This is a genomic window from Morganella psychrotolerans (assembly GCF_001676055.1).
GTDB lineage: Bacteria > Pseudomonadota > Gammaproteobacteria > Enterobacterales > Enterobacteriaceae > Morganella > Morganella psychrotolerans_B.
The window spans coordinates 1-56,828 of record NZ_LZEX01000003.1 but is presented as its reverse complement, the minus strand read 5'-3'; the positions used below and the strand labels follow the sequence as shown (position 1 = coordinate 56,828).

Sequence of the window (56,828 nt, the reverse complement as noted above, 5' to 3'; positions counted from 1 at the left end):
TTTGTTCAATACCAACACTATTCCGGTTCATTGCGAGCAATGTCCGAACCTCGCCTTCAAGATCAGCAAAACGATGGTTGATGTCGATATAGGTTTCTTCATTAATGACTACACCATGACCATCACGCAAATCGGAACCGCGTGAATAATCCTCCTCATCAACGGGTACAATTTCCATTAGGACATTGCGGACAGCGATAGGGAAGGTAGTCGTGTAGCTATTGTCAGAGGTAACGTAACGCATGAGAAATACTCCTGTAGATAAAAGTGATGGGGTAAGGATTACCAAACACGTTGTTCTTTCATGAACTCGGGCTCATGTGCCACGAAACGAATAGCCTCAGCCATCGTTGAGTCGAAAAACTTGGAACACAATTTCCGGCCAATCTTAACTATCTCATCTTTGAGATGGTCAAGGCTCGGTTCGGAAAAACGGCCACATGCACAACAATACGCAAAACGCGTCGCAAGCTTTAGCACCTGGGATTCGTTTTGATTAACACCAAACGCAGTATTGGCAATGCCAAGTCCACGATCATTAAGCAAGCTTACTGTCACCATGTCTGCATGAATTAATGCCAAATCAGCGCGCTCCTGAATTTCAGAAACGGGCCAAAGGGACATTTTTTCAGACACAAAACCGTAATTGCTCAGTTCGATAGAATGAGACATACGTACCTCGTTAATAGATTTATAAATTTAGGAAGTTAAAAAATACCGGGCTTGCAACGAGCCAAAGCGGACAGGATGCGATCGCGAGAAGGTGAAGGGTTAACAGTTGCCTGAATGCCTTCAATCCAATCTTCAACCGGTATGCGGGTGAATTTGTCGTCTGTATTGCGGATACGAAATGCAATCACTGCCCAGCGGGATAAAGCGTATTTGACACAAACCTCATCACCAGGAACGACAACGCCACGCAGTTTTGCGGAGGCATTATTGTATTCAATCAATGCACAAGCACTCATACAGTTCACCAAAACGAAAGGCCCACTAAGGGGCCCTTGCTTTTCAGAAGTTAATATTATCGTTTACTGCAACAGGAATAGGTTCCTGATGTGCAGCGATATCAATGAAGTTAAAACGTTTAATGTCGGTGGCGCGAAGCACTTTGCCGGTAGAGAGCACAAAGGTTTCAACATCAGCGTGGCGACTATCCGGCCAGGACTGAGCTATTGATGTTTCACGGATGAGAAAAGCACGCTTGTTTGACGTGAAAGACACATAAGGTATCAGCATAGCTTAACCCTCAGAGTCCATCAGGCCATAACCATAAGCCGTTAACTTGTTCACTAAACACAGCGCGTCAACGGTCATGTACGGCCACCAATTACCTGCATCATCACGGAAAAAGTGTATTTCCAGTGAATCCGGAGCCATCGGGTGATACGTATTGATCACGAAAGTCTCTTCAAATACAGGCAGCGTATCAAACAAGCTAATACTGCGACCAGAAGGTGAATTGTCTTGCACATACCCAACAAGATCATCAATCATTTCAACAGTAAAACTGCTTTGTGGTTCAACGACAGAAGTATCAAAATTAATATATTTAGCCATGATGAATATCTCCAAGAGAAAATAGAACGCTGGCGGTTGCCAGCGTTATGTTTAAAGCACTTATGCACACTTCCGAGCCGCTTCATTCGGGTAGTAGTGATAGAACGCTTTCTTGTATTTTTGGAAACCGCGACGCTGTGATTCAACGAAGTCCATATTGGATGGTGCATCGTAGTGCTTGGACTGAATCAAACGGTCTTGTTCAGCCAGGTCATGCTTCCAGCGGTGCAGTACACTCATACGAGTCTCTTCGGGATCTAGTTTGGCGAAGAAGCAGCAGCTGGTGAAAGAACAAAGGTCTGACTGATTTTTATCAGAGAAGAACCAGAGAATTTCATCAACACGCTGTTCAACATTACTTCTAGGAGCCGTCATGATGTACAGAGAGTCACGGATAATTTCGTAGGCCATCTGTTGCGAATAACGCAGTTCATAGCGGTCATCTTTGGCAACGCAAATTGCTTCATAAGTACGGTCATCAGCTTCAAACAGTTCGTTGAAGGACAGTTGGTTCTCATGAGCAACAGCTTTTTTGGACATAGTCATTTTGAACACCTTTAATAGATTTAAAATAAATTTAGGATTTAAAAACCCGACCTCATGCAAGGCAGGAGGCGAAGGGTTGGTTTAGGAAAGTTTTAAAATTAACGAGTTAAAGCTTTGCGGGTGACTTCGAGAAGTTTTCCACGGAGGGCAGTGACAGAACCTACAGCAACACCAGTATCATCGAATAAAGAAGTCATGAGGCTTGCTTTAGCACAGCCAAAGCCAATGCCAATAACAATCACACCTTCTTTTTTCGCGTCCTTGACCATCTGAATGACCGGCTCCGAGTTATCGGGCTTGCCGTCAGTGACCACGACCATGACATGGCGATCAGCACGAGCGTTTAACAAATCACTGAATGCAGGCCATAAAGCTTGTTCCAGTGGAGTGCAACCATTTGAGCTAATACCAAATTGCTTTGCGTTAACCGCAGCCCTGAAGCTTTGTTCACGCGCTTTTAGCAAGCCAACATTATTCGTGGTGGCATGTGGGAAATGATAAGCAGAAGTTGTAACGCCTTTGATGCCGTCCAGTGCAAAGAGCAAGGAGACAACAGCCGCTTCAGCTTCAACCATGTCAGAACCCAGAGAACTGCTTGAATCAAGCAGAACTGTAAAGGCAGAATTGAACTCAACCGCTTTGGATTTGTGACGAAATAACTTAGTTTCTCCTAAGAGAGCCGAAGTCAGACGACGCGTATCCATTACGCGACCTGTTTCTTTGTGTGTACGACGAGTTTGTTGCATTCCCTGAAGAAGCCCATGCATTGACTGACGAAGGCCAGAAGCAGCCTGAACACCTCGGAGAACCGAAACCTCAGTGGTTGCGTGACGCTTAGCCGGTGCAATTCCGAATGGGGTAGCAGCAGGAGTACGTTCACTTGGAGAAACGTTGTCTTTAATGCAGTCATTCAAACGTTCACCTGCACCTTTAATTACCTCGTTGAGATCATCATCAGTGATATTGGCAAAAGGGTCCGAATGGCCGGATTTAGAAGACGTTGGGCTGGAAGAAGCGCTGGTGGAAGCATCACTGCCAGAAGCAGTGTTGTTACCGTTTTCAGGCTTATTACCAGGCTGAGAGGAGGAGTCTTGAGACGGTTGGCCGTCAGAAGAATCACCGTCAGCATCTGCACTGGAGTTGGAGCTATCGCTATCATCGCCAGGCTGTGAGTTATCACTGTTTGGTTCAGATTGAGAGTCGCCACCGGCCTCTGGAGGCAGATCTTGTTGGTCTTGTTGATTATCGTTAAAAGCATCTACTGCAAGGTCGTAAAGACGACAGGAAATATCCAGACAGTCGGCAATGGAAGGCGCGTTAATCGCCAAACCGAGAATGTCCATCGCTGTATCAAACATGTTTTGGCCGAACAAGCGAATGAAGTCTGCTTGGGCTTGCTCAACAGGTATGTTCAGCGCGTGATAACGTTTGAAACCACACAAGAGCAAACCGTTGATAAACGCTACAGCAGGATCATCAGTTGGTTGCGTATCCTCATTAAAGACAAAGTGATTTAACGCTTTGAGAAATGAAGGCACACCAGGGAAACGACGGCCAATCGCACGTTCAATACGAAGGTCTTCGGTTATGTTGACCAATTGATGAAGCACACTTGGGTTGTAGCCTTGTTTGGCGCGAGCAGGAATGCCATCTACCAGAATCGGAAACTCTGTGTATTTGACATGCGCCGCTTCGTGAACCAAATAACCCAGAAGGACGTCAGACAACTTTTCAGCATCCTGGTAGAACGGGATGTTGATAGTGAATGAATTACCTTGCTGAGAAGCATAAGCCGTAGAACCACCAACCGTTACGTTCACACCGAACTGATCACTCAGGGCACACGCAACGACAGGCAGAGAGTTATAAATACCCATACATACCTCACAATAGATTTAATAGATTTAAAGGGACGAGAAAGGTCCAGGATTTAGGAATTAAAAAAGGCCCGCGAAAGGGCCTTAGAATTTAGAACAACATAATACCGTCATCATCTGAATCGATATCCGCAAACACCAGAGTGTCAGGTGTAGCAGAAGCTGGTGCATTCAGATTAACAGTCTCAGTAGTTGGGTCGATGAACGAACCAATCATTGCACTGTCATCAACAACTTCGATGGAACCGGAGGACTGGATAACTTCAACAGAGGCAGATGTATCAGTCGCTGGTATAACAGGGTCTGCAACAGGACCAGCCGGAGGCAGGTCAGTTGGCAGATCGGCCAGGAAGTTATCATCAATCGTTTCAGCAACCGCAAATGCGTTAGTGTGTGGAACCACGTCAACAGGAGCAGCAGGTGTTGATTCCAAAGCCGGTTGCGTAGGTGAATAAACCAAATCGGTAGACTGCAACTCAAAAGAGTCGGCGATAACCAAAGAGGAATCTAAACCAGAAGCAGTTTGCGGATTTGAAAGCAACTCAACGAAGGACTTAGCAGACTTAGGGTTGCGAAGGTTATTGAGTAATGACAAAACGTCGTTGTAGTGTTTATCACGAATTTTACCGGTCGTTGGAACACCATTAAGCACATCGGAAATGTATTTGTGGAGACCTTCGACTGTGGAGTCTATGAAAGCCAGTGTTTGAAGTTTGTTGGCAATGGATCGGATCGGATTCAGCGTATGCTGAGTAATAGCGTCAGACTTAACGTTCTTCAGATATTTTTCCGCAGTACTTGCAACTTCTTCAAAAATTTCATCAGACATGCTTTTAACTTGTCCGATAAGGTTTTCATTAACAATGGAGTTACCGAAGGGAGTGATGTGAAGCACTGAAAAGCCAAATTGAATTTGTTTATCCAAGTACTCCAAGTCAATCGCAGCTTCACGAAGAAGGATAGCGCGATACTTCTCTTCGAAAGAGTTAATCCAGCCGTTGAAATCAGCCTTCAAAAACTCTTGTTTGTAACCGTAAAATCCTTGCTTAATGATGTTCAGTTCGCTAACTAACTCGTTAACTTTGTCGGTCGGGATAGCGTAGCCACCCATGAAACGAATACCAACCTTCAAACAAGCTGTAATAGCCTGGTTCTTAAAGCGATCGAATGGATTGATCAGCTGAGGGTCAATAATCTTTTTCGAGCCGAGAGACACCATAACATCAGGTGGCAAATCAGCACCAACACCGAGATCTTCTTTTTTCAGTTTACGACGGCCCGTTGTAATCGACGTTCCATCAAGCGAAACCAAAATCAGTTGGTCTAGGATTTGAACATTAGCATTGGATTGATTGTTAATAGACATAGTAGTTACCTTATTTAATAAATTTAGGAAATTAAAAAGGCCCGGAATTGGGCCAATATTTAGAGAGTTGTATTCAGAGAGACTTTTGTGAGGCTTAACCGAAAACTGCTTTGAGGATGGCATGCAGCGCACGCTTATCGTCAGCACCAGCACGGTTACCGATTTGCAGGTCGAATGAGAGTTGCAGAGCTTCAGGCATTTGGGCCTGTTTCATCAGCAAGAAACGTTCAACCCAGGCAATCAATGAGCGTGTAGAACAGGTAACAGACAAGCGAGTATCAGGCGATACAGTGGGTACGTTGATGGTAGAGCCACCAGCGGGCTGATTAAAATCACCAGCGATATCACTGCCGACAAACAACTTGCGGATCATATTAGCGAGTTCAACAAACTTACCTGCGAGAGTTTCATCAGAAACAAACTTCTGGATTAACGAGGTTTCAACGTCTTTCGGCATGTAGTTAGCGTTGATGAACATGTAGCGATCGAGGTTCGCAACGTTCAACACCTTGACACCACCGTAGACACCCGTTAAATCACCCTGACCAATGGAGTTGGCAGTAGCGACGAAACGGAAGTTAGGATGCTTTTTAATCACTTCATTGGTTTCAGGAATAACAAGATTCCCACCTTCCAAAATAGCGTTAAAAGCGTTAGCACAACTTGGGTCAAGTTGGTCGTATTCATCCAGAAGGAAGATAAGGCCAAACTTGTAAGCCAGTGCTAGAGGACCATAAAGGAAGTCTGTACGGGTATCGCCGGTCATTTGATCACAAACGAGACGAAGACCACCAACAAGACTATTAATGTCCAAATCCTGTGAAGCCGTTGTTTTCATAAGAGGCCAGTTCAGTCGTGCAGCAACTTGCTCGACAATACTGGTTTTACCGCAACCTGTAGGACCAGAAATCCAAAGCGACTGACCCTGAGGGTAATTAATCCACATCAAGACAGAAGAGCGCAGGGACGGTTCAAACACGTAATTATTGTTTCGAGCAGGAATAGCCGCACTAAATGCGTTATCCGGAGCGAAACCGGCATACGGTTTAACTTTACCCTTCATATGGTCTGGAATGACAACGCCGAACAACTCCGGAGAGATAGCAACGTTACGAACCAAAGCGTCTGAAGATAAAGCAGTATTAAAAGTAGTCATGAAAGTAACCTCATAGATTTATATAGATTTAAAATATTTAGGGGATTTAAAAAGTGAAGAGTCGTCGAATTAAGCAGCTGGGGAACAGCAAACCAGATTGGAATGCGTGTACCGGCTACTCATTTGCCCTTGTTCACAGACAATCGACTTAGGTGCATAGGTGGCATACGCTTTGATACCACGCTCAGCAAGCGCGGAGATCAGGGTAGGCATAAAGTATGTTTTGGCATAAACCAAAACACCTTCAGCTTGGTGACGGGAACACAGCAGCAAAGCGATATCTGCAAGGTCGTCGGCACGTTGTTGCATTAACGAAACGGTAGGGCAGTCATTGAACGAAAGCTTTTCACGAATAACTTGTGAAACGTTACGATCAATATCAATAACACCCATTTCGCGTTGTGCGTCGGATGCTTTGTATGCAGTCAGATTAACGATGAACATGGAGAGACTCCTGAAATTAATAGAATTTATAAAGTTAATTGCTCGCAAGAAAAGGAGCGGGATTTAAGGTATTGCAAAGTTCCAGTAGAGTGACTGGAGGCACTTATAGTTCTCAGCATGAGAACGAAACACCGTTTTCGACGCATAAAAAAACCCGCTGCTTAAAAAGCAACGGGCTATCGAATTTGGTACAGATATGCGTGTGCCGTGTGAATGAGAGTTAACGCATTCAAGGGGGCGATATGGCCGAAATTAGGTGTTTAGGGGCGAGATGCCAGAAGTTAGGCGGTGTGTACCGCACCGCTACAATAATCAATTGAGCGTCTCGGGTCAACAAGAAAAAACCCGACCGAAGTCGGGTTGGTGAGAGTTAAAACATCAACAAGGCGCTATCTGCAACATCAACCAATCCATCACCTTCAGCAACAATAGGCTTAATGGCTTCAGGCGGAATATAAACACTGTCCTCTGGGGAAGCTTCATATTCATACACTGTCAAGTTGGAGCGCAGAGAGTCCTGAGTTACACAGTCCGGATATTGTTCGGCAGAAGCATTAAGACGCTCTGCGATCATTTTCCAGTTAGTGCGACCTTTGACTTTACTTTCCAGGTAGCGAAAACCGAATCCGTCGATACGGACAGGGTCGGTGCTTTTAAAACCCAAACCAGTAGCCAGGCCTTGAATAGACGCTTTAAGCGTTTCTTCAAGATTAGACAGCTGGGTCTTCATGGCCTCAAATTCAGCTTCTTTGTTGCGGACATTCGCGACTTGACGGCGGATATCAGCAATGCGAGCAGAGAGATCATCAGGAACAGTAAACTCACTGGTTTGAGCCAATATATCAGCATCAGAGACCAGCAGGATGTCTTGCTGTTTATCAAATGCCGGAGCAACCTTATCATTTAAACTTTCCCAGAAAGCTTTACATGCAGCAAACAAGCGGCTGAAAGCGACCTGGTTAGGTTTGATAAGGAAAATCTTCGGCTGATCTTTAGCGGACCAAAAAACGAGATAAGCTTGTGGGGCACCTGTTACGAATAACTGGTGCTGAACCTGCCAGAAGTAATACTTAAACTCTGGCGAAGCTGAACCTTGTTCAAGTATGGCTAAATGTTTTTTCTCAGAGAGATTCTTGATTTCCAAAACAGAACGGTCATCGAGCTGTCCATCAAGCGAAGCTATCATGAACGGGTACTTGGCATGTCGAACGCAAAAAGGTGAAGCAATTTGCCCCAACTCATTTTCACAGTACGACCGCGCAAGCGCTTCGAGTTTGTTACCGGCATCTACCTGCTTTATTGCAGAGAGATCTTCAGAGGCAAGCAAGCCCGCATACTGGAGGTACAACTTGTAAGGCGTTTTCATAGCACCAGGCGCACCCATAAGAATAGGGGAGCATGTTGCCGTAACACCAGTTCTACGCCATTTGAGCCACTCAGGAGTTCCTTGTTCAATATCGACAATTTCACAGATTGAATCAGACATACGATCACCATTAATAAATTTATAAAATTAAAAAACCGGCAAAATTGCCGGTTATGTTTTATGCCGCTTTAGCCGTTGAAATCAGGTCACACAGCATCTCTTTGAGACCTTTGTGTTTAACGGAATTCAAGGCCGATTCAAGTTCGTCGAATTGACCGGACTGAAGAGCTTGAGAGTAAAGCAGTTGCATGGAGCTAGTTTCAGCTTCAACAGAAGAAACCCACTGAATAGCACTGGCTTTAAACTCACTGTCAGCGAGACGATTAACAAAGTTATTTACGATCCCAAAATCACACATATGAACAGACTCAGAAACTTTCGTGCTGAGTAAATCACGGCGTGACTGTTCCAGTTGACGTTTTGCGTAAGCCAGTTCGCTGTCATTGAAAGAAAAAGCATCTTTCAGTTCGGCGAGCATGGTTTCGTAAGCCAGCGTTTTTTCAGCGCGGATAACGAGTTTGGCAATACGTTTGAAACTGCTTTGACGAACACCTGGAATGTCAGACATCGGAACTTGAAGTTCTTCAGGCTGAGTACCACCAGCAGTAGGTTCCGATTGAACATCAACGGGAGCAGACTGAGGTTCCGGCGTGACAGGCTGAGATGCCTGCTCAACGGGCTGAGCCGATTGTTCAGGAGCAGCGGCGTCATCACGAGCAACAACTTCACCTTCAATTACACTGTCATCGGCAGCATTAGCCTGAGATGTAGCAACGTCATTGTTAGCGGCATGAGCAGCTTGACGTTGAGCCATTTCAGCAGCAGCGGCTTCGACAGGGACATGAGCGGAAGATTTGAACCCTTCTTCACCGTAGGTATTAAGATAATCAATCACTGCGCTGATTCGAGTTCGGTTGCCTGGGATTAAATGAACAGTTTGTTTAAGGGCGGATTTAAGAACCATTTTCCAAGGGAAGTTAGTCCACGGGGAGGAGGCTCTTTTATCTACTTTTTTCCAGGATTCAGAAACTGCACGAGCAGCTGCCAAATCCTCAACAGTTACGAAGTAAACGAGGTTACGTCCATCACGCATGAGAAAGTCCACATAGACACCACGGAAGTTACCGCGAGCGCCTAAGGAGCCTTTATCAGTCACTGTCAGAATCAAATCACCTTTGCTAGCAAAGGGGTCAAACTCATGAATAGGACTGTTACGTCGGCCTTGTGGTTTAAATACAGCGTCTTTCTCAAACACCAATTCAGCAACAATGTCCTGGCAGAGCCCTTCATCTGTAGCCATTTTGATCAGGCCGAGATAAGAGACATCCAAGATCACTCGGTTGTTTCGCGGAACCAAATAGGCGAGTTTCTGCGAAGGGTCGAGTGTCAAACCAGAACTGGCTAACTGTAAAAACGCGGTCTCGAAAGAACGCGGGTTAGTTAACGCAATTCCAGTGAGATAGTCACTGTTGTTAATGATGTGCTTAGCAAACACACACTCTCTTTGGAAAGAGATATGTGGGTGCATTGCAGCTTGTTCAAACTGACTTCCAAGAGTCATCATATGACGGGTCACGGTGTCTACTCTGACTGTGATGTCAGTGCTGGCTCTTTTCGCGTTATTGTTGTCATAAGCGCGGCGGTTGCTGTTCGAATAAGACATGGTAATACCTCTTTAATAGATTTAAATAGAATTTTTTCCGTAATACAGACATGAAAAAGCCACTCAAAGAGTGGCATTTCAAAGTGGTCAATTAACCACGCATATCCGTATAGCTACCATTTACGATCGCGGCGCGAGCAGCAAGTAGCTGGTGCGTCGAACTTGTTGGATTAACAAACGAACGTGGTTGAGGTGCAGTTTTAGTTTCTTTCGAGACAGGAACGGCAGCTTCAACAGGCAGGGTATTTACGGCTCTTTTAGCTTTGGCATTAGCAAGTGCAGCTTGATAGGTTTCACGGAATTTCTTGCCGACAGATTTAACATCGTCGTCAGTCATTTTCTGCCAAACCAACTCGGCATCTAAACGTTTCTGCATTTCTGGAGAACGAGTAGGTTGCTGAGGCTGTATTGCGGGTGTTACAGGTTCAACGTAGGACTGAGGTTTTGCTTCATTGATTCGAGTATCGACAACCAGGTTGGTTGCAATATCGTGTACATAGAAAACATGAAACTCAGTTCGATGAGTATCAACGCCATCTTTCACAAAGCGAGTAGAACGAGCAACAGCTTCGATAGAGATCTCAGAGTCTTTCTTGATGGTTTCGTTGAGGAAGTCCGCAACGTTACCGAAAGCCTTCATAGAGTAGAACTCAGTAACTTTCTGTTTATTGATCGTCATTTCACAACCTAAGCGGAAAAAGATAACTGAATCTTTACCGTTACGGGCTGGGGTATAACGAGGATCAATGGCAACAGTACCTTTAGCTTTAGAGAACATAATTAGTACCTCAATTAATAGATTTAAATGATTTAAAAGATTTAGATGATTTATGGCCGAGAGAGGCCAGTCGCATGAATTGGAAAACCAATAGGCAGACAGAAGTTAGGAAGTTTTAAATACAAGGAAGTTAAGGGTAAAGCATTGACCAGTAGGATGACTGGACGCATTGATATTCCTCAGCGTGAGGAAAAACACCGGTTCGACGCACAGCAAAAAGCCCGAAGCCATAGGGCACCGGGCTGTCGAATTCTGTTTTGTAGGCATGAAAAAGCCGTGAGAATGAATGCGGGACTCATTCGTAGAGGCGCTGGTGGCCGAAATTAGGTGTTTTGGTTAAGGGCTATTGCCGGAAGTTATGCGAGTTCATCGCCAGAACAGAGTAAGCGATAGTGGAGGTGGGGTCAATCAATAGGCGAAAAAAAAACCCAGCATAGGCTGGGTTTCGTGGGAAATTAGAGGTGATTATGCATATGCACAAGGCAACGCAAATGCGAGATCAGAAGACAACGATTCAACCGATTGTACGACTCGGAGATAGAATGCTGTTTTTCTGATAGAGGTCAATGAGAGACGTTCGCAGTCTTCAACAAGGTCTTTGACCTTGAAAAAGTCCGTATGATGGCTGATGCCGAGGGCAACCTTGGCTTTAATGACAAGTAATTCACCTTCAACATTAGCAATGAAAGCACAGGCACCAATAGGTGTTGTGACATTCAACATGTACTCTGAGTAGTAGTCTGCATCATCCTGTTCTGAACGATAAGGTACATCGTCACATGAAGAACAAACCTCAGCATTACAATTATGAAAACCACAATGGTCACAGTTAATTGAAAAGCGTTGATTAATTGAACCGTCACAAGTCTCGTAATGTCGATGAGAACATGTAGCACCACATTCAGTGCAGACATCCTCATACTCGTCATCATTAAGTTGCATACCGCCTGGTTCAATTGTATTTCCGTATACTATGGTCATAGCAAACCTCAAAAATTAATAGATTTAAAAGAGTTAAAAGCCCAGAAACTGGGCTTATTTAGGAAAGGTAAGCGAATATCAGCTAACAACTTCCATGATCCAAAGACCACGACGTTTATCAGTAGAAAGGTCACGATAACCAGTCACCGTACCATTGCGATCAAGAACCTGAGCCTTACTAGTGCGTACTTCTGAGTCTTTCCAGAAAACGACAGTGTCACCAATTTGAGCACCAGAATTTTTGACTGCATCTTTAAGACCAATTGCCCAAACTTTGTTTTGACCTTCAATTTCAACATAGAAGGACATATCGTTTGCACGATCGTGTTTCCAGTGAGCCATACCAAAAGAAACCAACTTACCTTCGTGCTCGGTGGTAACCGTGCGAGAAGGACGTTTAGCTCCTGAGGCAGGGCATTCATCGTGATCGTCAGACTCATCAAGTTCGTCATCTTTAGAAGAGAAACTAGACATGATTTGGGCAGCCATAACAACAGCAGACAGTGTCAGACAACCACATGCGACGATTAAAGGAATGGTGGATTGTACAAATCCGGTCGTGAAAAGATAAAAAGCAATACCCGCTGGCAGAACGAACGAAACGTTCTTAGGACGCCAGAACAGCGAAAGGAACATGCCAATATAAACAAAGCCTTGCAATTCGAAAGAAGTCATCATATTCACCATCAATTTATATGCGAAGTCCGGCCACAGAGAAACATCCTGAAACGTGAGGATTCATTAGATGTAAACAAAGCGAAAGACATCGTTAAAAAAACGAAGTCCGGGCACAGACAAAACGCGGGAGTTAAAAAGAAGAGGAAGTTAACAATTTTTTTGGTTTGGATTGAGAGCCAAAAATACCCTTAGTAAAGGGCCACAAGTTGACCTGTTAAGTTCGAAGAACAAGAACAAGTCAGAGATGCTCATGCCAATGACAGGCGTGCAAAACCCGTGAGGTAAGCCGGTTTGGCTACCTGGGGGTGGCGGTATGTTCACGCCTAAGTTACGGGTTCACGTTGGAAGTTGTGCTGAGAAGAGAGTGAGCCATCAGCTAGGCCGTAAAAGAAGCCTACTTCAGAAAATCAGTCAGATCAAGAACTGTTTTTCTTCCGCGAAACGCTGGCCTTTTCCCATGACTTGACCGTTTTCATATGACTAAATAGTCAGGCTTAAATGCGACTAATGTGAGGATAAATCATGGCAACTACAGAGAAGGCAAAAGTGACTGATAACGTAAAGCAGGATAAAAACAAACGGAACAACCGCGTTAACCGTACACGCAATAACGAGCCCGCGCAAAACAAAGGGCAGGGTCCAGCACGCGAGCGTCGTGAATACTCCAATCCGGAAATCACGGTACCGTTCCAGCTGCAAACGCAAGAAGGTATTCGCATGCAGCAGCGGCATTACAACCTAATGTCCAAAGCGTTGTTCAATCTGACCATTAACAGTACCAACCTGGAACGCCTTGGCGTAAAAGGGGCTATTGAGCGCACGAAGAAAGCCGTGGGTGAAGTTCTGGCAGGACCAGAGAAAGAGATTAGCTCTGGCATTACTGCGCTGAATAAAGTGCTTGAAAAAGCCACATCCGCAGGGACGTCTCGTATCGAGGAAGTCTCCTATACTGCTCCACGCGATTACAATATTCGTGTGCGAACACCAGATGCTATGCGTGTTGTGCGATTGTTCCGTGAATTTGACGTGCTGATCACTTTGCTTGATCGCCTGTGGTTGAATAACCTGTTTAATCAGGATGAAGTTGACGACTATAAAACCCGTCTGCGCGATAGTATTCGCAATATGGTCAATCTCCTCGACCGTCATGCCTCTGCCACCGTTGAAGAGCTGAACGATAACAACGGCAAGAATGCAGATGCGGCTAGCGGCGCGACCAATGAACAAACTGAAACCGTCGAACAAAAAGGTGATAGCCCGGCTGAGCCGTAACCCCCTCTCAACACGATCCCCTCACAAAGGCAGGCCACCCACCTGCCTTTTACATTCTCTCTATTTAGCATCATGCTCAATAAAAATTATGTTGAAGCCCATAGATTTTTAGTTGACCGCCCATATCTTCTAATAACTCGAATTGCTCGATAGAAATTTGAGTTATCAGTTTTTTCCCTATTAGTATCTCTAGCATTCGTTGTAGTTTGGGTCTTCCTATTCTTAGTGACTTTTGGATCTCACCAAAAGAAAACGATTTATTAATCGAAATATAGTCAACGACCATTTTTAAATGTTCGAGGTCGTAAGGTTGAATCTCATTAGAATCAGATTTGACGGGAGGGATGTCTATTACGGCATATTCATCAAGAGTAACGTCCAAGATGGATTGGTCGCTTAAAAGATATTTCAAGGTCGCTTCTGTGGCAGGTTTGAAAAGAATTTCTTCAAGATTTTGGCCATTTATTGAAAACAGACGCAGTGAAAAAACAAACGCTATTAGCTCTGTGACTTTATAATTATCATCCAAACAATCTTTCTCATGCATCACGATAATATTGTTACAAATTTTGGTATCACAGTAGTCTACAAATTCAAAATATCGTTCCCTTTTGACAGGGTGGTGAAAAGTATCGTCAAGAGCATCAGGTGAAAAGCTTGTAAATTCAACATGAATTAGAGGCTCATGAATGGTGGACTCATACTGATTAGTACCTTTACCACTTAAAGATATAGTAAAGGTAAGATAACCGATTGGGCATTTTGTTTTTGGTTTTTTTATAAGCTCAAAAGATATACATATAGTATTCGTTAAGTATCCATTATCAATGTCATGATAAGACACACCTGCCTCAGTTCTCACGAACTGATCGCCTGACTTATTAAGGTAATCAATAAATTGGTTCTGTATTAGAAAGACAAGCCTTTCAACCTCAGAACTGACGCGTTCAAATGACTCCAGAAATTCAGAAAAATGAAATGCGGATACTCTTGTGTTATCAATCATTACAACCTCCATTCGATGTCGAATTTATCACCGCATTCCACTTTAAAATTTAATAATTTCAATGATAATTTCTTAATGTTGTTTTCTAGAAACTGAAAGTTAGAGAACCCTTTGAAAGGGGCAGTGTTAAACATGGATAGCATTTGATGGACATCTTGAAAAAAAGAAGATGTTCTCATGTCGTGACACAATTGCGTTGATAGCATTGTAGAAAATTCATTCCACGTTATAGCTTTCCAGTTCTTGTTCTTGTGGCTTTTGAACTGATTGAATTTACTAGAGTTATTGGATAGGTATATCAATCTGGTGTTTGTTGGGTCAGCCTCTCCAAATGCAGCCCATTGGTCTTCTAATTGGTTTTCACCGTAATAATAACTTAGCCACTTCACCTCCAGAATAAATGTTTTCTTTTCATCTTTAGCAAACAGAAAAGAGAAAATAGCATCTGGTTCAACATGGCTTCTATGCTTTAGTTTATATGATTTAGGCCAAAGCTCTATACTCATCGACAATGGCACTCTGTAGTCATCTTCGGCACTTAATGAATTGAATAGATTGAATATATCCATTGAATTGAAGTATTTCATTGCGCCAAAAATTGTGGATGTTACTTCATCTTCACGAGGGATATTTGACTTAACAGACTCTGAGAGGGCGTATGCCTCTCTAGAAAACCAGCGCTTGGATTTTTTCTTAATTACCGCTTCAATCATATCTCACCTGTAAATCCATTATAGGTTTTAATGATAAAAATATAATACATTTTCTCTTTAACTTAAACGATCAAAAAAGCCCACTCTGTTTTATGTGTGGGCTGGGAATTACTATTTTTAGGTCATATCGTCCGGCAGCAATCCATCCATTGATAAATCATGTACGTCGAGTCCTGCCCTTTCCCGGTAGGGTAGCGATACATGCCGCCTTGCCACTGATACGGGGATTCACCGACTTCATGGCCTTCCTTAGTTTCCGGAGTTGGGCTGAACATGTTCAATTTGTATTGCTGCTTCGGAAGGGTTGGGTAGATCTTCGACCGACAAACTGTGTCATTCCCCATCGTTCGGTAGGCTAAACCACGACGGTGCTCTACGGCGAGCTCACGAATACCGGCCAGGCTGGTTGTGCGTGGGGTATCCATACTGCGGACAGAGCCAGTTAAGGGGTATTGACCACCCCAAGAGCCTGCACACCACCAGAGTGAATCCATTGGCTGCTTACCAGCAAATTGTGCGGCAGCTTCCAGCGCACACGCTTGTTGAGCCACGACATTCGCAACCGCCGCTGATTCAGGATTCTGGAAGAATGCCAACGCAGTGTTGTTCCAAGTTGGGTCAATTTCGGAGAAACTGACCACGTCAAAGTCGCTATATGGGTCAGCAGTACATTGCCCCGGCAAATACAAGTCAAGCATACGCAGCAACGGCAGGGCGTACATATGAGCATTGTAGAAGCTGATGGAGAACTTGTGACGGCGCTCATCATCACCACCGTCTGTTTGGATCCCATACTGAAGATTGTTTCCTAGATTCAGGTTAACACCCCCCAGCGATGACATGCACCCCGGCGTGCGAGTCAGTTCGATGATTTTTCGGGGCTCCCACATCGCGGTCAGTACACCAGGGTGATACACGCCCAGTCCGTCCTGACAAGCACATGCCATACCAGTGGCCGCGTTATCAGGCACCTTGCCGGATGGTCCCATTGTGATCCCCGCTACTTTGATCGGGAAAATACAACTCCAGCAGACGTCCGTGAACAATTTGAATGAGAGTAATTGGTTATCACGGCAAACTTCGTTTACCGCTGGCGCTGTTTCAGCTGTTTTGTCAGCCAGCGCATTACCTGCAAAACATAATGATACAGCCGTGGCCGCAATCAGGTGCAAGCTGAATGATTTCAATTTCGCGTGTAGGGTTTTCATTTTGCTACCTTCTGAGCGTAGTTGGCTTCAGGGTACTCATTGATGATGAACACCTTCTTATCGGCAGTGACGATACTGGGCACCGCTTCAATCCCAAATCGCTCGGACATACCTGGCTGGATCATGTAAAGGCGGGCTTTTTCACCATAATGTTGCGCGGCATCTTTAAACGTATCCCAACCATCACCGTAAACGTTCGTGGTGATCAGGATAGGGTTGATACCAGGCTCTGTGCTTTCGTATTCTTGACGCGCAATGGCACGCTGCCACGGTACGCTGGCATCAAACACAATCAGTTTCTGACCGAAGGGGATAACATCCAGCGGGTTAACTTTCCCTTTCTTAGCGACCACAACCCCTTCCGGCGTTACGATGTCTTGCGGGATGATCACAGTCGGGTCAATCGTATGAGTCGCCCGTTTCAAAACGGTCGGGAATGCTTCAAATCCCTGACGTTGACGCGGCCAATAATTGTTTAAAGCATCTTTTTTCATTTGGTCAAAGTCGAGGTTTTTTACCCCTTCTTCAATCATGTCGAGCAAGCTGCGTTCAACGACTTCTTTCGTCGGACCTGCGGTACCCAGTTTTCCGGTTTTATCCTTCAGGAAGTCGATATTCGAGATACCGGAGACACTCGCAACAAATTCGCCGTCTTTCTCATGGATGATGGTTGGCACAGCGGTAACGGCATTGTCCTTGAAAATAATCGGATCCAGATTAACCGTCACTTCTGCGCCAGAGTCGAGCACCAGCTGTTGCCAGCGAGTGAGTTCGTCCATTAACTTCGCTTTATCTGTAACGCCACGGATAACCAGAGAGACATCCCTGCGGCCATTGTAATCGGCCATCATGTCTTTAATCTCCTTATCAGATAGTGATGCTGAAACTAATACATAGTAAAAGTCACCCGCCATTTTGTTTTGTTTACCGTCCGCGACATCAGCTTCTGCAATCGCACCCGTGACAGCGTCACTTATCATTTCATTATCAGTGCGTGATTCAGGCATTTTTCGTAGCATTTCGCGGTTATTTTCGCGCGCCAACTTTGCATTCGCTTCTTCTTCTTTTTGTTGTTCTCTTGCGACGCGGATAAGGCTGTCGATATCGGCTTTCTCATTATCCGTCACATCAGCAGGGCGAGAGGGCAGCTCGCTATCCTGGAAGGCACTTACTGGCCGAGAGGGTAAATCTGTTACTGGCTGCGGTGCGGCACTGACAGAAAAGGCCATGCTACCGAGCACGGCCAATGCAATAAGCGATTTGCGAAACGTAGCTACTTTTTGTTGGATTACCATATCGCGTAGGCCCTTCCTATAATTTGTGATTCTGGCAACGTCCCCCAGTAGCGAGAGTCGAAGCTGAGTTTGGTTCGTCCCATCAGCCAGATACGACCTTCAGGGATAACGCCGTTGCGAGTGAGTTCTTGTGGGGAGTGACCCGACTCTGCGGCAAGTGCGAGACCTTCACCGACCATCGAACCATTTACCGTGGTCTCTTCATCATTCACAGTGATTGCATCCCCACTGACCCCATCTACCATTTTGATCCCTTTCCCTGATTCGCCCATGTATTTCGAACTGAAAGCAAAGGTAGTGCCTTTTACGGGCGTGGTATCGTGCTTATCGACCAGGTAAATACGGTAGGGTGGTAAACACTGGTTGTTCTGAGGATCAATACCAATTTCAAAACGATGCAACACGTAATAACTGGATGGGGCAGAGACAGCACCCACCAGCAGCATCAGCAAAGCATGTTTTTTCCACGGGCGCTTTTGCTTATAGACCTTCTTCCAAAGAGACTTCGCTGTGTCCTTGACCACGGTACCCCCGGTTAGTTGGCTGACGGTGAAACAGTTTGCGGGATCTGCATATGCGCCGGGTATTTATATAAAGCCGACTCATTTATAACCATGTAGCCTGCCTTCGCCATTGCCTCTGCGCGTGCGTGAACTAGTTTTACTTGAGGGTCACTGAGAACCTTTCCGTTTGCGCCGGTATAACTGACCACGGCAATGTAGTCAGTTGGTGCAGCAGGAGGGACAAACCGCCCATAAAGGGCGGCTCCCAGGAATCCGCAGAGTAATGAAACGGCTGCGGTCTTAATCATGCGGCTTTACCTCTTTGTCGCTCTTCAAGAATGGAGTTGATGGCATCCTGTGTGGACAAGCCTTGTGCTTTCCGTTTTCGGATCGCAGCTACATCGTCCGGCGCTGTGGAGTACAACAGCATCGAGAAAGGATCCACAATCAACCGACTAATCCCCTGGCCGGATTTGGAGATAACGTAAATCTCTGAGTAAATACCTCGGCTCGAACGCACCGTTTTCAAGAAGCGGTACCCTGCATCATCCAGTGCTAAGCGCTGGTGGTGTTGAGCTTCGTTCACCGCAGATTCACTCTGACCAAGTAACAGCATAAACGCAGAGTTGTCGGCGATAGATTTTCCGACGCTATCTTTGTAAATATCGTTAATGGATTGCGTGATCGTGATGGCCGCACCGTTGTATTTACGGAACCGGCGATAGCCTTTCTCAATGAATGCGCCGATGTTTCCTTTAAGCAATGCCCAAGCTTCGTCGATAACCACGATTTTCATCTGGCCGCGATCACCCATGAACATGTCTTGCTGGATTTGGTAAATCAGCTGCAACAGTACAACCTGCTTCAGGTGCTCAGAGCTTTCCAAGCGCGACAGTTCCAGAACCGTAAACGGGTTACGGAAGTCGATGTTGTTTTTGCCCACAAAGTACTTGCCGTACTGACCACGGCTGGTGAATGGGTACAATTGGTGACCCAGACGTTTGATGTCATTCTCTTCATCCGACAGCAGCGATTCCGCCACCATATCAACTGTGGTTTCCTTACCATGCTTGCGAACGAGAATGGCAACGTGCTCTTTCAAACGAGCTTCTTCGAAGTCGTTCAGGCCTGCTTTAGGCGCAGCCATGACAGAGAGAAGTCCGATGATCAGATCCTCTTCGCCACCATCTTCGTTGTCCGGATTTTCACCGAAGTAGTCTTCAATCAGTTCAAAGAAGTTGAGGCAGGGCTTCTTATCAGGGTGGAAGTCGAGATAGTCCCCGTTGTAGGTCTCACAAATATTTTTGTACGAATCACCCACATCGATACACCAAACCTTCGCCCCCAGACTGCGATAAGCAGTAATTAGGTAGTTGGTTAAGAACGACTTGCCAGAGCCGGACTCCGCCGCAATACAGGCGTTGTAGTTTGTATCTGAGTCGAAAAGGTCGAGCATCTGCACTTGGCCGGAGCGGGAAGTCAGCATTAGAGCTGGATTGCTGGTACCTTGCCAGTCGGCGTAAAGAGGAGAAATAACCAAGGCTTCGCTCAATGCCAGCGTGCGGTAACGTCCCATTGATTTTTCTGCGCCTGCTTCGTTGAACATTGGCAGGGAGGAAAGGAAAATAGGGGCAACAAAGTAACTATCAGGGATCATCTTGAACTGATAGGTGTTGAGGTAGCTGGCCGCTTCCTGGCTCGCACGGAATACTCCGTCTTTGGAGTTGGAGAAGATGGTGACGGTAAACTTGGCCTTACAGATTGGTTCACCGTTATCCAGTTTGTCGCTTAGTAGGTCATACCCTTCACGAATAGTCTTCAGTGAGGGGATCCACTTCACCATTGGTCCATCGGTTTGTTGCACAATCCAGTTACGTTTCTGCGTGAACTTGGTCTTCGCGTTTTGCTGATCGAAGAAAATCATGCTCATGGACAGGATGCAGGACGACTTAATGCCGGTCGCGCCACTCATCATGTCACCGAGGAAGTATTGCGCCTGCCCAGGGAAGAACCGCTTAGGTAATTTCTTGGCACTTAATGTCCGTATAAACGTGGTACCGGTTTGTCGCTCACCACGCTGATTTTCGTCTTCTGGACTACCGAAGGCGCAGTATTTGTTGCGGATGAAGAACTCACGATCAGGGTCAACAAGCTGCTCCGAGATCATCAAATCATCCTGCACTTGCAACGGATTACGGTCACGCCAAGATGCCGTTTCGCCTTGGTTTAAAATGGCAGACAGCACGTCGATATAACGGTCGCGCGTTAGGGTGGCAGGGCACAGGCCGGTGATCCCCAGCGTCGTATCGAACGTGTTACGGAATTCAGAAATCAGGTTGAATTCCTCTTCGCGAAGGTCGTATTCATTCTTCACTGGCACCTTAACTGTGATCAGCAATAGGCAGTTGCGTACACGGGTTCCCGTTCCCTTCATGGGGAAGTCGGTGCTGTGAAGCAGGAACTTAGAACGGTTGTAGATTGCGTCACGCAACACTTCGTCTTCGCAATCCATGCGCAGAACGTCCATCTGATTAATTTTGCCAACGATATTCGGGCTGGCAATCAAGTCGAACTGCACAATGGTTTTCGCCGGGAAGTTGGACGACAGCAACGTTTGTAATTGCTGCATCTCTTTTCCGCTAGTACCGGACAGCGGACGGCAAAGGAAGCCGAATCCGATGTACTTGTTGTCACACAGAAAAATATGGTTCTGCTCATCGTATGCCCGAACAGGGCACACATCAGAGAAGCGTCGAATTGATTTCAAACGCTGTACGATAATGGACTCGCTCATCTTAACCCCACAGAAAGAAGAACTTATTGACCAGCCAGGAAGGCTTTGAGACCTTGTTTTGGTGCACCGATACTGAAAACACCGTCGTCACGAATAATGAATGGCACCATGCTCACACCCAACACCTGAGCGGTGATCGTGCGTCTCGCCAGTGCTTGTAAGTCGCAGTCTTTGACTTGGTCAAACTTGGTTTTCTCATGCGCAATGATTGCACGATCGGCACGATAGCGATCGGAGGCGCAGTACAGCTCTTTGTTGCGGATTTGACTTGGTTCGCCTAGGGCACCCAGTGAAAGCACGTTTACCGTGTACTCATGCGGGTCGAGATCGGCAAGTTGATTAAGGGCAGCGGCACAATGCGTGCAGTTCGGGTCGGTGAACAAAATGGCTTTTTTCGGCCCATTCCCCCAGACAGCCGGTTGCAGATCAGCGATGTTTAGCTTTAGCTCTTTAATCGGAATGATGCTGGCGTACTTGGTGATGTCGTCAATCGTGGTCAGGTCTTTCTTGGCCCAGGTGTCATACATGGTGCCTTTAAACAGGTAGCGACCATTTGATGACAGTAGATTGACCTTACCGTCAACCTCCAAAGCAATGATACCATTGGTTGGCACAACGAATCGCTTGACGTCCTTGCTGTCCTTTGGTGCATTCATGAAGGCTTTATTGTTAAACACGGTATCAGCGCTCACGTCAGCACCTGCAAAAGCAGAAGCGGCAAAGCTGGCGGACAAAATCAGGGATAATACTTTCTTACGTAGCTTCATTGGTGTGCTCCTGTGAATGAGGCTACATTTTCAACGGTGCGTAGGTTGATTGACAGCGAAAAGGCCAGCAAAACGAGGTAGAAAACGGGTTGGGAAGGGTTGGGCGCTTGGGATGTTTTTTTCAGAGGACAGAAAAAGGTAAGGCCGTTCGAGGGAGAACGGCCTTGCGCATGAATCCATTTACCAAAATGTCTGAGTGGGGTTATCCAACGCGGGGGTAAGTCATGCATTGAATGTCAGTATTGGCAAAATGCGGTATGGTTACCATGCGTCGATAATATTAATCTCAAACTCTATAAATAGCAATGAGACCCAGAACGAAAGAAAGCCGCGCTAGGCGGCTTTCATAATGCAACCGGCTGTATTTAAGGGGGAATATTAAATCATTCAGTTTGCATTAATTTCAGCGTCAGCATTATTTGTTAGGTGCTTGCGGACTAGACACCGCCGCTGGCGTGGTACTCATTGGGCGGATTGCCGCACTTCGGGTTGCGGCATGAGAGGCTCCAACTTCCCAACGACGCGGCTCAATCTCGGTGTACACGTAACCCGGCACGTTCAAGTCACCATCTGCGGACTCGTAGGGGTCAACCAGAACACGCATCACTTGCGCCTGAGTACGGATCGGCTGAGGGTTTGCCGTTGCAGCCGGTACCGGCACATAACGGCCACCCGTTGCTACGCCACCTGCACTAACGCTACTTGAGGTACCGTTTCGTTTCAGGTCCACAGGTTTACCCGACAGTTGCTGTTCCGACACTTCATCAATACGGTCTTGGTAGTCATCACCATCGGTCAGCTGATGGATGTCACGGATGTTCATACACGTCACCGCATTGGGCATCCCCTTACAGCCATATTCTGAATTACCATCCACCAGCGAACAGCCTGACAATGCAGCGAGACCCGCCGTAGCGACACAGATTATTAAAAGACGTTTTTTTCCACATAATTAGTTAGCCCCGTTGGAATTGAAAGTTGTTGGTGTTGCCTTGCCGTTAGGCTTGACGCGAGTAAATTTCAGTGTCACGCCTTTTTGAACGATAAAATCGACACTGCGGCCCGGATCGATTTCGATCACTGGGAACAGGTCACCCGCCATGTTCATGTAAAAATCAGCCAGGCGGTCTAACGCACCACCTACACCGGCAATGGCTGCACCTTGAAGCGCCTCACTGCTCATTACCTGCTCATAAGGTGTGTTATTTTTCTTACTGCTGTTGTTGTCACGCGTGACGTTGATGGTTGGAATGCTTTGAACACTGAACAAAGAGGATGCTGCTTGCAGGAAGCCCGCGGTCAGTGCTTTAGCCAGATACTGGCCTTGCTTGGTCACCAGACGACCACGCACACCAGCTTTGCCGTCTTCACCCACCGCATAGGCATCAATCGGTGATTCGAACACAGCACCGTCATCACGGATGCAGGTGATCACCTCAGAACGGAAGTAGCCTCGTTCAGACGACAGCTCACCAAAGCCAGCGGCCAACATGCCACACTCACGCACGTCAGCTCGGAAACGGTTAGGCAGAATGGCATCTTTCTTAATACGGATCAGCGCCGGGTATGGGTCTTTACGTGCGTTCTGTGATGTGGGTGCATCCATACCAGAAATAAACACACCGCTCAGGATTGAAGTCGCTGGGAGGTAAGTCTGGAAGGATGGGTCATCATCAGGGTCTGCGGCTGCAACCTCTTTAATGTCTTCATGCACAGAGACAATATCCGGAGTGGCAGGGGCGACTTTTTTGCCGTCCTTGCCCTTAGCATCCGTATCCAAGCCGAAGTCGGCCGGATTAGGTTGCTGGGAGTTCTCATACACACGCTGAAGGGTATCGTTGTTATTCAGTTCATCATGAACACTGTCTGGCGTTAACTTCTCCACACCTTGCTTGGCATCTTTGCCTCCATTATAGATGTCTTTTGAACGAACAGACTTAGTGTATGGCATAACAGTTGCTGCCGATTCGACGCGCTTTTTCAGTTTTTCCTGTTCAATGCGGTCAGATCTTTGCTGCTGCTCAATGGTGATCAGCCGTTTGTTGATCTCTTCCACGTTGAGGGACTTTTTTAAGTCCGTGATATTGGTGTTTTGCTTTTCAATGGACTCACCCAAAGCGCGCAGACGTGCAGCAATTGCGTTCTGGCTTACGCCCTGGGTATCGGAATCAGTCAGCACGCTGGAAATGATTTGCTCTGAAGGTCCCCGTGATGCTGGTTTTCGTGATTCAGGCATCAACATCAGTATGGACGGGATCAGCACCACCAACGTACCACCCCAAACAAAAAGGCGTTTCTTCTTGGCGTCCAGAGTTTCCCAGCGTTCTTTAATTTTACTCATCGTCGTATTACTCCGCTAATTTTGGACGGACAGAATCATCGACTTGCGCCTGCTGAGACTGATTGCGAATGACAAAGTACGCTTCAGTCTTTTGACCTGGTTGAAGCGTGTTACGACTCCACAGGCGCGCGCTGCGAGGTTAGGGTGAGTACACAGGGATTCATCTACCGTGATGGTAGATGCGCCGGTATTTTGGGCTACACCCACAATGACACTGAACTGACTGCCCTGGATGTACTGACCACCTGCGAAGCTGTATTTGATATCGTCCTGCGCAGTGCCTGTGCTGAAATTACAGTTCGGAACACTATTACCCCGACCTAAGCTACCCATTGCATAGCCCGGAGGGATATCACCCAGCGCGACTGCACGCAGAATGTTGCGGATAGTTTCGACGTAATTATCTTTCTGTTCCCATTTACGGGCTTTCGTTTCGTTACCGCCGTACATCACATTGCCTGCTGACTGCGTGTAAACAGACGCTGCTGGTGAATTACCCACTTTACGGGAGAGCATTAACGAGGCTTGTACGGGTGCTATCTTCTGAGGAACCAGAGATAAAGACAGTGCGACGCTTTCATCGCCTTTCTCGCTGATGTACAGCGCAACCGGATTGGTGGAGCTCGTGGACACGTAAATCACGTTACCTTGCACGCTCACCTTCACGTCAGACAATTGCAAACGTTGAACAGTCGGGCGCTCAAATGGGGTAACGATGCGGTTAAGCTGGCCGATTGAAATCGGGATCAGGGTATTTACGCCGGGCTCAACGATCAGGTCCTGACGAGAGGGAATGACATCATCCGTTAAACGAACAGGCTGAACAATGGAGTTTGGCACAGGCTGGACGTTGATACCGTCCACAGCTGGGTTGTCGCTGGAGCTGGTATTCGTAGATGCGCCCGCCGTAGCGGTATGGTTACCTTTTGACGAAGCTACGACCACAGGCTCTTCAGACGCAGAGTCTCCAGAGCGTTGAAGCACAACGCCGTTATCAACTGACAGTGTATTGCTTTTTACGTTAAGACCATTCGCAATGGATGGTCCGGCAGTGATTGACGTGATTAACAGCGCCAAAATTTTTACGTGTTTACTATTCAACATTTGTTCCCCCGAACAGTGACGGACGCAATACACAGGAAGTTACCGCGACGGTTTTGTTAATGCTGTTCACTTTGTTTACCAAGCTTTCACTTATTCGTAAAAGCGCTCAATTTGTTTATAACCCGCACGAAGCGGGTGACGAAATTTAGGAGTTTGGGTCTCCCCAGATTTATTTGTCGCCTTTTTTGTCGCTCGGTAGTTCAGCTTTACCTTGCTTGATGTTGATGAAGGTCAGCACCGGGCGGTAACCTTTCACATCAATCGACATCTGGAACGTAACGGATTTAACGATGGGATTACCCGTGATCCCTTCAAGACCCTGACTGCCTTCAACAAAATAAGTGCCGGGAGCTTTTGGGTCGTGATATACACGGGTTGGCGTGAAGCTCAGACTGATACGGTCACGTTTGATCTGATCAATCTGGTCGTCAATACGCTTCATGACCTGCGAGTAAATGCCCGCATCCAGAAATGGCCCGATAGACTTCTTCAGCATGTCCACGGAGTCTGGGGTTGCGTTACCCATTGAGTTAGCCAGGTAGATTGCCCACGCTTGCATATAAGGCTGACCAGCCGTCTTCTCATCTAACCAAGTAGTCTCAGTTAAGTTAGGTGGAACGATAGTTACGATCTGTGAACGGTTCATCAGCGTGGTGGAGAGAATGCCGATACACATAATGGAGACAACCAACACCAGCTTCAGCGTGGTGTTTTCGCCCTTCATGTTCAGTAAACCTTTTTTGAAGTCTTGGCTCTTCATACAATAAATTCCCGGTCGAATGCGTTAGGTACAATGGTGCTTTTCCCGAAGGAAACACCGAACTTCCAGTAACACAGGTGCAAAAAGTATTTTTCTGATGCCTTTTGCAGGAAGCTGCCGTAAAAACGGGTGATCACGATACCGATGAGTGACATCGTGAAGAGACGACCGGTGAAGACGCCGATCCCCAGGAAAACAAAAAATGGCATCGCTTCATCAACGCTCCAGAAGAAGAACTTCGGTGGATCATCGACAGAATGCGAGATGTAGACAGGCTCACTCATTCTTACCCCCAATTATGAAACGAAATACCCGAACCCCTTCGGGTGCTATAACACTGCACGCAAACTTTTTTACTTCTCACCCCCTTGGGCTAATTGCGCCATCATCTGCATCAAGCCGGTTCCGTTAACGGAGCCTTGAACCATTGCCGACTTATCGCCATGCACCACGATATTTGCGGGCGTTTGTTGGATGTTGAGACGCGCAGCTTCTTTGACGTCTTCCGCGATTTTGGCGCTAGGGCGCGCGGCGTTCACACACTCAATAATGCGCTGACCATCAAGGCCGTTGTTCTCCGCCAATTTATCGAGAGGGGTTGCCAGGCCATGACCGTCAGAGCGGGTGTCAGCGAAAATTGCACGCGCCATTTTGTAGAACGCGGGGTTACCACCTTGCTCAGCGGCACACTCAGAGGCGAGTGACTCAGTGCGAGATGACTGTCCGTGTACTGGGACGTGTTTGAACACCATTGCAATATTGCCGGATGAAGAATCCACCAGATCCATCATCTGTGGGAAATGGGTTTTGCAGTACGGGCACTCAAAATCTGAATACTCAATGACGTAAAATTGAGCGTCTGGGTTGCCGTAGATACGCTCACTATCCGTAGACGGCGCATAGGATTTAGAAGGCTTATCACCTGTGCTAAATCCGATTGTGTTGTCTGTTTTAACCTGTTGAGAGACCTTTAGACCAGAAGCCGCGATGTATCTGTCAAACGCTGATTCCAGATCCGCGCGATTACTAATAACACCGCTGTTGCTGTCTGCAACGACAGCCAGGTCATTGAGCATGCGTGACTGCTTATTCAGCTGGCAAACGGCATAGCCGGACGTAGCCATCATGACGGCCAAAGGAATACCGTAAAGAAGCCATTTCAAACCATTTCGCTTAGCCATTAGTAACCTCGGGATTGTTGTAACTGTTCGGGAACGAAAACCATGTCAGGCTTTTTCAATTCACCGCGTTTTTTCATATCGTTATGCTGAGCCTGCATTCGCGGCAGTAAAATCTCAGCCATTTCTTTATCCATTACCGACTGGTCTGTCAGGTAGTCCGTCTTCTGAATGTGTTTCGCGATGACCGCAATACGTTCGGTCTTGTTTGTAAGAACAACAGCGGCACATAAACTGGCAGCAAAGCCGAGACATAAGACGCCGGATAACACAATGTGCTTCATTTCAGACATAGTTCACCTCGGGGGATAATTTACCATTCAGGTTTTGGTGCGGATAATGAAAAGCACCGCAAAACGCGGCGCTTTTCGGGGTAGGAATTTAGATGCGTTTTGGCAGGTTACTAATGAGCAGCGAACTGCCTATCGGGATCATCACAATCATGATGAGCGCCCCTATCATTGGCGGTACTGGAAGGGGGACGAACAGAGACAGCAAGATACTGTAAACCCCCCAACCGATCAGCACCATGCTGCGGCGGTTAAGGAAAGGAGATGAATAGGCAAAGGTGTATCGCTTGGCATTCCATCGCATGATACCGGCAAAGATGGAGGGCAGCGTGACCACCAGCATATACGGCATCCAGTAGATATTTAGTGTTAAGCGATATACGATCATATAAAACCAGTAATTTAGGTTTTCGGCCATGTTACGAAAGATAGACGCGAACAGATAAAGGGGCCCACCTTTGTTTGCCATATCATTCGCATCAAGTTCATAGAAATCCCTCAAAAAACCATCCACACCGGTATCGACAAAAAACGAGCGGTAGTTCTGGTTAACGTCCGATATCACTGGTGTGAAGTCCGAATCACCGATCAGTCGCTGGCCCCAGGCAACTTCTTTCTTCACGTTCTCGTAAAAATACGAGGCCGGGAAGAACATGGAAATAACAAACAGTACCGCCGTACTGAAGATGATGATCATCTTTATCGTCTGGGGCCACTTTTCTTCAGTCAATTGGTCAAGCATGTAAAATCCTTAATGCGAGTTTGTCCGCCACCGCATTAATGAGCTCGCTGTTCAGCCTGCGGGGCAGCTTGCTGGTTGTCGCCAGCTCTGAGAACCCCATTTTCCCGCCGAGATGTTCGGTGACGAAATTTGCCAGCATAATGAAGTAAACCGCTAGACGCTCCCAATCATTCAGTGGGCAATCGGTCTGTTGGTTATAAGCAGAGACCGAAGATTGCACGGCATCCGCCACCCGTCCTTTTGTCAGGTCACTCGGCAACAATGAAATGAGTGTTTGGGTGATCGGCTCTACACACGGCCAGATCAGTGTTAAACTGTCATATGCGTTGCAGTCTTCCTTTCGCAAAAAATAGGTTTTCATCTTGTTCATCACTTTTTACCCCCAACACGAATACGCGACTTTTCACCTCGGACTTTTTTCTCGTATAGCTTCAGGAATTTCAAGGCCTTCTTGCTGGCCTGATTGAAGGCCTTATCCCCCTTAGGTGAAATGATAATCGGCACCTTACCTTTGACGATTTTGTTCGCCTGATTAATTGCCATGAATTCAAGGTTCGGTAGCCAGCCCAACAATGGGGATGGGAACAGCTCACCTTCCTCTTCCATGATGCGCTCACTGACCGAGCCGGTGATCATCTCCGGGTCAGCACCCGCGCTAGACCCGTGTCCGCGCATCACGTATTTGAACTTAGTCATCGGCACACGCTTCATTACCGCTTCTTGTGCATCGGGATCCGGTGTACGCAACGCGGTAAAGTGGTTGGTATTGGTGATGATTTGTTTCATCTTCGCTTCAGAGCCCAGGCGTGCTTCAAAGTCGCTGGTGGACTGAGATGAGATGAAGAGGCGGAAGCCCGCACCACGGGTTTTGTTCAGCATCTTGATCACCTGATCGTTGATAACTTCAGCGGCCTCGTCGATCAGCACCATTACTGGAGCCAGGTCATCGCCTCGGGGCTTCATGAAGTTGTACACGTCCGCCGACACACTGGTGATGTCAGACAAAAAGATGGAACCCACTGCCGAACCAGTTTCACCATCCGCCAAGGAATCCAGCCCCATGTACAGCATGCCGCCAGTCGTGATGATGTCTCGCACGTTGGAGATAGGGCGGAAGTCATTCAGTTGTGACTCGTCATCACTGTCCGGGGAAAGCAATTCGGCCATAAAACCCTGAGTCAGCTGACTCAGGATAGGCATAACGTTCAAGATCATCTTCTGGAAGTGCTCTCGTTGGTGACCGAGCATATCCAGACCGGCTTCAATGCTGGGAAAACTGCGGTTTGCCTTGATATCGTTGCGGTAGATTTCCGCACAGATATCGGCGATTTCCTTTGGCCCCTTCGCCTTGTTTGCATAGCGATCCATGCGCATGGCGAAGATTCGGTCAAAATCATCCTCGCCCAACACCTGACGGCCAATTTTGGTCACTGACTTAATGATGAGATCGGCCAGGGAAGAAACGTCAGATCCCAACTGGGTTTTCACGTTCTTGAGCGTTGGCTTTATTTCGCAGACTTTCATCAGCTCAACAACCGTGGTCAAGGACATGATACCGAATGACACGAAGGGATCACTGGTGCCATCGGCGCGCTGAATGACGGAGGTTATGCGGTTCGCCACTTCCCCGGCGCGGGTGTAGTTCGTGATAGGTGAAATACGGGCGGATTTCTCGGGGTGCGCCAGTGACATATAGTTGAATTTATCTTCCCGGTTCACCAGCCGTAGGCACATGTTCATCCAGTCAGCCAACTCTTCATCGTTTTTCGGATCGATGAGGATGAGGGGTTGCTTCTTGAGCGCTGCCTGAAGGATAAGCAACTTATAATAGGTTGTTTTACCAGAGCCAGTTGTCCCGGTCACCAGAGTGTGCAATGACAACAGGTCTTCAGCAACACGGATCCATTCTTCAGATTCGCCCAGCGCATGTATCCAGCCAAGGCCCATGAAGTTTTCAGGCACTTTGCTCACGAACTTTTTAAGGTCGCGCTTGACGAGTTCGGAAGCTAACTGGCCTTCGGGTTGACGCCACTCAAATCCGCGTCCCAGCAGATAGCAATCGGGAAACTTCATCATTACGTCGATAACGGCTTCGAGATCCATTTTCAGGACGTTAGGCTTGCGCTTCAAGCGACTCTTGTGTTTGTAAATATCCCACGCAGAAGGCACGGAGCGAACTGCATAGGCTGCTTGAACCGCAACCGCTAAGTAGCATGGTACAGAAGGCATATTGAATGCAGCGTTGACTGCCAGTGAGGCAGCAATCCCCACACCCCAACCGGCGATTTCCAGCGCCTCAAAGTTGGGACGCCAACGCATGTTATAACTCCACTCACTCATTATCGTTCACCATGAAATTTTGAATGTTGCTGTTCACGAGGATGTAATCGACACCGGTACGTGTCACATAGTCGAAATTATCAATCAGCACTTGCTGAAACTGATTGGCGTTAATATTTAGGTCCTGCGCGATACGTCGCTTTTGCAGTGAGGACAAGGCGATTACTGGGTCACCATTGAATGCGGCTTTATTGGCCCCCTTGGTAGCGATGGCGCGATAGACTTCTGTCATATCGACACTGACGTCTGACAAATCGAACGGACTCAGATTTGAGCGATAGCGGTTACCAGAAAGCTGGTCGATGTCAGCGTTAAGCTCTTTACGCAGGTAGAAACACATTTGTGAACGGTGGGTGTAATACTCACAAGGGGCTTCCATAAACGGATACCAGATCCAGTCTGCATCCCGCATTGGCTCAAAGAGGGAGTCTTCAACCCCGTTTTCAAGAATAATGCAGCAGTGGCCGCTTTCATGGAAAAGGCTTGAAGAGTTTGCTGCAACATAGGAGGCCAGTTTGTCCTTGGCGAGATCGGGCGCGCTACGGAAAATTGGGCTCTGATCTTGATGCAAAGAGGTCAACTGCTCGACACCGAATGCAGCCGCGTTGTTCTTGTCGTAGCCAAAATCGTTATCCTGAGCCGGTTCAAAATTGCCGTTATCCACTTCATCCTGAACACGTTGGATTTGAGCGCGCGCTTCGGCCATCGGATCAATATCCGGTTTGGCTTCCATTAAGTTGCGCTCGTCATTCTGATAGTCATCCGTGACTGCGTGGTACTTCAGGGTCTCCCATAAAGATAGCGTTTCACGGTCAAACTCAGGCTCTTGATAATGCACCATCGTTGTAATTGGGGACGGAGTTTCGTCATCAGAACCTTGCTTGCTCAATACGTCTTTGAGGCTCAGCTGTTGCGGTTCAACCTTGTTTTTTTTCGGTTCGCGTGCCGGCACCTTAATAGGCTGACTCTGCTCAACCGGTACGGATGGAGCCTGGAAGGCTTCCCCTGGCTTTAGATTAGCCAGCTCTGCTTGGGCTTTGGCTTTCGCATCCTGTCGTGCATTGACCTTTTCATAGTCCGCATCAGACAGCAGTTTCAGGTGATGCAGCAGCTGGTGGGCGTTGTCCGGAGTTACAGGGTTAGAGGCACCAAACATATTTTCCAATGGGCTGTCATTCTCATCCGGCAGTAGTGTACCTCCCTTGAGGATTTCAGGATCGACGTCAGCCGGAATGCTGTTTTCGCGCGGTACTTTATTGCCCACGTAAGGGCGGCTTTCTTTCAGTACAGGGATATTTTTCCCTTTACTGGTTTGAAACTCACGCCACTCGCTCTCAATTCGAATGCGGGAGGAAATAGGCAGTGGCTCCATTGTGTCCACAAACAGGACGTCCGGAGAGATAAGACGCAGGCAACTCAACGCCACTTTCGGCTCTTTGCTGTTGCGCGAATCTCGGTCATTCATGATGTGGGGGGCAATGCGCCAATACGCGGTATCTTCGTTTTTGTTTACGTTCGGAATGCACAGCTTATAGCTCATCATCAGATCAGCTAGGCTGTTGGCCGATTGAGGGATCACTGCACCGGATTTCTTCACGGTGTTGGTGATGTCTTTGACTGCCGTACCCCAAACGATAAACACGCCGTAGGTGGTTACCCAAATTGGGTTACCAGGCTTGTTGGGTTGCCAAACACCTTTCTTTAATAGGTGGCGCATGGCATCCACAATACGTTGGACAGCAGGCACACCCGACTGTGTTGCACGAACCGCGTCACCGCCGTAACGTTGCAGATCGTGACGGACAGAAATAACGTCAGACTCCTTCACAATCTTCAGGATCTTGTTTTTCATTTCGGGTGCCGTTTCGTCGGTGGCATCCAGTCTAAAGGTACTCACTGCCATAGCCCGAGTCAGCTCGTTATAGATGTCGTTACCTTCGCTCAGCAGGAACTCATGCAGGATTTGCGGCATGATCATCATCATCATAGCCGTGGTGCTTGAGTGGTGTTGTTGGTGCCGCGAGCTCTTCCAGACTAGGAAATAACGTTCAATTTTATTGGCTTTAGCCCATTCATGAATAGGGGTTCGACCCGGAGGCCAGTGATAGGTACCTGACTTGTCCCAGACCTCGTAATCGGTAAATGGCTTACCAATGTCATGCAGCAGGCCAGCGGTTGCAATTGCAAGACGCCAGGCCAACATTCGGCTAGATTTCACCACAGGCATTTCCATCGAATCGAATTCAATGTTTTTGGCTTTACGAATGGACTGGAAGCACACTTCTAGCGAATGGCGCATCAGGCCACTTTGTGCCCGGTGGTGGTGGTGTTCGGATGCGGGGAACAGCTGTACGAAATTCGCAAAGCTATCAAGCATCGGCATCATCAACTGGTCAAATTCGCTATCACGAATATTGAGCTCGCGTTTAATGGCCTGGATCATGTCAGTTTGTTTTTCACGCAGAATGTAGTTACCCGGAATCAGTGCAGGGAAACCAATTTCGGCAGGCGGGTAACGCAAGATGTCTCCACGCACAACCATTGAATCCACGCCGTCGCGCATAGAGTCGATTTCTTCGAGGGTCTCCAGAGGGATGTTAATCTCTTCCTGTTCCTCATTTTTTTTGCCAAACAGCGTTTTGATGATCTTCAGCATTTAAAGCTCTCCGTTGTAGTGCAAGTACGATAACCCATGACGGGGTGCAGGCTGGAACGAAAAGGCCCCCGTTTTGTCGCCTAAAACGGTAACTGGAGAAATTAAAAAAAAGGATAATGACTATGCTTTCTAACCGGAGAAGAAGTGATGAAAACCCGTAATCGTTTCGCATTGCCCTTGTTGGCAACTTTAGTCATTGCCACCTTGACCGGGTGTGCCGCTGACAAACCAACGGCCCCAGAACGTACTTACGTTGATGAAACGCAGGTGACTGTGGTCAAGGCGACTTATCCAGAGGGCTATGAGTTTTCAGAGTCCTACTACAGTACAGAACGTGGCGGTGCGGCACTGCGCCATCCAGGCTATGAGCACACGCTGGTGAGCCCGTATGCGGTACATGATCAGACAGGTAAACGCTATGTTGCTCGTGATCTGGATACCCAGATTTTGCTCACCAGCGTATCCAGTACGGCCTATGCCAATGGCCCGCGCGGGACGTTTACGCAGTCACCTAGATTCTGCGATGAAAACTCTTTCATGCTGCCGAACAGCAAGCAGACCGCCAAGCGGGGTGAGTACCTGCAAATTAAAGAGCGTTACTGCTCTACACCAGGTTACCGATTAAGTCAGCATGAGATTGACGTGCTGACCCGAGGTGAGCCAGAAGAACTGCGCCAGTATCGACTGAAAATGTATGTCGATAACCAATTCACCAAATTTTAAGTGACTACTAATTCTTAAGTGGGGTAAGAAAACGATGTCCAAGCAAGTCAAGAAAGTTCAAATCATCGGTCCTATTGCTATTGGCGTGATGATTGCAGTTGCAATGGGTGCCAGTGTCTACACTGCCGTGCAAACGAGCGATATCAAGACCAAACTGAACAGCCTTCAAGCGCAGGTGGTGCAGGTCGAAAACAACGGAAAAAGCTTGTACGCAAGTGTTGAGGGACACTTTGCGCAGTTAGCGAAAACCGGTGGTGTTGCGGGCGGTGAAGGTGGTGACGTGAAATCAGCGGTCAAAGCGGCGCTGGCAGGTATGGAAGAAGATAAACTGGCCGAGAAGCGAGCTGAGCTTTATAAAGGCTGGGAGCAGGTGAGTGTGAACAAAGATGGGCGCTATATTTACGGTAACCCGGATGCACGCTTCACGCTGGTGAACTACGAAGATCTGGAATGCCCGTTCTGCAAGCAGTTCCATAAAACACCGAAATATCTGGTCGATACGGCCAACAATGGTGCGGTGAACTGGGAGTGGCGTCACTTCAACCTGGCTTTCCACGAGCCGATGGCAACCAAAGCAGCCATGACAGCAGAGTGTGTGGCAGAGCAGAAGGGACCAAAGGGCTTCTGGGGTGCGACCAACTACTGGTTCGAACACACGCAGGGCAATGGCAAAGGTTTTGAAGACAGTGCAGGTATCCCGGCGTTGTTTGAGCTGGATAAAGCCGCGTTTGATACCTGTATGCAGGATCCGAACATCATTCAGCGCATTAAGCGTGATATGGATGCAGGTATGAAAGATGGTGTAAACGGGACACCGACTACCCTAGTCATCGATAACAAAACGGGTGAACGTGAAAGCATTGTCGGTGCTCGACCGTTCGCAGGCTTTGTTGAAGTCATTGAGCGCATGGTGAAAGGCGAGTCTGAAAAAGCACCAGCTGCCGCACCTGCTAAAAAATAAAACCTGAAGCCCGGGTTGTCCGGGCAATCCTACTATCCAGCACAGAGAATATTATGCAAAAAAGTTTATTTTTAATTCCGGCGTTGCTGATTGCACTCAGCGTCTCGACAGCGGTTCAGGCCACCGAAAAATCTAGCGAATCAGATCAGATCCAGGCATTAAAGAGCCTGGCAAGCGGTGACAAGAATGGGGAACAGTTGAAACCGTTATGGGAACGTGGGGTTGATGGTCTTAATGCTAAAAAATGCGATATCAAAGAGTCGCTGCATGAGCTCAGCAAAAAGATGGAAAATCAATTTGCGGGCGAGAATCTGGATGTGGAAACAACGGCACATGCACAGGCTAAGAATGATAGTCCTGACAAAGAGAGCTACGCCTGCCAGTGATTGCCATTTGTTGTATCAAAGCCAGCCTAGCGCTGTTTTTTTATGATAACATCCCATGCCTTAGGATTTTTGTTCTCAAAGAAGGGGAATTAAAGAACTTCATGTAAAGGAGATCCATTAACGGGTCGTTATTAATGCTTATTATGTGTAGCGATGCAGGTGCTCCTTCATGGTAAGCAATGATTCCACTCATGTGACTTGAACATTTCATCCCAGCTAGCCATACACAGCATCCTTGTAAAATTTGTTAAGGCGATAATATCATTGAATCGAATATAGAAAAGGCCCCTGAAGGGCCTTCTTTACACAATGACAATCGACTCGTTTCGCTCACGCCGATGATTATACTGTTCGAGCAATTCCAACATTGAACCGTTGATGTTGATACGGCTCTGGGTGCGTGTAACTGCGACATACAGCAGGTTCATCTCATCAATAATGCTCTGCTTCGACTTCTTCATCATCAGCGCCTCAATGATGCTTGGGAAATCATCGTTCAAGATAACGTTATCCCATTCCATTCCTTTCGAAGTGTGAGCCGTGGTGATAATCAGATCGGCATCTTTGTGGCTTCTGGCTTCGTTCAGCCTCATAGTGTCCACCATGCCAGGAATATCAACATAGTTATCCATGAGTCGGATAGCGCGCGTCATGTTGGTGTCTTTCGTGGTCTCAGCGATTTCTTGAAAGTTAGCCCAGTTGCCATAATCGGTCAGCACTCGTGGGTTTTTAATCGCCTCATAGTTGCTCGTCTTCATGGCATGAAGATCAAGTAATTCACCCAGGTTATACTTTCCAATACCGCCGTTCCACATCACGCGCTTACCCATCAGGATTGCTTCATATGCTGAAGAGATGACGCCCATATAAGTTCGCGAGATAACGGCATGGAAACCTTGCTTGGCAATTTCTTCCGGAGGGCACACTTCATCCAATTTTCCCAGACCGACCAGTGGGTACGTTTCCCCAATCATAGACAGCACGACGTTGGCAAGCGCCGCAACCATCGGACCAAACCGGAAGGATTTTGTCAGCCTAAGTACGGACGCGCCTTTTTCTTCTACGACGCCGAGAGCATTTTCAGCACCTCTCCACCGGTTGATCATTTGGTGTTTATCGCCGACAAATAATTTCGCGCACTTGTTATTGAGAACAATATCAAGCGTTACAGGGTTGGCATCCTGCGCCTCGTCGAACAGGATAATATCGTAGGCTGCATCAAGAGCCGGGTTCGACATTTGGTAGAGCTTCAGCAGCGTGTTGTTCGTGCAGGGAACATCAGACTCCTGGTCAATTTGTTGCTTCCAGATCCGGCGAGCGGTACGCAGAGCAGCATCCACGCGGGAGGGTGGGATTTTATCTATGTTACCAATATCCTTTAAAACGTGTGAAGTATTGATTTCATAGTCCGCCGAGTTCATAAAGTGCGACAAACCATTAATTGCCAGCTTCACCACGCGCCAGTCCTCTTCCCCCATCAGGTCTCGATATTCCTTTACCTGAATGTTCAGTTTGGTCTTATGACGATAGTGCTTAAAGCGGGCAGCGGCCAGTGCGTGCGAGGTTTTGCAGTCCACGTTTTTTGGAAATTTCTTCTCGGCCTCTTCCCGGATAGACTTGTTGAAAACCAAATAAAGCATCTTTTTGTCTTTGTGGGTATCCGCATAGACCTTCAGTGTGAAAGTTTTGCCTGACCCCGCGTAGGCTTGCACGCAAACCATCGACCCAGGCTCTGCCTTATAGTCAATGATTTTCTGTTGCTCATCAGTTGCTGCCATGAGGCTTCCTGTCGGTTGAAATAGACGTAAATCATACGATTTTTGCAACACAGAAGGCACCGAAAAGGAGGCCAGATCGGGGACAAAAAAAGCTGACTAATTGGTTTGTTCGGTGTCTCATAGAAGCTATAAATTAGGGGGTATTTTAATACTAAATGCGGTAGTCGTTACCGGTTTAGAAATCTCCGATACAATAGGCAAAATATCAATGAAAGATTCCGACCAAGAACCACTTAATGCAGAATTGATAAGCCCTGAGTGCTTCGTGAAAAATATGCGGGCACTGTATATGAAGAGCACTCGAGCACTTCGTGATTCCGACAGGCAGGCACAAAAGAAAAAGCAATTGCAAAAGGCGGTACAAGATGCCACAACGCAGTTAAGCGAACTTTCCATTAAAAGCCTTGACGGGCAGCGCAGCGACTCTTTCCAAGCACAGCAGGACAAAACAGCGAAAGCGCTCAGGAAGGCAAATCGAAAATTGGCTAAGTTCTTTAATACAGCGGAAGAAGTGGAAGACCGCACAACGCTGGCCCTGACCAATCTTAGGGATTACCTCACTACCCACATAGATGAGAGGAATAAATAATGTTTTACGCATACACGGTCCTGTGGATGACTGCTTGGAGCCTCATTTCGATTTACGTGTATCGTAAGGATAAGCAGCAGGCGATTGAACGAGGCCCGCGAGTCGAGGAACTTACACTTGATGCGTTGGCTTTTCTGGGTGGTTGGCCGGGTTGCATTGTGGCTCAGCAGATGTTTAAGCATAAAACGCGCAGTGCGTACCAACGCCGCTTTCGTGCATTGGTTGGGGCATGGGTACTCGGCTACGCTTCTCTATGGTATTTCTTGTGGGTAGGGCAGCTGATTTAACGCGACACCCCCAAATAAATAAGAGGAGGCCATTACAAAGCGGCCTCCTTTTTGTTTACCTCCTTAATGGATAATGCAAAAATGCAGGTGCAAGTTGCAAATTTGCATTGCCATCGGAGGGAGTAATGATTTGGGATGATATCCGAGTCTTTTTAGCTATATACCGGACTGGGGCAATAAGGGATGCTGCACAACGTTTAACAATGGATCAAACTACGGTAACTAGGCGGCTGAATAACCTCGAAAAAACATTGGACTGCAAACTTTTCTTGCGCACTCAAGACGGATACATCCTCACTCCAGCAGGAATTAATGCCCTGGATAGTGCAGAGAGGATGGAGCGAGATGCAGTTTCATTTAAGCGCCTGAGCGAAGGAGTTAATAGTGAGCTTTGTGGTGATGTCGTTCTCGCTACAACCGACACATTGGCCGTGGACTTCATTTTACCGGCACTGAAAATCCTGCGAGAGAAATATCCGAACATCAGAGTGAGCGTCAAAACCTCGACCCGTATTTTAGACCTTTCGCGACGTGAAGCAGATATTGCCGTAAGAACGCTTCGACCAGAACAGGGTGACTTGATCGTTCGAAGACTCACTGAATGGGAAGTAGGGTTATATGCTACTCAGGAATATCTAGATAAGTATGGAATGCCTGTGGTTGGAACGCACTTCGCAGGTCATGAAGTTGCCATCTATCAGAAGGGGATCACTAGCAGGCAGGGTGCAACACTCGTTGGCGAGTCGCGTAAAGAGGCAAAAATAGCAGCCGAACTAGACTCCAGTTTTATGCTTTCCACTTTTATTTGTTCTGGCCTGGCCTTGGGTGAGTTGCCTGACTATCAGGCAACTCTTTATCCTGAGCTGATTCGACTGTGGCCGGAAAAGAAAAGAAAGAAAAATTACGAAGTGTGGCTAGTCATGCATACTGACTCAGCACAAACCGCACGAGTCAGAGCCGTAGTCAATGTTATTGCCGAGGTGTTCGAACAAAAGTGACATAAATAACTATATTGAGATGAATTTAATATAGAGTACGCAAATAACAAAAACCCAGCCGAAGCTGGGTTTTCTTGATTCTGGCCGAAGCAGGCAACTTAGATGCCAACTGGCAGTGCAGTGGTAACAGCGCTGGTGGAGGTCATCATGCCGTCGATGATGTCTGGCGCGTAGTACAGGCCGATAGCCGCACCAACCGCAACAGCGAAGGTCATCAGAGACTGGCGAACAACCGCAGCGGCAACACCGACGATTACGATCAGACCGACCAGCACGCGACCCAGAGAGCCCTGCATGTATTCAGTGATGGTCTTCCACACATCACTGAAACCAGTTTGTTCGGTGCCTTTTGCGTAGATGGCGGTCACGCCCAAGGCCAGAACAGCGGAAGCAGCCAGGACAGATTTCAGGTTACGGGCGGAGATAGTTTTCATCGTTAACATCCTTTCTTTGGTTAAAGTTACGTTTTGGATGTTCACCTGACTATTTAACGGGTTTCAGCAGGGAACGGATATAAATATACAGATACCGTATTCCTGTTTCATCAAAAAAGCCGGACAAAAAAGCTCATTGAACGCTTAAATAAGGTGACATTTTGATGCAAATATGAAAATAGTAGGATTAAGTCGATAAAAACAGATGTTAGTGCGTTTTATGTACTGGGTGAAATGGTGAACAAATCGCATGGATAAACGTTTTGTCACTGGTTTTTCTTGTGTTGTAATGGTCATCGGTAATACAAACTTCTCTAATGGTGACCCAATGACTATGAAGAAAACGCTATTGGTCAGTTCGCTGGCTTTCTCCCTCGCATTTTCAGCGCAAAGTGCCTCTGCTTTTAAGTTTGACGACCTCCTTAGTAAGTTGGGTAGTGATAACGCTCAAACCCAGCAAAGTGATCCGCGCACAGAGAAGGGGGCGCAGATCAACAATGAGACAAAAATTGTCATTGGATTTTCTCCAGAAGGCTCTGCCCAGAAAGCAATCATCAATACTATCCGCCTCGCCAAGACAGAGCTTCGCCTGGCTGCATACTCTTTTACTTCTCCGGAGATCGTGAAAGAGCTTGTGGCAGCAAAGAAACGCGGTGTAGACGTTAAAATCGTGGTGGATGAAAAGGGCAACAAAAGTAAGCATTCGCTTTCGGCCATGAACACCGTGCAACTCGCTAAGATCCCAATTCGAACTAATGGTCGCTATGCCATCATGCACGACAAGTTTATAGTGGTAGACAGGAAGACTGTAGAAACAGGGTCATTCAACTATAGCGCCAGTGCGAATAGCAGGAACAGCGAAAATGCCATTGTATTGTACAACCTACCAGAAGTGGCGGAAGTCTACCTGGAACACTGGGAACGACGCTGGAGTGATGGAACGGTGCCAGTCATGAACTATTAAGTTTTCCGCTTAATGATGACCGGCGTTTACTCCGCCGGCTCATCTACAGGCTCCAATCTATTTATATTCACCCAGCCATTTGCATCACCATACGCAACCAATAACCAACCATTATTATCTCCACCAATTGGTTTTGTCGCTCTCATTCCATTGACCTGAAGAATATCGCCGGGAACCACAAACCAATTATTGTTACGGCATTGCTCTGTCGGAGCTGCGTGAAAATAGGCTCTTCCTTTTCCGATTACACGCCATTTTGGTGACTGCGGGATGAAGGCTTCAAGCCGGATAGTGTTCAGAATTTGATGACATTCTTCCTCTTTTCTGAGGCATGACTGCAATCTTTGGCCTTGAGCAGGACTGAAAGTTAAAGTTTCCTCTGTACTCATCGACTGCAATCGATTTTTTTTCAGGTCGTATGAAACCCACCCCAATTGGCCTGCGCCAGGGGATTCATTGGATGGTTTTTGGCTTTTATCAGAAAGCTGAATCATCAGTTCATCTCCCTCGCGGTTTTCGATGAAAATATCCAGCTTATCTGAAGTGACACGTTCCGATTGAATTAGTGCATGGTTACTACTGGCGATTAACTTAATTAACTCTAGGCGACATTGAAACAAATCCCCCGAATAAGTGGCGGGCATCGTGCCATCATCATCAATACCATCAATTGCCATTGATGGAAAAGAAACCAAACCCAGACTGAGGTAGATAATCGACGTTATAAAACGCATACAAATTCCTTGTTTGCACACTCACAAAAGTCTGCGTTGATTAATTCATTGTTACTATATTATTCATGGTATTCAACTTTTGAAATAGTCTAATACAGCAATCGTAAGCAATTCATCTATTGTCTGATAAAAAGGTGCGTGGTGATAAAGGGGGAGTTAATTGAGTGCGGGAACTAATAGCCACTTAAGTTAAAGTGGCTTTGGACTTATTTTAAAATGGCATACAGACCGGATTCGTCCGTATCGACAAAGAATGCCTGCCAGAGCTTTCTAGCCAGCGCCGGATTGATGACATTCACCTTTGTGATAGGCATGATCCGACTAAGACCCAGCCCCATAAAATGCTCGTAAAGCATGCGAGAGTGCCCACCAAACACGTTCAGCGGCTGGTTTAGAATATACACCACTTCCGCCATTGTCAGGCCTTCAACTTGCAATGTATAACCCAGCGCACGAGAACAGATTTCACGCATAACACCACGCTTAACCCGATAGATTTCATCCCCTGGGAAGTGCTGCGGTAATTCACTGCGGTCACAAGTTACGGGGTCGATGCCGTCAATATAACAGGCTGTATCATACTCTATGCGGTATTGCGGCTCACCTCGTGCATCGGTGTTTTGTAGGCTACCTACCGGATCAAGAATGGTTCCATCCTCCAACACCAGCCAGCCATATTGCGTATGAGATACAGAGAAAACACCGTGGTCACCCTCGTTAACAGCGTCTTTATGACGCGTTAGCCGAGTACCTAGCATTGCTTTACCACCGAAGATCCCCCTTTGCAGAAGGGCTCGACACACGAGGTAGGAGTGTTCGGACGTCCAATGTGCGTGAGGTATATCAATGCAATAGCTCGTTGAAATGAGACGGATCCCGTCGATAAGTGGGCTTATCATATTCGCTCCGATAAAAAGGCGTATCAAGGATACGCCTGTCCCATTGGTCTTATTTTTTTGCTTTCGGTTTTGCTTTTTGCTCTGGCTCCACCGTGGTGTAACGAAGGGAGTCTGTTCTTTGGCTCGGATCACCCACCCCTTGCAGAATAAGCGAGTATGTCCGTTTACCAGCAACGATAAATAGGTCTGTTGCTTGCGACCAAGCCGCTTTATTGTCACTACGCTGAACGCGAAGGATACCGCCTGGGAGCAGTTTTAATTGCCAGCCTTTTTCGTCAGACAAATAGGCGCTGATGTCCTCGCCTTTATCCGTAGGCAGAAGGAAAATTTTCGCTGCAAAGGTACTGTAGAGGTAAATCGTATCCTGTTGTTGGGCTTTGTACTCAACCTTTAGCGCTGAACCGGTGTAGTTCAGATCTGAACCTGTCATCGTTAAGGTTTGAGTGAATTGATTGGTGGCAGGGAGCTCAACACGCTCCATACGGATCGGCTCAGGCTCAGGAAGAGCCGAACGTGTTGGCTCAACAACTTCTGGCTTAGGTGCGGTAGCCACCAGGATCGGTTCATGAGCAACTTTTGCCGACTCAATCATCGGCGCAGCATTTACATCCGCAGCTTGGGATGGGGCAGATTCGACCACAGGAGTTTCATTTTCGGTGATACCGAACTTGGCAGGATCGTATTCACGGGCACTTTCAGCCGACTCAGGTGCTGACTGAACACTCTTAACGACTTCTTCAGCTGGCATAACTTCCGCTGTTGGCGCTTTCGAAGGTTTTGTTTCAACGACAACCGGCGCGTGAGTTTCTGGCGCACTGTCTTTCTTCAGTTGAGCAATTTCCAGCACAGGAGCCGCTGGCGCTTTATCAGCTTCTGCTGCGACTTCATTCGTACCAGATACCAAAGGTTCAGTGGATTGAGTGCTGCTATTTTCAATATCCGCCTTGACACTATCCGTCAGTGCGACACCGTTGTTACTGATTTCAACTGATAGTGCTTCGACCTTTTCAGCCGGAGTTTTATCGCTCGTTAAAATAACAGCTGCCATCGCACCCCCTGCGATAACTGCCGCGACGATCACTGAAAGTATCGTTTTCTTCGACGCTTTCTTGGTTGGTTCTGGCGTGCCCGCTTCCGCAGAGCGTTCACGTAATAATTCCTGACCGTATTCTGCGCCAGTGCCGCGTTTGTCAGTCATCTGTTTCCCCTCGAATTCATTCATGCACATTACCGATATCCGCAACGTTCGTTATGTTTACCCGTCGCAGTTCAGCCTCTTAAACCAGCCCCGCATAACGGAGCCATGACTAACGATGTTACCCTCATCGCTAGATTGGATTGCCTGGTGATTATAGCGACATTGTTTCCGCCATCGAAATTTCGAAGGGCGAAAAGGCCAACGTTTTGCTCTCCTTTTTTGGATGAGAAGTCAAGATGAAAAAAAGAACGCCGATTAACGGCGCTCTTGGAAGACTGGAGTAAGGGAGCATTAAAGTTCGCGTGTACCGCGACAATCTGGGTACAGCGAACAACCGAAAAAGGCTGACTTACCTGATTTACGCAGAACCATCTTTCCACCGCATACTGGGCACAGCGGCTCTTTAGCATCTATGGACTGCGTGGCTGCGGACGGTTTAGGGTCTTCTTGCTCAAGGTCACCGTTGCCCTTGATCATCTCAATCAGCTGAGAACCATCAAGTAAAATTACTTTCCCTTTCACGTTTTCACGCAGAGCAAACTTCCACGCCTCATCGGTGAACAGGCCTGATGTGATAATGAACCCACGATGAAAACCATCTGCCAGTACCACACCGTAGATCTCACGAACGATTGCCACACCAACGCGGTTGGTCTTCCAATGTTTACACTGAACCATCTCCCGATGACCGAAACCTTGCAATTCCACATCCACCCCCCCATCAGCACCTGCTTTGCTGACACGAGCGCGATAGCCTCTGGTTTCGAAGAACTTGCAAATCACTTTCTCGAACTGATCCCACGTCATTCGATCCAATACCTGACGCGCATTAACGACGCCTTTCAACTTGCCCAGTGCACGACCTGAAGCTGATAGCTGAAGATACTTAACAGCCGTTCCGACCAAGAAGCACAACGCGGTGTAAAACAGGAATGCGCCAACCAACAACGGTAGCTTGGCTTGCAACAGATTCATCACTGAGATCATCTTGTCTTCGACTTTCTCACCAGGAGGGAATAGAACTTCCACCATCGCTTGGCTAATAGCCCCTTGGTAGCCATACGCATAAAGAAGCATGGCGATAGCCGCGAGGGGGAGCCCCACATAGGCACGAAATAACAATGTGGCTTGAGGGGCGTTTAGGGTGCGCCAGTTTTCTTTTTTGAACCAGGTTCCGACAACGACTCGCCCAGAAAGCGTGAAGAGCAGGAAAATAGACAACGTTAGCAGCAAGGAAATCAGCTGAATTTTGGTGTTACCCACAAACATCGTATTGAGCACAATAATCAGGCCCGAAACGCCATAGAAGCGGATCCTCATTGCCTTTTCGGGTGTAACCTGACGTTTCTTTCCTTTCGACATTTACTGCACCTATTAGCGTTTTTTAGGCCAAGTTCGGCGAGCCTTTACTCTCACCGAAAGTTCATTAGAGTTTAGGATCACGATGTCGTAGACGGCAATTAGACCCACAATGGATGGCGTGCCGTAAACTATAATTTCCGGGATGAGGGGGATGTATGGCGAAATCACTGCATAGTAAACCACCAGCGATAAGGTATACGCTGCCCAGATGTAGTAAATCTCTTTCCGGGCCAACAAAAAAATAACTGCGCAAAAGAGCGCAAAGTTCCCGACACCAATGATGTGGAATAGCTCGGTCTCATTTTTGCTGGCATAAACTGCCAGGGCATAAACACCGGCTATCATAAACATCAAAACATAGTTCACGACTCGCAAAACCATATAAACCTCAATAAAGTGGATCAGTCATTTGAATATCCCGAGTTTATCATTGGAGTATCCGCTGATGAAATTGCCCCGACAGAGCCGTCTGGTACGTAACCGGCCATTGCACTTTGGTTATCACAGGCTATTTGATTGGGCATCCAAAAATCTCCGTTTGTTGCTTCGACAAACCGAAAGACCATTTGGCAGGGGACGCTTTGCACAGACGCGATAATCATGGTCTGGTTGCTCCCCTCAATGAATCGCGCGCTATCATACTGAGCCTCCTCAGCAAGCCCTTCGTTAAATAAGACTTGTAGCGCATCCGGCTCCGCTGTCGCCTTCATAGTCAGTACCGACTGTTGCGTTGGTGCTGACTGGGGTGTCACAGGCATCTGGTTTCCCAGCTCGACGTTAGCGCACCCCCCAAGGGCCAGAATTAACACGAGTGGCAGGTATTTCATTGTTTACTCCTTATTAACGATGGAATTATGGTAATTGAAAAGGTGGATCACTTGCTGAGCGGTAATGTCCACCCAGCCTTCAGGCATATTCGGCAGTTCATAGGTCATGGTGCCATCACGGGTATTCACAGGAACGGAGCAGACGAGAGAAAAGTTGCCTTTTTCGTCAGATATTGCCCATACCTGGGAGAAGCCCACTACAGCGCCAGCAGTAACGCGATAATCTATACCCAACATCATGCAGATAGCCCGCTGATACCCCACTGCGCCTGGCTCCCCATATAGCTTGATGTCCACGCCTAATGTAGACAAAGCACTCTCGGCCAGTTGCATGAGCTCGCGGGAAATTGCCTCACCTACGGGGTTGTCATTCCGCAGTGCATAAGGGATATGCTCGGGCTCAGCCAAAAGGGAATCATCATCCACCAGCTTGAAGCCCGTGACTTTCTGGATATGCTCATACCGGGAGCGAAAAAAATAATCTGGAACGCAGAAGTCCGGCCCTGAAAAGTTGACGAAGCCAAGACGCTCACAGACCGACAACGTCTGAGAGTGCCATACGTTATAGGTATCCACGCAGCGCGCGAATTCGGCCACCACCTCTGGCAACCGAGTCTGGTAGAAGGCATCAATCATCATTTATGAGCACCGTTCGCACCCTGACGAATCACAGCCATTTGAGCATCCAGCGCATCGTAGCTGTTGAACGGATTGAAATTGAAGAGCGTGTGAGTGACACGGGCATCAATGCGGTCAACTGGAACCAATCCTCGCAATGGCTTTGGTGTGCCAGGTGGATTCTCCCAGTAGCGGCTATCCCATGAGTGATCACGATTATCCCCGGCCATAAAATAATAGCCTTCGGGAATAACCCAGTGACCTTTCGTTGGCACATAGGCAGCGCGCGTGTCGATCACAAAGTTGTACGACTTACCGAAACGTTCATCGTTGGCCGTGAAGACTTGGAAACCTTCTTTTTCTACGGTTTGCTTGCCCAGCACCTTGCCGTTGACCCGATAGGTTTTACCTGTGTCAAATTCAATCACATCACCGGGAATGCCGATGACCCGCTTGGTATAGAGCGTGCGGGGCACTGAAGGAGCCTTGAACACAGCGACATCACCGCGCATTAACCTGCCATCATCCAGCAATCCACCCAACCTGACCGCTGTGACATAGTCGCCGACTTGATAGGTGGGCTGCATAGACCCCGTAGGAACGCTGTAGACTGCGCCTACCCACTTCTCACTGACAAATAATGTAACCGACAAGCCAAGGGCGATCACAAGCCAGGGCTGAGGTTTTCGGTGTTTGATGGCATCTCGACCCAATACTGCGACCAGCACGATAAATAAAATACCGAGGCCATTCATGAACGCGCCTCCTTCAGAGATCGAGCATAACGCGTCAGTGAATCAGCCAGGCGCATGTAGATGGACAACAGGTAGAAGTGATACGCGCCACCTCGCGCCATTTTGACGGTAAGTGGATGTTCGATTTCTTCACCACCATGCATGATCATGAGGGATAAGTTAACGAACGGGTCATCACGACCAATGCGAACACGGGTAACCTGGTACGTTTTGACAGGCAGGTAATAACTCCGATACCCGATCACCGCAAACGCCAATAAGAAGAGTGCCAGCAACCCAGCCGGAGCAAGCCAGGTTAGATTTACCGACAGACTGAACCAAAAGGCTACCGACACGGCACCATCAGCCAGTAGTGTGAATAGACGGTTGAGCCGTAAGCGGCCAGTCAAGATCATCATTGGTACAAATCGGAACATAGCTTCCCCCTGTTTGTGGATGCAGACAGGATACCTAACACCTTACCGACGACTGAGTTTTTTCATCGACAAAACGGAGACAAAAACAGTTTTATTTTTTCGGGTAAAAATCGACCTCATTTTCTTTGTCAGCAGAATAGCCGTGATAGCGTGGAGGTAGATTCTATTGATACGTAGGAGTGCGCATGTCCACCAGCTTGATTGCCCGGCAATTACCCGAGTTTGTGAATGACGCGATAGGGGTTGTCAGCTTCGGTCCTAAATTACTGTCCCACACCGATGACATCCTTGATTTCAACGGCCACAAGATGACGCTGGAAGAAGCGATGAAAGCGGGCGCTGAGGACACGAAGATCAGCGAGTCAACTTCACAGCTGGTGAGGCACCTTGAGGCCTGTGACCCTAACGTGTATTTCAAGCACAAGACGGGCTTCCTGTCGAGAATTTGGGATGCCCTGACGGGTTCAAATGAAACACGCATGATTGAGTTCACCATGAACTGCCGTCGTGTTGATCGGCTGGTGGTGCAGGCACCCTTGGTACTGGAGCAGGCGCACAAAGGTGTGCATATTTTACTGGCGCTTGAGCAAATCTACACGCGTGACATCGAAGCGTTGGACGCTTACATCAAAGAAGGTCGGGCGTATGTGACCGAATGCCGTGAAAGTGGGGAGGTGCTATCAGATCAGCAGGAGTACGGGCTGACCCGGTTAGCCCAACGCATCCTTAACTTGGAGGTCACTAAAGCCTCGTCAGAGATGAATAAGGTTCAGGTGGGGATGTTGCTGCACTCTGCCGCAACTGATGTAGACCTTCTGGAAGCGGTGGTGAAAAGCGCGATTCCAATCTGGCATCACCAAATAAAACAGCTGCGAAGTGGCGCGGCCAACATTGATTTGGATCCTGAAGTCGAACAGCGTTTCAGAATACTGGTAAATAAACTCAACGATAACGTTAAAAAGGATAGCTGATATGAGCAATACAATTACTGTCACCGCTGACCAAATCATTCTGACCAAAGAAACCGAGAAGTTTGCCGTCAGTCCTGACCAACGTGATCAGGTCGTTGCCGTAGCTAACTCACTCGTGCTGGGCGACCCCAAAAGCGCGCACAACTTTGGCCGCAGTAAATCGCCCGATGGTGCCTATCTGGACAAACTGTTGGAAAACGTTCACGTCTATAACCAAGGCAAGGACGGCAAGCGACTGAATGAAATCGTTGAACTTGCTCGCGACATCAGTACGTCTGTACAGCCAGGCAAGGTGCAGCAGCTGTTACTTAAAATCCCCGTTGTCGGTTACTACGCGACACGCGCACTTCGACTGGCTCATCGGGCGAATGACCGTTTTGACAACGTGAAGAATCAAGTCAGCTTATTGACGGAAGATATCACCAGCATCTCGGCAGATCTCATTGGTCACAACAATAACCTCGACATTTTGTATGAGGAAGTGCTGGCCGAGGTACATGAGTCGGGCATTAACATCGTGGCCGCTGGTTTCGCAACAGAGCATATTGAGTCTGTGCTGAAACAGCGCCGCAAGGCATTGAAGAGCGATCCGGAAAATAATTTGCTGGCACTGGAAGTCAGCAACATCGACCACCAGCTGGCCGTACTGAAAAAACGCAAAGTAGACATCATCATGACGCAGCAGAAATGCTTTGAGGATTTGACCATGATCCGCATGATGCAGCGAAACAACCTCAATATGCTTGACCAGTTTGAAACTATAAAGCGCGTAACGCTCCCGTCTGCCAAGCGTGCCCACTTGCTGGTGGATCAGGCTACCCAAAGCAACAACCGCTCTAAGCTGGTGCAGGCCGTGGGTGATGTCGTGAATGCCCAGGCGAGACATCAGGCGGATTTGGTGAGTGAGAGCTCTATCCGTATTGCGCGGCAAGGCCATCGTCCTGTGTACGACGAGTCAACACTGGAACACATTTCGAATACAATCGGCGGAGCAGCGCGTGAGATTAAACGGATCCAACACGAGAGCGAAGGGCACTACGCTCGCCTGTCCGAACGTACAGAAATCTGGCAGAAGCAGCGCTGTGAACTGCTATTGGAGCTGGCGGATTAATTACTCAGTTTCACAGGCCGGGTTATCCGGCCATCTGATTTTTACGCCAGCTTACCGGAGGGGTAATGGTTAAGGCAGAGCCAGATATTATCACCACTGAAAAACGCATCCAACACAAACGTAATCGGTTATTTTTGACGGGCTGCATTCTGTTACTTTTTGCAGGTTTGTTTTGGTTAATCAGTTGGATGCAACACTTTGAACTGGAGACGTTCTACGCTATGGCGACCATCAACCCAGTTGATCTATCAATTGCTGTAGGGGCCGCAGGAGAAGCAGGGATAGAGGAGGGGCAATTTGTCACGATAGGCGGGGTCTTGGGAGGTTACCTGTCGTATTTGGTGCCATTTTCAGGTGCAGTCGTCTTGGTCGTGTGTGGAGTAGCGATGATTCAGGCAGAGGCCTGGGTTATGGTGTTCGCAGTGCCGTTCATGGGGGCGGCATTTCTCATGAACGTCTTGGTGGATGACGAACCCAAGACGCTCCCAAAGGCCCCTATCATTCAAACAGCGGCACTCGTCTTAACCGGTGAAGTCGATGAACTACTGCGCGCGCTAACAACAGAAAATCCCAATTCAGGTTTGATACTGAAGGACGCAATGGAGAAGGGGATTAATGACGACAACGCAGTTACGCAATTGGAAGGATATATGCGGCAAGGCTACGCTGCGGGCGATACTCGTCGAGCGATGAACATGAGCCTGGCATTGGTTCAGGCACTGACCGTGGCAGCGGAAAACACCTCTGACAAGGCTGAGGGCAACAAGCTTCTGGATCAGGCGAGCCGAGTGGCAGGTCTGAGTGTTCGCATAATGAAGAGTTATGGCCCGGTGAAAAACGAATTGGCATACCGTCTGTATGAACTTGCGCAGCGGCTTGAGCCAGACATTGCGAATAATGCGAAGCCAGCCATTGAGTTGAAATATCAGGAGTCGGCCAAAACCGCAGGAGTATTACGAACACTGAAAGGTGTTTTCCTGATGATGGCAGTGATACTAATTGTGCTGGCGGGATTCGCCAATAGAAACCTGTGCGTACTGAAGCAACTAAAGACTGACGTGTAATTCAATACCCATAGGAATGGAAAACCCCGGATTTACCGGGGTTTTTTATTAATAGTAGCGCTTGTTAGGATCGCTTTCTTCCTCTGCTTGAGAGGCGGAAGACATGATGGCCGGAGGTTCAGCGTAATCCTTTTCATCATCTTCGGGCTTCTTAAAGAATTTTGACCAAATATAGTGACCTCCCAGCAAGGCCACCCCACCACCAATCATTAGCAAATCAAATAAATCGAGCTCGGGCATCTATCTTCTCCAGTCAAAAGGGTTCCTCACCCAGCTGACGTTTAACGGTTTCAGACAGCGTAGGCAGTCCCCAATTTAACCACGGGCACACTGACAAAAACATGGAAAAGGGAGACGAAACGAGGGGGAAAAACACCGGGCACCATAAAGAGCCATGAGATAATTGAGGCTCTCATCAACGTAGAGGTATTCATGGCACTGATCATCCGAGCCGGAATCGGCGAAAGCGACATTGCAGTCACTGAAACAAATGGGCAGGGGTTGCTTGATCCTGTATTCGTTCAAAGTGTTCTGAAGGGGTACCCTGAGTTTTCTCAATTGAGCAGGGGGATCACGCTGAATGGCGTGGTTTATGACCGAGTACTAATGAATGAAGATGCTAAACATAGCGACCTGGCGCTTAATGAGCGAGCCACAACTTTGCTGGAGGAACTGGTTTGCCTGGAGGGGCCGATCGTCGGTGATGTATTGCTGTTAATGTCAGGAGAGCACTACTGACGAGGCATTAGCGATGGACATTAAAAAGGCAACCGCATGGTTGCCTTCTCTCATTGGGTTATCCCAGTGTGTGCGGATATTTGAGCCACCAGTCTGGTGATATCAGGAAGTTTCCTTTTTCTGTCCAACCTGCCCCTATCAGATGATCTTTAACAAAGTCCGGTTGCTTACGAAGCGTGTCGATGGAGACTTCTCTGACGATACAGACTTTGCCTTTTTCACCCTCGACGTCACTTTTAACGTAACGCGTTAGTCCGATGAGCTGAATACGAGAGCAGACCGCACCAGCCGTCCGATCCATCTTTTTAGCTATTACGTCTGGTGAATGATGCTCTCCCAGCAAAGTGAACAGGAATTTATAGTTGCCCGAGAACCACAACTTACCGTTACGCCCTTTTTCACGAGGAGAGGAAGACTGGCGTTTTTCATCAGATGAGGATGGATTTAACGCCTCTGGTTCGGTGAGTTTATCTGTCTTCGGCGCAGGTTGTGGATCTGTAGTGGCGATAGCCTGGCGTTTGGCATTGACGGACTTGAGTAAGTTTGCGGCAGCAAGCATATGCTCATTATTGCTAACCGGTGTGCTGGTGTCTGTGGCTGCGGAGATTTTAAGCGGCCATGAACTAGGAACCAGATCGGTTATCTGCGTAGCTTCAGACCACCAGGTCGGTGCGATTAATTGCATACCATCAATGAGCCATCCTGTTTGCAGCAATGGTAGCACGTCGAAATAACGCATCTTTGATAGTATCCTGGACTGAATCGCTGGACATACCCAGACCTTGGCTTCACTGGAATCTTCTGCGGTGCCAACGTGAACCAGACCCATAATTGAGAGCTGCTGTATAACGTTGGACATGCTGCGCATCAATACCTGCGTCAGTGCATCCTTACTAGGGCGTTGCGATAGTGCGGCCATAAGAATACCGACATCTTCAGGCGTCCACGGCTTACCGTTATTGAGTAAATGAATTGTTCGGCGAGTGGGCTCATCAGCATCGTCGTTGTAGCGAAATGCCAAAGCAGGGCGAGACGCCCACCATTCAGGCGAACGCAGTGATTGACCCCCTCGCCACACTTGCGGAGCCCAACCCATTTCCGTGAGCTCCCGGTAAATGCCAGTCATGGTTTTACCCAGGCAAGCGATGCCGACTTGGTGATTAGGAACCAGTGTTATCTGGCTGAGGTCATCAATGTTTTCGCAAACAGCAATATACAAATCCATCGCGATACACTTACGCTGAATTTCTTCCACATCCTTACCGATGACTGACGATAAGGCCGCAAAAGAATAGTTATCCTTCAGCCCCTTTATAAGCTTGAGTTCGTCAGTAATCGACCACGCGATGTTCTCTTGGGTCATTTTGAGGTCCTATGTGATTACTACAGTGCTGATATTTTAACCGAGAGCAAGGCGTTATCGAAACTTAGTGACTTATTTTGCACCGGGTTATGAACAGATTTTGTGAATAAAATGACGACCAAAAAACTTGATTTAATTTTAAAGGTCATTATCACTTATCCAAATTTAAGCTGACGTGCAGGTCTACTGTCTCTTGGCAACCAGGGATGTAGTGCGGCCAGTCGATGGCGTTTGTACGCTTCATGACCACCTTTTCAAATCCGAACTGATCCGCAGTGAGGTCAACAATAAAGTTTCCGTCATCTGAACTGGCCTCACACCAGTAATGGCCGTGACGAGAGGATTGCGTGAATAACCCTCCATCAGTGTCACCGTCACCCCCACGGATACGAGTAGGAAATCCGCCACGGGTTAACATCGCGGCCAACATTAGGCTGGCATAAAGACAGGTTCCCTTGGTTGAAGCAACCTCACAATGTGTCAGCAATCCGTCAAGTATGAGCCGGGCTTTATGGGCAATATCTATCAGCTTAGGTGCGGCTGGTGGCATAGGTAAGTGATGTAGGCTCATGCGACAGCCCTCGCTCAACAAGCGCTGCACAGCAGCTTTAACCCGCAGGATAGTTGCTCGTTCAGCAATGGTGATGAATCCCTTAGCGTTGTGCTTGCGCTCAAAAATATCCTTTTCCTTTGCGGATATGTACGTCTTTTCCTGCGCCTCAACCAGTTTGGTTGCGAGCAGATCGGGATCGCGAGTGAAGGAAAAGGGGGCCGCACTGATCTGGCCGAGAGCTTGAGCCTCTGCGGAGACTTCAGGTAATGTCTTGGCAATCCTTGCATTCATCATTTTGGTTTCGATGTTGGCCCGAATGGCGTGCTGTTTTACGGTTAATTTTTTCATGGGAAATGTCCGCAAAGCGAAGTCCTTTTCCCACTGATTGATCACATTCTGCTCGAAGGCGATTTCGATGTGACTCGCGCCGTAGACCAGTGCGCGATTTTCCTCACCCATTTCGGCCAGCTTGGCATTGATGGCTTCACGAGTCTGTCGCTGTTTCTGGGTTAGCTTTCGCTTGTCGATGTTGCTGAGGTAGAACTCAAATTCCCAGGCGGAGATCACCGACTGAGCCAGTGCAAATTCAAGGAGCTTTCGACTGGCTGCTTTTGTGCCATCTTTTGAAATCCGATCTATGGCATTGAAAATTCCATTCGAACCTAGCGACATGAATTTATTGACGCAGCAATTACCAACCCGCGCCGTCTTGTTATTGGTTTTGTTTTTGATAACGCAGATCTTGATAATCGGCTGGTGTCCGCACAAACACTGATCGGCTATCTGAGCCCGGAATACTTGCTGCAATGACCATTCAATGCGAGCAGAATCCCAATCCTCAGCAGTGGACATTTCAGTAATGCGGCGAGTTAACTGGATATGCTTGTAGCCTTTCGTTTCGTTGATTTCACTCATTGTTTTTTCCGATCATTCAAATCGTTATCATTCCCTGTAGGGTATAGATTTTTGCAAATGAGGGTCAACGGAAAAGCGGGCTGTTTTGTTGTCCTTTTCTAGTAAACGATAAACGCGCTGACATTTGCATATATATGCAATGTGTTGGATCACCACAGTGTGTTTTTGAGCTAATTAAAAAGGGGTGACTTGCTAAAAGTCACCCCTGCACTGGATCCCCACCCAGACATGCAATACATCATATTCGTTTGCATTGAGATAAATCATACATGCATAAAAATCAGATTAAAGTATTTTTTCTCTCCGAAAATGCACAAAACTCATGTTGTGATTTTTCTGGTATTTAGTTCTAAATATTTGTTACTATTTTTCCGAGATTTAGCGCAAGTATATATTTGCTCAGTGATTGATTGCATTTTTGCATCGTTTGCCTGCATTTTTGCATTTTGTATATAAAAACAGCAAAAACCATAAAAGCCGCTCAAAAAACCAGTTTTTTAACTACGGAAATTGATCTACGTCAATTTAAGAAAAACCCAAGTTCTCAGAAAATGTTTAAAATAGGTGTTCCAGCCATAAAAATATATCGCTAACAAAAAATTGCATTTTTAACGCAAAAGTAGGTGCGCCATTTTTAAAATCTGTACATTCTATTTTGAATTTCTATGCATAATTTAAGTTAGGTGTCTTCGTTGGGTGTCCGGTCTCCCTTACAATTTAATTTTAACGGACAGAAGGATTTACAGATGAGTAAAGAGATTGACAGAGCGATTTCATCAGCGAACTTAAACGCCTATGGTTGGAAGATTGGAAACCACATTCATTCGACCCCATTCACCTCTCACGTTTTCTATATCCGAGATTACCGAGACAACCAAATACACTTAGTTACAGTCGGGCAGAAGGACTTTGACTCTGCCCGCGTTAACCAGAATATTCCTATCAGCTCACACGTTAATGCTATTGGCCAACTGATCAAAAAATGCAGTAAGAAGGGGATGTCGCAGAAGGATGCAGGGGGCTTTAGCTTAGCTCTGGTGGGTTACATTAAAAATACAGGTTCATATCGACAGTGGATCACTTACGCATCAGCAGATGAGCGCATGCACGTTGTAATAAACCTTTACGGACAAAAAAACGGTTTAATTATGCTTCGGCCATTCATTCTGAGTTACGATGAGTTGATGTTGACTCCGGCCGATGTAACGCAGTACACCGACCAAGTTAATTCGATGGATAAAAAACAACATCCTGAATGGTTTAAGTGACCTAAGCTCTGCCAAAAACAGAAACAGAGAGCAATGAGCTCTCTGTCTTTATTTAGTGCGTTGTATTATACAGACTTACTTGGTGTCGCTGTGATTGAGGATTTCTCTTTATTTTTACCTGAGCAGCAAACGATACCAAAGATAATCATAACCAGTGCTATTACATGATACAGATGAATTTGCTCATCTAATAGTACGATACTCAGTAAGCCACCTGAGACCGGGATAATGTGCGTGAAGATCTCACTCCTGGTTGTACCGATCATAGCAACACCTTTATTCCAGAATACGTAAGAAAGCCATGACGGGAAGATAACAAGATAGGCAACACCAAGAGCAGGGTAAATAGATGCATCCTCTGGCATTGATAGGGTGAGCGAATCCCTCGAGAAGAACAAAAAGGCTAGGTAGATCGGTATCAGCATAACTGTAGTGGCCAACAAAAATTGGTCACAGTTTTAGAGTTTTCCCAATATAATCGTTCTGATTCATTGGGCGTTAAGCCACCGTTATATTGATGAGGCCTAAGCTGACTATAATACCCGATGATATATCGTGTTATTTCTTGCTGTGCTTCTATAAAATTATGGTAGCCTAAAATGGGTACCCATTCTGTCTTTAAACTTCGAAAAAATCGCTCCATCGGTGCATTATCCCAGCAATTACCTCGCCGAGATAGACTTTGCTTTATCTGATAACGCCATAATAACTGGCGATATTGACGACTTGTATAATGACTTCCTTGATCTGAATGAAACAGGATATTTCTTGGCTTACCTCTTGATTCAAAAGCCATTGATAATGCTTTTCCCGTTAGTTGGCTATCGGGTGAAAATGACATCGCCCAACCAATGGATTTTCGAGCAAATAAATCCATCACAACAGCAAGATACATCCATCGGTTACCTGACCAAATATACGTTACGTCACCTACCCAAACTTGGTTTGGCTCCGTGACTGCAAATTGTCGCCCGAGATGATTCGGTATTTCAACGTGCTCTTGAGTTGATTTTGTATATCGATGCTTCCGCATTTGGCAACTCACCAAGCCAAGTGATTTCATAAGCTTAGTTGCACGATAGCGCGTTAAAGGAACCTGTTTTGTCTTCGATACAATATCAGCAATAGTACGAGCACCCGCAGAACCGCGACTGCTTTTATGAACTTCTCGAACCAGGGCCCGAAGCCGAATTTGCTCCGCTGATGGTGTTTTTGCACGGTGACGCCAGTATTGATAGCTACTGCGATGAACACTGAACACGTTACACAGTTGTTTTATACTAAAGCGCCGGCTGAGTTTCTCGATCAGCGAGAATTGTTCAGGGTGTCTGACATCAAGAGCGCGGTAGCCTTCCTAAGAAACACATTCTTCTTTTGCCTGTAAAGTCATACCCATTCTCTCGGCTTGGCGTTTGAGATTTTTTAGTACCCTTTCTTTGTACCGCTCTTCGTAATATTCAGCGCCAGGATCT

General features: G+C 47.2%; 62 protein-coding genes and 1 pseudogene (1 of these 63 running past the window's edge). 13 read left to right on the top strand and 50 right to left on the bottom strand.

Going from position 1 to position 56,828, the window contains the following annotated elements:
• The 15 genes from AYY17_RS04575 to AYY17_RS04500 all read right to left on the bottom strand — a co-directional run.
• Positions 1-244: the 5' end (the start) of a hypothetical protein gene (locus tag AYY17_RS04575; RefSeq protein ID WP_067421698.1), read on the bottom strand. It extends 266 nt beyond the left edge of the window; only the first 244 of its 510 coding nucleotides appear in the window; the start codon lies at positions 242-244; its stop codon lies off the left edge, out of view.
• Positions 245-282: 38 nt separating this feature from the next.
• Positions 283-672 carry a hypothetical protein gene (locus AYY17_RS04570; protein WP_067421696.1) on the bottom strand — a complete coding sequence of 130 codons (390 nt, stop codon included), beginning with the start codon at positions 670-672 and terminating at the stop codon, positions 283-285.
• A gap of 35 nt (positions 673-707) precedes the next feature.
• Positions 708-968, bottom strand: coding sequence for a hypothetical protein (locus tag AYY17_RS04565; RefSeq protein ID WP_067421694.1), 261 nt, complete (start codon positions 966-968; stop codon positions 708-710).
• A gap of 43 nt (positions 969-1,011) precedes the next feature.
• A complete protein-coding gene (locus AYY17_RS04560; protein WP_067421692.1) occupies positions 1,012-1,239 on the bottom strand; it encodes a hypothetical protein in 228 nt (75 codons plus the stop codon).
• Positions 1,240-1,242: 3 nt separating this feature from the next.
• Complete coding sequence (locus AYY17_RS04555) at positions 1,243-1,560, bottom strand: hypothetical protein (RefSeq protein WP_067421690.1); 318 nt, start codon at positions 1,558-1,560, stop codon at positions 1,243-1,245.
• A gap of 60 nt (positions 1,561-1,620) precedes the next feature.
• Positions 1,621-2,106: a hypothetical protein gene (locus AYY17_RS04550; protein WP_067421688.1), complete on the bottom strand. Its 486-nt coding sequence runs from the start codon at positions 2,104-2,106 to the stop codon at positions 1,621-1,623.
• Positions 2,107-2,204: 98 nt separating this feature from the next.
• The gene (locus AYY17_RS04545; RefSeq protein WP_067421686.1) at positions 2,205-3,983 is read right to left on the bottom strand and encodes a VWA domain-containing protein; all 1,779 of its coding nucleotides are present in this window, start codon (positions 3,981-3,983) and stop codon (positions 2,205-2,207) included.
• Between the two features lie 91 nt (positions 3,984-4,074).
• Positions 4,075-5,349 (bottom strand): DUF3150 domain-containing protein, encoded by a 1,275-nt coding sequence (locus tag AYY17_RS04540; protein WP_067421684.1) that lies wholly within the window; start codon positions 5,347-5,349, stop codon positions 4,075-4,077.
• A 94-nt stretch (positions 5,350-5,443) separates the two neighbouring features.
• Entirely contained in the window at positions 5,444-6,505 is a 1,062-nt protein-coding gene (locus AYY17_RS04535) for an AAA family ATPase (protein ID WP_067421682.1), read from the bottom strand.
• 69 nt (positions 6,506-6,574) lie between these two features.
• Positions 6,575-6,949 (bottom strand): hypothetical protein, encoded by a 375-nt coding sequence (locus AYY17_RS04530; RefSeq protein WP_067421680.1) that lies wholly within the window; start codon positions 6,947-6,949, stop codon positions 6,575-6,577.
• A gap of 370 nt (positions 6,950-7,319) precedes the next feature.
• Positions 7,320-8,435, bottom strand: coding sequence for a lambda-exonuclease family protein (locus tag AYY17_RS04525; RefSeq protein WP_067421678.1), 1,116 nt, complete (start codon positions 8,433-8,435; stop codon positions 7,320-7,322).
• Between the two features lie 58 nt (positions 8,436-8,493).
• Complete coding sequence (locus AYY17_RS04520; protein WP_067421676.1) at positions 8,494-10,038, bottom strand: recombinase RecT; 1,545 nt, start codon at positions 10,036-10,038, stop codon at positions 8,494-8,496.
• A 91-nt stretch (positions 10,039-10,129) separates the two neighbouring features.
• Entirely contained in the window at positions 10,130-10,816 is a 687-nt protein-coding gene (locus tag AYY17_RS04515) for a single-stranded DNA-binding protein (protein WP_067421674.1), read from the bottom strand.
• A gap of 465 nt (positions 10,817-11,281) precedes the next feature.
• Positions 11,282-11,797 carry a hypothetical protein gene (locus tag AYY17_RS21465; RefSeq protein WP_156656637.1) on the bottom strand — a complete coding sequence of 172 codons (516 nt, stop codon included), beginning with the start codon at positions 11,795-11,797 and terminating at the stop codon, positions 11,282-11,284.
• A gap of 78 nt (positions 11,798-11,875) precedes the next feature.
• Positions 11,876-12,475, bottom strand: coding sequence for a hypothetical protein (locus AYY17_RS04500; RefSeq protein ID WP_156656636.1), 600 nt, complete (start codon positions 12,473-12,475; stop codon positions 11,876-11,878).
• Positions 12,476-12,997: 522 nt separating this feature from the next.
• Between AYY17_RS04500 and AYY17_RS04495 the strand changes: the two genes are divergently transcribed.
• Entirely contained in the window at positions 12,998-13,747 is a 750-nt protein-coding gene (locus AYY17_RS04495) for an AcaB family transcriptional regulator (RefSeq protein ID WP_067421666.1), read from the top strand.
• Positions 13,748-13,823: 76 nt separating this feature from the next.
• On the opposite strand, the gene AYY17_RS04490 is transcribed toward AYY17_RS04495, so the two are convergent.
• The 19 genes from AYY17_RS04490 to mobH form a co-directional block, all read right to left on the bottom strand.
• Entirely contained in the window at positions 13,824-14,753 is a 930-nt protein-coding gene (locus AYY17_RS04490; protein ID WP_067421664.1) for a hypothetical protein, read from the bottom strand.
• Entirely contained in the window at positions 14,753-15,466 is a 714-nt protein-coding gene (locus AYY17_RS04485; protein WP_067421662.1) for a hypothetical protein, read from the bottom strand. The genes AYY17_RS04490 and AYY17_RS04485 overlap by 1 nt, the downstream gene beginning before the upstream one ends.
• Positions 15,467-15,588: 122 nt before the next feature.
• The gene (locus AYY17_RS04480; protein WP_082981276.1) at positions 15,589-16,674 is read right to left on the bottom strand and encodes a TraU family protein; all 1,086 of its coding nucleotides are present in this window, start codon (positions 16,672-16,674) and stop codon (positions 15,589-15,591) included.
• Entirely contained in the window at positions 16,671-17,969 is a 1,299-nt protein-coding gene (locus tag AYY17_RS04475; RefSeq protein ID WP_175403197.1) for a TrbC family F-type conjugative pilus assembly protein, read from the bottom strand. Before AYY17_RS04475 ends, AYY17_RS04480 begins: the two co-directional genes overlap by 4 nt.
• Positions 17,963-18,493 carry a signal peptidase I gene (lepB, locus tag AYY17_RS04470; RefSeq protein WP_067421658.1) on the bottom strand — a complete coding sequence of 177 codons (531 nt, stop codon included), beginning with the start codon at positions 18,491-18,493 and terminating at the stop codon, positions 17,963-17,965. Before lepB (AYY17_RS04470) ends, AYY17_RS04475 begins: the two co-directional genes overlap by 7 nt.
• An 11-nt stretch (positions 18,494-18,504) precedes the next feature.
• Complete coding sequence (locus AYY17_RS04465) at positions 18,505-18,780, bottom strand: hypothetical protein (RefSeq protein WP_067421656.1); 276 nt, start codon at positions 18,778-18,780, stop codon at positions 18,505-18,507.
• A complete protein-coding gene (traC, locus tag AYY17_RS04460; RefSeq protein WP_067421653.1) occupies positions 18,777-21,266 on the bottom strand; it encodes a type IV secretion system protein TraC in 2,490 nt (829 codons plus the stop codon). The genes AYY17_RS04465 and traC overlap by 4 nt, the downstream gene beginning before the upstream one ends.
• Before the next feature lie 23 nt (positions 21,267-21,289).
• The gene (locus AYY17_RS04455; RefSeq protein ID WP_067421651.1) at positions 21,290-22,033 is read right to left on the bottom strand and encodes a DsbC family protein; all 744 of its coding nucleotides are present in this window, start codon (positions 22,031-22,033) and stop codon (positions 21,290-21,292) included.
• A 415-nt stretch (positions 22,034-22,448) separates the two neighbouring features.
• The gene (traV, locus tag AYY17_RS04450; RefSeq protein WP_268872999.1) at positions 22,449-22,958 is read right to left on the bottom strand and encodes a type IV conjugative transfer system lipoprotein TraV; all 510 of its coding nucleotides are present in this window, start codon (positions 22,956-22,958) and stop codon (positions 22,449-22,451) included.
• 27 nt (positions 22,959-22,985) lie between these two features.
• On the bottom strand, positions 22,986-24,374 hold the full coding sequence (locus AYY17_RS04445) for a TraB/TrbI/VirB10 family type IV secretion system protein (protein WP_067421647.1): 1,389 nt from the start codon (positions 24,372-24,374) through the stop codon (positions 22,986-22,988).
• A gap of 15 nt (positions 24,375-24,389) precedes the next feature.
• The gene (locus tag AYY17_RS22765; RefSeq protein WP_459562070.1) at positions 24,390-25,007 is read right to left on the bottom strand and encodes a hypothetical protein; all 618 of its coding nucleotides are present in this window, start codon (positions 25,005-25,007) and stop codon (positions 24,390-24,392) included.
• 640 nt (positions 25,008-25,647) lie between these two features.
• Positions 25,648-26,238: a TraE/TraK family type IV conjugative transfer system protein gene (locus AYY17_RS04435; protein WP_067421645.1), complete on the bottom strand. Its 591-nt coding sequence runs from the start codon at positions 26,236-26,238 to the stop codon at positions 25,648-25,650.
• A complete protein-coding gene (gene traL, locus AYY17_RS04430) occupies positions 26,235-26,522 on the bottom strand; it encodes a type IV conjugative transfer system protein TraL (RefSeq protein ID WP_067421643.1) in 288 nt (95 codons plus the stop codon). Before traL ends, AYY17_RS04435 begins: the two co-directional genes overlap by 4 nt.
• Positions 26,523-26,591: 69 nt before the next feature.
• Positions 26,592-27,419 carry a DsbA family protein gene (locus AYY17_RS04425; protein ID WP_067421641.1) on the bottom strand — a complete coding sequence of 276 codons (828 nt, stop codon included), beginning with the start codon at positions 27,417-27,419 and terminating at the stop codon, positions 26,592-26,594.
• On the bottom strand, positions 27,419-27,709 hold the full coding sequence (locus tag AYY17_RS04420) for a hypothetical protein (protein ID WP_067421640.1): 291 nt from the start codon (positions 27,707-27,709) through the stop codon (positions 27,419-27,421). The genes AYY17_RS04425 and AYY17_RS04420 overlap by 1 nt, the downstream gene beginning before the upstream one ends.
• An 88-nt stretch (positions 27,710-27,797) precedes the next feature.
• A complete protein-coding gene (locus AYY17_RS04415; protein WP_067421638.1) occupies positions 27,798-28,448 on the bottom strand; it encodes a DUF4400 domain-containing protein in 651 nt (216 codons plus the stop codon).
• Positions 28,441-28,818: a hypothetical protein gene (locus tag AYY17_RS04410; RefSeq protein ID WP_082981274.1), complete on the bottom strand. Its 378-nt coding sequence runs from the start codon at positions 28,816-28,818 to the stop codon at positions 28,441-28,443. The genes AYY17_RS04415 and AYY17_RS04410 overlap by 8 nt, the downstream gene beginning before the upstream one ends.
• Positions 28,818-30,767 carry a conjugative transfer system coupling protein TraD gene (gene traD, locus AYY17_RS04405; protein WP_235845275.1) on the bottom strand — a complete coding sequence of 650 codons (1,950 nt, stop codon included), beginning with the start codon at positions 30,765-30,767 and terminating at the stop codon, positions 28,818-28,820. Before traD ends, AYY17_RS04410 begins: the two co-directional genes overlap by 1 nt.
• A 13-nt stretch (positions 30,768-30,780) precedes the next feature.
• On the bottom strand, positions 30,781-33,444 hold the full coding sequence (gene mobH / locus AYY17_RS04400) for a MobH family relaxase (RefSeq protein ID WP_067421634.1): 2,664 nt from the start codon (positions 33,442-33,444) through the stop codon (positions 30,781-30,783).
• A gap of 147 nt (positions 33,445-33,591) precedes the next feature.
• On the opposite strand from mobH, the gene AYY17_RS21705 reads away from it, so the two are divergent.
• Genes AYY17_RS21705 through AYY17_RS04385 form a run of 3 tightly spaced genes read left to right on the top strand, consistent with a single transcriptional unit; the run spans position 33,592 to position 35,514 of the window.
• Entirely contained in the window at positions 33,592-34,167 is a 576-nt protein-coding gene (locus tag AYY17_RS21705) for a hypothetical protein (protein ID WP_067421632.1), read from the top strand.
• A 34-nt stretch (positions 34,168-34,201) separates the two neighbouring features.
• Positions 34,202-35,128, top strand: a complete 927-nt coding sequence (locus AYY17_RS04390; RefSeq protein ID WP_235845274.1) for a DsbA family protein — start codon at positions 34,202-34,204, stop codon at positions 35,126-35,128.
• Between the two features lie 53 nt (positions 35,129-35,181).
• Positions 35,182-35,514: a hypothetical protein gene (locus AYY17_RS04385; protein ID WP_067421630.1), complete on the top strand. Its 333-nt coding sequence runs from the start codon at positions 35,182-35,184 to the stop codon at positions 35,512-35,514.
• Between the two features lie 302 nt (positions 35,515-35,816).
• Here the strand turns inward: AYY17_RS04385 and AYY17_RS04380 are convergent, their stop codons facing one another.
• A complete protein-coding gene (locus AYY17_RS04380) occupies positions 35,817-37,292 on the bottom strand; it encodes a 3'-5' exonuclease (RefSeq protein WP_067421628.1) in 1,476 nt (491 codons plus the stop codon).
• A gap of 208 nt (positions 37,293-37,500) precedes the next feature.
• On the opposite strand from AYY17_RS04380, the gene AYY17_RS04375 reads away from it, so the two are divergent.
• The 3 genes from AYY17_RS04375 (at position 37,501) to AYY17_RS04365 (ending at position 39,166) form a co-directional block, all read left to right on the top strand.
• Positions 37,501-37,881: a hypothetical protein gene (locus AYY17_RS04375; protein WP_067421626.1), complete on the top strand. Its 381-nt coding sequence runs from the start codon at positions 37,501-37,503 to the stop codon at positions 37,879-37,881.
• Positions 37,881-38,168: a DUF1294 domain-containing protein gene (locus AYY17_RS04370; RefSeq protein ID WP_067421624.1), complete on the top strand. Its 288-nt coding sequence runs from the start codon at positions 37,881-37,883 to the stop codon at positions 38,166-38,168. The genes AYY17_RS04375 and AYY17_RS04370 overlap by 1 nt, the downstream gene beginning before the upstream one ends.
• Before the next feature lie 125 nt (positions 38,169-38,293).
• On the top strand, positions 38,294-39,166 hold the full coding sequence (locus tag AYY17_RS04365; RefSeq protein ID WP_067421622.1) for a LysR family transcriptional regulator: 873 nt from the start codon (positions 38,294-38,296) through the stop codon (positions 39,164-39,166).
• Between the two features lie 98 nt (positions 39,167-39,264).
• On the opposite strand, the gene traA is transcribed toward AYY17_RS04365, so the two are convergent.
• Entirely contained in the window at positions 39,265-39,600 is a 336-nt protein-coding gene (traA, locus tag AYY17_RS04360) for a TraA family conjugative transfer protein (protein ID WP_067421620.1), read from the bottom strand.
• Positions 39,601-39,850: 250 nt separating this feature from the next.
• On the opposite strand from traA, the gene AYY17_RS04355 reads away from it, so the two are divergent.
• Positions 39,851-40,564 (top strand): phospholipase D family nuclease, encoded by a 714-nt coding sequence (locus AYY17_RS04355; protein ID WP_235845273.1) that lies wholly within the window; start codon positions 39,851-39,853, stop codon positions 40,562-40,564.
• Positions 40,565-40,590: 26 nt separating this feature from the next.
• Here the strand turns inward: AYY17_RS04355 and AYY17_RS04350 are convergent, their stop codons facing one another.
• The 9 genes from AYY17_RS04350 to AYY17_RS04310 form a co-directional block, all read right to left on the bottom strand.
• Positions 40,591-41,298: a hypothetical protein gene (locus AYY17_RS04350; RefSeq protein WP_067421618.1), complete on the bottom strand. Its 708-nt coding sequence runs from the start codon at positions 41,296-41,298 to the stop codon at positions 40,591-40,593.
• Between the two features lie 206 nt (positions 41,299-41,504).
• Complete coding sequence (locus AYY17_RS21055) at positions 41,505-42,197, bottom strand: hypothetical protein (protein ID WP_082981273.1); 693 nt, start codon at positions 42,195-42,197, stop codon at positions 41,505-41,507.
• A gap of 49 nt (positions 42,198-42,246) precedes the next feature.
• Positions 42,247-43,395, bottom strand: a complete 1,149-nt coding sequence (locus tag AYY17_RS04340; protein WP_137022472.1) for a hypothetical protein — start codon at positions 43,393-43,395, stop codon at positions 42,247-42,249.
• A gap of 291 nt (positions 43,396-43,686) precedes the next feature.
• Positions 43,687-44,757: a restriction endonuclease gene (locus AYY17_RS04335; protein ID WP_067421614.1), complete on the bottom strand. Its 1,071-nt coding sequence runs from the start codon at positions 44,755-44,757 to the stop codon at positions 43,687-43,689.
• A 12-nt stretch (positions 44,758-44,769) separates the two neighbouring features.
• Positions 44,770-45,138, bottom strand: coding sequence for a hypothetical protein (locus AYY17_RS04330; protein WP_067421612.1), 369 nt, complete (start codon positions 45,136-45,138; stop codon positions 44,770-44,772).
• A gap of 20 nt (positions 45,139-45,158) precedes the next feature.
• Entirely contained in the window at positions 45,159-45,584 is a 426-nt protein-coding gene (locus AYY17_RS04325; protein WP_067421610.1) for a hypothetical protein, read from the bottom strand.
• Between the two features lie 3 nt (positions 45,585-45,587).
• A complete protein-coding gene (locus AYY17_RS04320) occupies positions 45,588-46,223 on the bottom strand; it encodes a hypothetical protein (RefSeq protein ID WP_067421608.1) in 636 nt (211 codons plus the stop codon).
• The gene (lepB, locus tag AYY17_RS04315; protein WP_067421606.1) at positions 46,220-46,957 is read right to left on the bottom strand and encodes a signal peptidase I; all 738 of its coding nucleotides are present in this window, start codon (positions 46,955-46,957) and stop codon (positions 46,220-46,222) included. The genes AYY17_RS04320 and lepB (AYY17_RS04315) overlap by 4 nt, the downstream gene beginning before the upstream one ends.
• Positions 46,954-47,373, bottom strand: a complete 420-nt coding sequence (locus AYY17_RS04310) for a hypothetical protein (protein ID WP_067421604.1) — start codon at positions 47,371-47,373, stop codon at positions 46,954-46,956. The genes lepB (AYY17_RS04315) and AYY17_RS04310 overlap by 4 nt, the downstream gene beginning before the upstream one ends.
• A gap of 185 nt (positions 47,374-47,558) precedes the next feature.
• Between AYY17_RS04310 and AYY17_RS04305 the strand changes: the two genes are divergently transcribed.
• From AYY17_RS04305 to AYY17_RS04295, 3 genes are all read left to right on the top strand, one after another.
• Positions 47,559-48,344, top strand: coding sequence for a hypothetical protein (locus tag AYY17_RS04305; protein ID WP_067421602.1), 786 nt, complete (start codon positions 47,559-47,561; stop codon positions 48,342-48,344).
• A 1-nt stretch (position 48,345) separates the two neighbouring features.
• A complete protein-coding gene (locus AYY17_RS04300; RefSeq protein WP_067421600.1) occupies positions 48,346-49,455 on the top strand; it encodes a toxic anion resistance protein in 1,110 nt (369 codons plus the stop codon).
• Positions 49,456-49,520: 65 nt separating this feature from the next.
• Positions 49,521-50,519: a hypothetical protein gene (locus tag AYY17_RS04295; RefSeq protein ID WP_067421597.1), complete on the top strand. Its 999-nt coding sequence runs from the start codon at positions 49,521-49,523 to the stop codon at positions 50,517-50,519.
• Positions 50,520-50,567: 48 nt separating this feature from the next.
• On the opposite strand, the gene AYY17_RS04290 is transcribed toward AYY17_RS04295, so the two are convergent.
• Positions 50,568-50,759 carry a hypothetical protein gene (locus AYY17_RS04290; RefSeq protein WP_067421596.1) on the bottom strand — a complete coding sequence of 64 codons (192 nt, stop codon included), beginning with the start codon at positions 50,757-50,759 and terminating at the stop codon, positions 50,568-50,570.
• A gap of 192 nt (positions 50,760-50,951) precedes the next feature.
• On the opposite strand from AYY17_RS04290, the gene AYY17_RS04285 reads away from it, so the two are divergent.
• Positions 50,952-51,257: a hypothetical protein gene (locus AYY17_RS04285; RefSeq protein WP_067421594.1), complete on the top strand. Its 306-nt coding sequence runs from the start codon at positions 50,952-50,954 to the stop codon at positions 51,255-51,257.
• A 58-nt stretch (positions 51,258-51,315) separates the two neighbouring features.
• Here the strand turns inward: AYY17_RS04285 and AYY17_RS04280 are convergent, their stop codons facing one another.
• Positions 51,316-52,620 (bottom strand): hypothetical protein, encoded by a 1,305-nt coding sequence (locus AYY17_RS04280; protein WP_067421592.1) that lies wholly within the window; start codon positions 52,618-52,620, stop codon positions 51,316-51,318.
• 151 nt (positions 52,621-52,771) lie between these two features.
• Positions 52,772-54,088: a hypothetical protein gene (locus AYY17_RS22085; protein ID WP_235845272.1), complete on the bottom strand. Its 1,317-nt coding sequence runs from the start codon at positions 54,086-54,088 to the stop codon at positions 52,772-52,774.
• A 746-nt stretch (positions 54,089-54,834) separates the two neighbouring features.
• Here AYY17_RS22085 and AYY17_RS21050 point away from each other — a divergent pair.
• Positions 54,835-55,356 (top strand): hypothetical protein, encoded by a 522-nt coding sequence (locus AYY17_RS21050; RefSeq protein ID WP_082981272.1) that lies wholly within the window; start codon positions 54,835-54,837, stop codon positions 55,354-55,356.
• A 65-nt stretch (positions 55,357-55,421) separates the two neighbouring features.
• On the opposite strand, the gene AYY17_RS04265 is transcribed toward AYY17_RS21050, so the two are convergent.
• Both AYY17_RS04265 and AYY17_RS21045 read right to left on the bottom strand, forming a co-directional pair.
• Positions 55,422-55,781 (bottom strand): DMT family transporter, encoded by a 360-nt coding sequence (locus AYY17_RS04265; RefSeq protein WP_082981271.1) that lies wholly within the window; start codon positions 55,779-55,781, stop codon positions 55,422-55,424.
• Positions 55,775-56,710, bottom strand: a pseudogene (locus tag AYY17_RS21045) (IS3 family transposase); the annotation flags it as partial. The gene AYY17_RS04265 and the pseudogene AYY17_RS21045, both read right to left, overlap by 7 nt.
• Positions 56,711-56,828 lie beyond the last annotated feature (118 nt).

Bases quoted from the DNA above. Each gene is read 5' to 3' on its own strand.
- AYY17_RS04570 (WP_067421696.1), bottom strand. From the start codon at position 672: ATGTCTCATTCTATCGAACTGAGCAATTACGGTTTTGTGTCTGAAAAA.
- AYY17_RS04565 (WP_067421694.1), bottom strand. From the start codon at position 968: ATGAGTGCTTGTGCATTGATTGAATACAATAATGCCTCCGCAAAACTG.
- AYY17_RS04560 (WP_067421692.1), bottom strand. From the start codon at position 1,239: ATGCTGATACCTTATGTGTCTTTCACGTCAAACAAGCGTGCTTTTCTC.
- AYY17_RS04555 (WP_067421690.1), bottom strand. From the start codon at position 1,560: ATGGCTAAATATATTAATTTTGATACTTCTGTCGTTGAACCACAAAGC.
- AYY17_RS04550 (WP_067421688.1), bottom strand. From the start codon at position 2,106: ATGACTATGTCCAAAAAAGCTGTTGCTCATGAGAACCAACTGTCCTTC.
- AYY17_RS04545 (WP_067421686.1), bottom strand. From the start codon at position 3,983: ATGGGTATTTATAACTCTCTGCCTGTCGTTGCGTGTGCCCTGAGTGAT.
- AYY17_RS04540 (WP_067421684.1), bottom strand. From the start codon at position 5,349: ATGTCTATTAACAATCAATCCAATGCTAATGTTCAAATCCTAGACCAA.
- AYY17_RS04535 (WP_067421682.1), bottom strand. From the start codon at position 6,505: ATGACTACTTTTAATACTGCTTTATCTTCAGACGCTTTGGTTCGTAAC.
- AYY17_RS04530 (WP_067421680.1), bottom strand. From the start codon at position 6,949: ATGTTCATCGTTAATCTGACTGCATACAAAGCATCCGACGCACAACGC.
- AYY17_RS04525 (WP_067421678.1), bottom strand. From the start codon at position 8,435: ATGTCTGATTCAATCTGTGAAATTGTCGATATTGAACAAGGAACTCCT.
- AYY17_RS04520 (WP_067421676.1), bottom strand. From the start codon at position 10,038: ATGTCTTATTCGAACAGCAACCGCCGCGCTTATGACAACAATAACGCG.
- AYY17_RS04515 (WP_067421674.1), bottom strand. From the start codon at position 10,816: ATGTTCTCTAAAGCTAAAGGTACTGTTGCCATTGATCCTCGTTATACC.
- AYY17_RS21465 (WP_156656637.1), bottom strand. From the start codon at position 11,797: ATGACCATAGTATACGGAAATACAATTGAACCAGGCGGTATGCAACTT.
- AYY17_RS04500 (WP_156656636.1), bottom strand. From the start codon at position 12,475: ATGATGACTTCTTTCGAATTGCAAGGCTTTGTTTATATTGGCATGTTC.
- AYY17_RS04495 (WP_067421666.1), top strand. From the start codon at position 12,998: ATGGCAACTACAGAGAAGGCAAAAGTGACTGATAACGTAAAGCAGGAT.
- AYY17_RS04490 (WP_067421664.1), bottom strand. From the start codon at position 14,753: ATGATTGATAACACAAGAGTATCCGCATTTCATTTTTCTGAATTTCTG.
- AYY17_RS04485 (WP_067421662.1), bottom strand. From the start codon at position 15,466: ATGATTGAAGCGGTAATTAAGAAAAAATCCAAGCGCTGGTTTTCTAGA.
- AYY17_RS04480 (WP_082981276.1), bottom strand. From the start codon at position 16,674: ATGAAAACCCTACACGCGAAATTGAAATCATTCAGCTTGCACCTGATT.
- AYY17_RS04475 (WP_175403197.1), bottom strand. From the start codon at position 17,969: ATGGTAATCCAACAAAAAGTAGCTACGTTTCGCAAATCGCTTATTGCA.
- AYY17_RS04465 (WP_067421656.1), bottom strand. From the start codon at position 18,780: ATGATTAAGACCGCAGCCGTTTCATTACTCTGCGGATTCCTGGGAGCC.
- traC (WP_067421653.1), bottom strand. From the start codon at position 21,266: ATGAGCGAGTCCATTATCGTACAGCGTTTGAAATCAATTCGACGCTTC.
- AYY17_RS04455 (WP_067421651.1), bottom strand. From the start codon at position 22,033: ATGAAGCTACGTAAGAAAGTATTATCCCTGATTTTGTCCGCCAGCTTT.
- AYY17_RS04445 (WP_067421647.1), bottom strand. From the start codon at position 24,374: ATGAGTAAAATTAAAGAACGCTGGGAAACTCTGGACGCCAAGAAGAAA.
- AYY17_RS04435 (WP_067421645.1), bottom strand. From the start codon at position 26,238: ATGAAGAGCCAAGACTTCAAAAAAGGTTTACTGAACATGAAGGGCGAA.
- traL (WP_067421643.1), bottom strand. From the start codon at position 26,522: ATGAGTGAGCCTGTCTACATCTCGCATTCTGTCGATGATCCACCGAAG.
- AYY17_RS04425 (WP_067421641.1), bottom strand. From the start codon at position 27,419: ATGGCTAAGCGAAATGGTTTGAAATGGCTTCTTTACGGTATTCCTTTG.
- AYY17_RS04420 (WP_067421640.1), bottom strand. From the start codon at position 27,709: ATGTCTGAAATGAAGCACATTGTGTTATCCGGCGTCTTATGTCTCGGC.
- AYY17_RS04415 (WP_067421638.1), bottom strand. From the start codon at position 28,448: ATGCTTGACCAATTGACTGAAGAAAAGTGGCCCCAGACGATAAAGATG.
- AYY17_RS04410 (WP_082981274.1), bottom strand. From the start codon at position 28,818: ATGAACAAGATGAAAACCTATTTTTTGCGAAAGGAAGACTGCAACGCA.
- traD (WP_235845275.1), bottom strand. From the start codon at position 30,767: ATGCGTTGGCGTCCCAACTTTGAGGCGCTGGAAATCGCCGGTTGGGGT.
- mobH (WP_067421634.1), bottom strand. From the start codon at position 33,444: ATGCTGAAGATCATCAAAACGCTGTTTGGCAAAAAAAATGAGGAACAG.
- AYY17_RS21705 (WP_067421632.1), top strand. From the start codon at position 33,592: ATGAAAACCCGTAATCGTTTCGCATTGCCCTTGTTGGCAACTTTAGTC.
- AYY17_RS04390 (WP_235845274.1), top strand. From the start codon at position 34,202: ATGTCCAAGCAAGTCAAGAAAGTTCAAATCATCGGTCCTATTGCTATT.
- AYY17_RS04385 (WP_067421630.1), top strand. From the start codon at position 35,182: ATGCAAAAAAGTTTATTTTTAATTCCGGCGTTGCTGATTGCACTCAGC.
- AYY17_RS04380 (WP_067421628.1), bottom strand. From the start codon at position 37,292: ATGGCAGCAACTGATGAGCAACAGAAAATCATTGACTATAAGGCAGAG.
- AYY17_RS04375 (WP_067421626.1), top strand. From the start codon at position 37,501: ATGAAAGATTCCGACCAAGAACCACTTAATGCAGAATTGATAAGCCCT.
- AYY17_RS04370 (WP_067421624.1), top strand. From the start codon at position 37,881: ATGTTTTACGCATACACGGTCCTGTGGATGACTGCTTGGAGCCTCATT.
- AYY17_RS04365 (WP_067421622.1), top strand. From the start codon at position 38,294: ATGATTTGGGATGATATCCGAGTCTTTTTAGCTATATACCGGACTGGG.
- traA (WP_067421620.1), bottom strand. From the start codon at position 39,600: ATGAAAACTATCTCCGCCCGTAACCTGAAATCTGTCCTGGCTGCTTCC.
- AYY17_RS04355 (WP_235845273.1), top strand. From the start codon at position 39,851: ATGGATAAACGTTTTGTCACTGGTTTTTCTTGTGTTGTAATGGTCATC.
- AYY17_RS04350 (WP_067421618.1), bottom strand. From the start codon at position 41,298: ATGCGTTTTATAACGTCGATTATCTACCTCAGTCTGGGTTTGGTTTCT.
- AYY17_RS21055 (WP_082981273.1), bottom strand. From the start codon at position 42,197: ATGATAAGCCCACTTATCGACGGGATCCGTCTCATTTCAACGAGCTAT.
- AYY17_RS04340 (WP_137022472.1), bottom strand. From the start codon at position 43,395: ATGACTGACAAACGCGGCACTGGCGCAGAATACGGTCAGGAATTATTA.
- AYY17_RS04335 (WP_067421614.1), bottom strand. From the start codon at position 44,757: ATGTCGAAAGGAAAGAAACGTCAGGTTACACCCGAAAAGGCAATGAGG.
- AYY17_RS04330 (WP_067421612.1), bottom strand. From the start codon at position 45,138: ATGGTTTTGCGAGTCGTGAACTATGTTTTGATGTTTATGATAGCCGGT.
- AYY17_RS04325 (WP_067421610.1), bottom strand. From the start codon at position 45,584: ATGAAATACCTGCCACTCGTGTTAATTCTGGCCCTTGGGGGGTGCGCT.
- AYY17_RS04320 (WP_067421608.1), bottom strand. From the start codon at position 46,223: ATGATGATTGATGCCTTCTACCAGACTCGGTTGCCAGAGGTGGTGGCC.
- lepB (WP_067421606.1), bottom strand. From the start codon at position 46,957: ATGAATGGCCTCGGTATTTTATTTATCGTGCTGGTCGCAGTATTGGGT.
- AYY17_RS04310 (WP_067421604.1), bottom strand. From the start codon at position 47,373: ATGTTCCGATTTGTACCAATGATGATCTTGACTGGCCGCTTACGGCTC.
- AYY17_RS04305 (WP_067421602.1), top strand. From the start codon at position 47,559: ATGTCCACCAGCTTGATTGCCCGGCAATTACCCGAGTTTGTGAATGAC.
- AYY17_RS04300 (WP_067421600.1), top strand. From the start codon at position 48,346: ATGAGCAATACAATTACTGTCACCGCTGACCAAATCATTCTGACCAAA.
- AYY17_RS04295 (WP_067421597.1), top strand. From the start codon at position 49,521: ATGGTTAAGGCAGAGCCAGATATTATCACCACTGAAAAACGCATCCAA.
- AYY17_RS04290 (WP_067421596.1), bottom strand. From the start codon at position 50,759: ATGCCCGAGCTCGATTTATTTGATTTGCTAATGATTGGTGGTGGGGTG.
- AYY17_RS04285 (WP_067421594.1), top strand. From the start codon at position 50,952: ATGGCACTGATCATCCGAGCCGGAATCGGCGAAAGCGACATTGCAGTC.
- AYY17_RS04280 (WP_067421592.1), bottom strand. From the start codon at position 52,620: ATGACCCAAGAGAACATCGCGTGGTCGATTACTGACGAACTCAAGCTT.
- AYY17_RS22085 (WP_235845272.1), bottom strand. From the start codon at position 54,088: ATGAGTGAAATCAACGAAACGAAAGGCTACAAGCATATCCAGTTAACT.
- AYY17_RS21050 (WP_082981272.1), top strand. From the start codon at position 54,835: ATGAGTAAAGAGATTGACAGAGCGATTTCATCAGCGAACTTAAACGCC.
- AYY17_RS04265 (WP_082981271.1), bottom strand. From the start codon at position 55,781: ATGCTGATACCGATCTACCTAGCCTTTTTGTTCTTCTCGAGGGATTCG.